Origin of the sequence: Vibrio marinisediminis, assembly GCF_014050145.1 — a bacterium.
Taxonomy (GTDB): Bacteria; Pseudomonadota; Gammaproteobacteria; order Enterobacterales; family Vibrionaceae; genus Vibrio; species Vibrio marinisediminis.
The window spans coordinates 170942-228612 of record NZ_JACFYF010000005.1 but is presented as its reverse complement, the minus strand read 5'-3'; the positions used below and the strand labels follow the sequence as shown (position 1 = coordinate 228612).

At 46.6% G+C, this 57671-nt stretch carries 59 protein-coding genes and 1 riboswitch (2 of these 60 running past the window's edge); of the genes, 35 read left to right on the top strand and 24 right to left on the bottom strand.

Translation table 11 applies throughout. The features are described 5' to 3' along the window. On the top strand, positions 1-469 hold the 3' portion of the coding sequence (gene typA / locus H2O73_RS11075; RefSeq protein WP_182108905.1) for a translational GTPase TypA. The gene continues 1364 nt to the left of window position 1, outside the view; 469 of the gene's 1833 nt are visible here — the last part of the coding sequence; the start codon falls outside the window, past its left edge; the stop codon is at positions 467-469. A gap of 77 nt (positions 470-546) precedes the next feature. After that, positions 547-1083: an AAA family ATPase gene (locus tag H2O73_RS11070; RefSeq protein ID WP_182108904.1), complete on the top strand. Its 537-nt coding sequence runs from the start codon at positions 547-549 to the stop codon at positions 1081-1083. Positions 1084-1093: 10 nt separating this feature from the next. Here H2O73_RS11070 and H2O73_RS11065 read toward each other — a convergent pair whose 3' ends face one another. Further along, the gene (locus H2O73_RS11065) at positions 1094-1735 is read right to left on the bottom strand and encodes a DUF2959 domain-containing protein (protein WP_182108903.1); all 642 of its coding nucleotides are present in this window, start codon (positions 1733-1735) and stop codon (positions 1094-1096) included. A 70-nt stretch (positions 1736-1805) separates the two neighbouring features. On the opposite strand from H2O73_RS11065, the gene H2O73_RS11060 reads away from it, so the two are divergent. The 3 genes from H2O73_RS11060 to H2O73_RS11050 all read left to right on the top strand — a co-directional run bounded on the left by H2O73_RS11060 (position 1806) and on the right by H2O73_RS11050 (position 4116). Then, positions 1806-2717 (top strand): virulence factor BrkB family protein, encoded by a 912-nt coding sequence (locus H2O73_RS11060; RefSeq protein WP_438696055.1) that lies wholly within the window; start codon positions 1806-1808, stop codon positions 2715-2717. Further along, on the top strand, positions 2689-3123 hold the full coding sequence (gene dtd / locus H2O73_RS11055) for a D-aminoacyl-tRNA deacylase (RefSeq protein WP_182108901.1): 435 nt from the start codon (positions 2689-2691) through the stop codon (positions 3121-3123). The genes H2O73_RS11060 and dtd overlap by 29 nt, the downstream gene beginning before the upstream one ends. Positions 3124-3186: 63 nt before the next feature. After that, the gene (locus H2O73_RS11050; RefSeq protein ID WP_182108900.1) at positions 3187-4116 is read left to right on the top strand and encodes a bifunctional GNAT family N-acetyltransferase/hotdog fold thioesterase; all 930 of its coding nucleotides are present in this window, start codon (positions 3187-3189) and stop codon (positions 4114-4116) included. On the opposite strand, the gene H2O73_RS11045 is transcribed toward H2O73_RS11050, so the two are convergent. From H2O73_RS11045 to hslR, 4 genes are all read right to left on the bottom strand, one after another. Then, the gene (locus tag H2O73_RS11045) at positions 4080-6041 is read right to left on the bottom strand and encodes an AsmA family protein (RefSeq protein WP_182108899.1); all 1962 of its coding nucleotides are present in this window, start codon (positions 6039-6041) and stop codon (positions 4080-4082) included. The two genes, H2O73_RS11050 and H2O73_RS11045, sit on opposite strands and share 37 nt — an antisense overlap. A gap of 110 nt (positions 6042-6151) precedes the next feature. Then, positions 6152-7780 (bottom strand): phosphoenolpyruvate carboxykinase (ATP), encoded by a 1629-nt coding sequence (pckA, locus tag H2O73_RS11040; RefSeq protein ID WP_182108898.1) that lies wholly within the window; start codon positions 7778-7780, stop codon positions 6152-6154. 334 nt (positions 7781-8114) lie between these two features. After that, positions 8115-8990 (bottom strand): Hsp33 family molecular chaperone HslO, encoded by an 876-nt coding sequence (gene hslO / locus H2O73_RS11035; RefSeq protein WP_182108921.1) that lies wholly within the window; start codon positions 8988-8990, stop codon positions 8115-8117. A 29-nt stretch (positions 8991-9019) separates the two neighbouring features. Next, complete coding sequence (gene hslR / locus H2O73_RS11030) at positions 9020-9406, bottom strand: ribosome-associated heat shock protein Hsp15 (RefSeq protein WP_182108897.1); 387 nt, start codon at positions 9404-9406, stop codon at positions 9020-9022. Positions 9407-9634: 228 nt separating this feature from the next. Here hslR and gspC point away from each other — a divergent pair, with 228 nt between their 5' ends. Genes gspC through H2O73_RS10970 form a run of 12 tightly spaced genes read left to right on the top strand, consistent with a single transcriptional unit; the run spans position 9635 to position 20836 of the window. Next, positions 9635-10504, top strand: coding sequence for a type II secretion system protein GspC (gspC, locus tag H2O73_RS11025; RefSeq protein WP_182108896.1), 870 nt, complete (start codon positions 9635-9637; stop codon positions 10502-10504). Positions 10505-10539: 35 nt separating this feature from the next. Next, a complete protein-coding gene (gspD, locus tag H2O73_RS11020) occupies positions 10540-12561 on the top strand; it encodes a type II secretion system secretin GspD (protein WP_182108895.1) in 2022 nt (673 codons plus the stop codon). After that, the gene (gspE, locus tag H2O73_RS11015; protein ID WP_182108894.1) at positions 12558-14045 is read left to right on the top strand and encodes a type II secretion system ATPase GspE; all 1488 of its coding nucleotides are present in this window, start codon (positions 12558-12560) and stop codon (positions 14043-14045) included. The genes gspD and gspE overlap by 4 nt, the downstream gene beginning before the upstream one ends. Further along, positions 14045-15277: a type II secretion system inner membrane protein GspF gene (gene gspF, locus H2O73_RS11010; RefSeq protein WP_182108893.1), complete on the top strand. Its 1233-nt coding sequence runs from the start codon at positions 14045-14047 to the stop codon at positions 15275-15277. The genes gspE and gspF overlap by 1 nt, the downstream gene beginning before the upstream one ends. Before the next feature lie 33 nt (positions 15278-15310). Next, positions 15311-15757 (top strand): type II secretion system major pseudopilin GspG, encoded by a 447-nt coding sequence (gspG, locus tag H2O73_RS11005; protein WP_182108892.1) that lies wholly within the window; start codon positions 15311-15313, stop codon positions 15755-15757. A gap of 59 nt (positions 15758-15816) precedes the next feature. Next, positions 15817-16401, top strand: a complete 585-nt coding sequence (gene gspH / locus H2O73_RS11000; protein WP_182108891.1) for a type II secretion system minor pseudopilin GspH — start codon at positions 15817-15819, stop codon at positions 16399-16401. Further along, complete coding sequence (gene gspI, locus H2O73_RS10995) at positions 16388-16744, top strand: type II secretion system minor pseudopilin GspI (RefSeq protein WP_182108890.1); 357 nt, start codon at positions 16388-16390, stop codon at positions 16742-16744. The genes gspH and gspI overlap by 14 nt, the downstream gene beginning before the upstream one ends. After that, positions 16731-17390 (top strand): type II secretion system minor pseudopilin GspJ, encoded by a 660-nt coding sequence (gene gspJ / locus H2O73_RS10990; protein ID WP_182108889.1) that lies wholly within the window; start codon positions 16731-16733, stop codon positions 17388-17390. The genes gspI and gspJ overlap by 14 nt, the downstream gene beginning before the upstream one ends. Then, positions 17380-18393 (top strand): type II secretion system minor pseudopilin GspK, encoded by a 1014-nt coding sequence (gspK, locus tag H2O73_RS10985; protein WP_182108888.1) that lies wholly within the window; start codon positions 17380-17382, stop codon positions 18391-18393. Before gspJ ends, gspK begins: the two co-directional genes overlap by 11 nt. Further along, positions 18359-19567, top strand: coding sequence for a type II secretion system protein GspL (gene gspL / locus H2O73_RS10980; RefSeq protein WP_182108887.1), 1209 nt, complete (start codon positions 18359-18361; stop codon positions 19565-19567). The genes gspK and gspL overlap by 35 nt, the downstream gene beginning before the upstream one ends. 7 nt (positions 19568-19574) lie before the next feature. Further along, positions 19575-20069 (top strand): type II secretion system protein M, encoded by a 495-nt coding sequence (locus H2O73_RS10975; RefSeq protein ID WP_438696054.1) that lies wholly within the window; start codon positions 19575-19577, stop codon positions 20067-20069. Continuing rightward, positions 20069-20836 carry a type II secretion system protein N gene (locus H2O73_RS10970; protein ID WP_220457553.1) on the top strand — a complete coding sequence of 256 codons (768 nt, stop codon included), beginning with the start codon at positions 20069-20071 and terminating at the stop codon, positions 20834-20836. The genes H2O73_RS10975 and H2O73_RS10970 overlap by 1 nt, the downstream gene beginning before the upstream one ends. An 85-nt stretch (positions 20837-20921) precedes the next feature. Here H2O73_RS10970 and envZ read toward each other — a convergent pair whose 3' ends face one another. The 3 genes from envZ to H2O73_RS10955 all read right to left on the bottom strand — a co-directional run bounded on the left by envZ (position 20922) and on the right by H2O73_RS10955 (position 23746). Beyond that, positions 20922-22226, bottom strand: a complete 1305-nt coding sequence (envZ, locus tag H2O73_RS10965; protein ID WP_182108884.1) for a two-component system sensor histidine kinase EnvZ — start codon at positions 22224-22226, stop codon at positions 20922-20924. 81 nt (positions 22227-22307) lie between these two features. Beyond that, the gene (ompR, locus tag H2O73_RS10960; protein WP_182108883.1) at positions 22308-23027 is read right to left on the bottom strand and encodes an osmolarity response regulator transcription factor OmpR; all 720 of its coding nucleotides are present in this window, start codon (positions 23025-23027) and stop codon (positions 22308-22310) included. Between the two features lie 155 nt (positions 23028-23182). Further along, a complete protein-coding gene (locus H2O73_RS10955; protein ID WP_182108882.1) occupies positions 23183-23746 on the bottom strand; it encodes a phosphoribosyltransferase in 564 nt (187 codons plus the stop codon). Between the two features lie 234 nt (positions 23747-23980). Between H2O73_RS10955 and greB the strand changes: the two genes are divergently transcribed. Beyond that, positions 23981-24457: a transcription elongation factor GreB gene (greB, locus tag H2O73_RS10950; RefSeq protein WP_182108881.1), complete on the top strand. Its 477-nt coding sequence runs from the start codon at positions 23981-23983 to the stop codon at positions 24455-24457. Positions 24458-24538: 81 nt separating this feature from the next. Continuing rightward, positions 24539-26881, top strand: coding sequence for a Tex family protein (locus H2O73_RS10945; protein ID WP_182108880.1), 2343 nt, complete (start codon positions 24539-24541; stop codon positions 26879-26881). A gap of 91 nt (positions 26882-26972) precedes the next feature. Here the strand turns inward: H2O73_RS10945 and H2O73_RS10940 are convergent, their stop codons facing one another. Then, the gene (locus tag H2O73_RS10940; protein ID WP_182108879.1) at positions 26973-27443 is read right to left on the bottom strand and encodes an ATP-dependent Lon protease; all 471 of its coding nucleotides are present in this window, start codon (positions 27441-27443) and stop codon (positions 26973-26975) included. A 119-nt stretch (positions 27444-27562) separates the two neighbouring features. Beyond that, on the bottom strand, positions 27563-28363 hold the full coding sequence (gene bioH / locus H2O73_RS10935) for a pimeloyl-ACP methyl ester esterase BioH (protein WP_182108878.1): 801 nt from the start codon (positions 28361-28363) through the stop codon (positions 27563-27565). A 65-nt stretch (positions 28364-28428) separates the two neighbouring features. Between bioH and H2O73_RS10930 the strand changes: the two genes are divergently transcribed. From H2O73_RS10930 to cysQ, 4 genes are all read left to right on the top strand, one after another. Then, positions 28429-29145 carry a ComF family protein gene (locus tag H2O73_RS10930; protein WP_182108877.1) on the top strand — a complete coding sequence of 239 codons (717 nt, stop codon included), beginning with the start codon at positions 28429-28431 and terminating at the stop codon, positions 29143-29145. Positions 29146-29236: 91 nt separating this feature from the next. Beyond that, complete coding sequence (nfuA, locus tag H2O73_RS10925) at positions 29237-29824, top strand: Fe-S biogenesis protein NfuA (RefSeq protein ID WP_182108876.1); 588 nt, start codon at positions 29237-29239, stop codon at positions 29822-29824. Between the two features lie 156 nt (positions 29825-29980). After that, positions 29981-30529: an ADP compounds hydrolase NudE gene (gene nudE / locus H2O73_RS10920; protein ID WP_182108875.1), complete on the top strand. Its 549-nt coding sequence runs from the start codon at positions 29981-29983 to the stop codon at positions 30527-30529. 27 nt (positions 30530-30556) lie between these two features. After that, positions 30557-31384: a 3'(2'),5'-bisphosphate nucleotidase CysQ gene (cysQ, locus tag H2O73_RS10915; RefSeq protein WP_182108874.1), complete on the top strand. Its 828-nt coding sequence runs from the start codon at positions 30557-30559 to the stop codon at positions 31382-31384. A gap of 79 nt (positions 31385-31463) precedes the next feature. Here cysQ and recG read toward each other — a convergent pair whose 3' ends face one another. From recG to gmk, 5 genes are all read right to left on the bottom strand, one after another. Then, positions 31464-33542 carry an ATP-dependent DNA helicase RecG gene (recG, locus tag H2O73_RS10910; RefSeq protein WP_182108873.1) on the bottom strand — a complete coding sequence of 693 codons (2079 nt, stop codon included), beginning with the start codon at positions 33540-33542 and terminating at the stop codon, positions 31464-31466. 182 nt (positions 33543-33724) lie between these two features. Then, complete coding sequence (trmH, locus tag H2O73_RS10905; RefSeq protein WP_182108872.1) at positions 33725-34408, bottom strand: tRNA (guanosine(18)-2'-O)-methyltransferase TrmH; 684 nt, start codon at positions 34406-34408, stop codon at positions 33725-33727. Between the two features lie 68 nt (positions 34409-34476). Further along, entirely contained in the window at positions 34477-36597 is a 2121-nt protein-coding gene (gene spoT / locus H2O73_RS10900) for a bifunctional GTP diphosphokinase/guanosine-3',5'-bis pyrophosphate 3'-pyrophosphohydrolase (RefSeq protein ID WP_182108871.1), read from the bottom strand. A gap of 37 nt (positions 36598-36634) precedes the next feature. Then, positions 36635-36907, bottom strand: a complete 273-nt coding sequence (gene rpoZ / locus H2O73_RS10895) for a DNA-directed RNA polymerase subunit omega (RefSeq protein ID WP_182108870.1) — start codon at positions 36905-36907, stop codon at positions 36635-36637. A 113-nt stretch (positions 36908-37020) separates the two neighbouring features. After that, on the bottom strand, positions 37021-37644 hold the full coding sequence (gene gmk, locus H2O73_RS10890; protein WP_182108869.1) for a guanylate kinase: 624 nt from the start codon (positions 37642-37644) through the stop codon (positions 37021-37023). Positions 37645-38005: 361 nt separating this feature from the next. Further along, positions 38006-38105: riboswitch (purine riboswitch) on the top strand. 64 nt (positions 38106-38169) lie between these two features. Between gmk and H2O73_RS10885 the strand changes: the two genes are divergently transcribed. Both H2O73_RS10885 and H2O73_RS10880 read left to right on the top strand, forming a co-directional pair. Then, positions 38170-39540, top strand: a complete 1371-nt coding sequence (locus tag H2O73_RS10885) for an NCS2 family permease (protein WP_182108868.1) — start codon at positions 38170-38172, stop codon at positions 39538-39540. A gap of 103 nt (positions 39541-39643) precedes the next feature. Next, positions 39644-40069, top strand: a complete 426-nt coding sequence (locus H2O73_RS10880; protein ID WP_182108867.1) for a phosphate-starvation-inducible protein PsiE — start codon at positions 39644-39646, stop codon at positions 40067-40069. 66 nt (positions 40070-40135) lie between these two features. On the opposite strand, the gene uxuA is transcribed toward H2O73_RS10880, so the two are convergent. The 3 genes from uxuA to H2O73_RS10865 all read right to left on the bottom strand — a co-directional run bounded on the left by uxuA (position 40136) and on the right by H2O73_RS10865 (position 43326). Further along, entirely contained in the window at positions 40136-41320 is a 1185-nt protein-coding gene (uxuA, locus tag H2O73_RS10875; RefSeq protein WP_182108866.1) for a mannonate dehydratase, read from the bottom strand. Positions 41321-41454: 134 nt separating this feature from the next. After that, a complete protein-coding gene (locus tag H2O73_RS10870; RefSeq protein WP_182108865.1) occupies positions 41455-42243 on the bottom strand; it encodes an FCD domain-containing protein in 789 nt (262 codons plus the stop codon). A gap of 99 nt (positions 42244-42342) precedes the next feature. Beyond that, positions 42343-43326, bottom strand: a complete 984-nt coding sequence (locus tag H2O73_RS10865; RefSeq protein WP_182108864.1) for a TRAP transporter substrate-binding protein — start codon at positions 43324-43326, stop codon at positions 42343-42345. 314 nt (positions 43327-43640) lie between these two features. Here H2O73_RS10865 and H2O73_RS10860 point away from each other — a divergent pair, with 314 nt between their 5' ends. The 8 genes from H2O73_RS10860 to H2O73_RS10825 all read left to right on the top strand — a co-directional run bounded on the left by H2O73_RS10860 (position 43641) and on the right by H2O73_RS10825 (position 51353). Continuing rightward, positions 43641-44153 carry a TRAP transporter small permease gene (locus tag H2O73_RS10860; protein WP_182108863.1) on the top strand — a complete coding sequence of 171 codons (513 nt, stop codon included), beginning with the start codon at positions 43641-43643 and terminating at the stop codon, positions 44151-44153. A 20-nt stretch (positions 44154-44173) separates the two neighbouring features. Next, complete coding sequence (locus tag H2O73_RS10855) at positions 44174-45475, top strand: TRAP transporter large permease (protein WP_182108862.1); 1302 nt, start codon at positions 44174-44176, stop codon at positions 45473-45475. A 73-nt stretch (positions 45476-45548) separates the two neighbouring features. Beyond that, positions 45549-47012, top strand: coding sequence for a fructuronate reductase (locus H2O73_RS10850; protein WP_182108861.1), 1464 nt, complete (start codon positions 45549-45551; stop codon positions 47010-47012). Between the two features lie 89 nt (positions 47013-47101). After that, the gene (uxaC, locus tag H2O73_RS10845; RefSeq protein WP_182108860.1) at positions 47102-48523 is read left to right on the top strand and encodes a glucuronate isomerase; all 1422 of its coding nucleotides are present in this window, start codon (positions 47102-47104) and stop codon (positions 48521-48523) included. Continuing rightward, complete coding sequence (locus H2O73_RS10840) at positions 48523-49458, top strand: sugar kinase (protein WP_182108859.1); 936 nt, start codon at positions 48523-48525, stop codon at positions 49456-49458. The genes uxaC and H2O73_RS10840 overlap by 1 nt, the downstream gene beginning before the upstream one ends. Positions 49459-49489: 31 nt before the next feature. Next, a complete protein-coding gene (locus H2O73_RS10835) occupies positions 49490-50116 on the top strand; it encodes a bifunctional 4-hydroxy-2-oxoglutarate aldolase/2-dehydro-3-deoxy-phosphogluconate aldolase (RefSeq protein WP_182108858.1) in 627 nt (208 codons plus the stop codon). Between the two features lie 74 nt (positions 50117-50190). Further along, the gene (locus tag H2O73_RS10830) at positions 50191-50841 is read left to right on the top strand and encodes a hypothetical protein (RefSeq protein ID WP_182108857.1); all 651 of its coding nucleotides are present in this window, start codon (positions 50191-50193) and stop codon (positions 50839-50841) included. Then, positions 50838-51353 (top strand): YgjV family protein, encoded by a 516-nt coding sequence (locus tag H2O73_RS10825; RefSeq protein ID WP_438696052.1) that lies wholly within the window; start codon positions 50838-50840, stop codon positions 51351-51353. The genes H2O73_RS10830 and H2O73_RS10825 overlap by 4 nt, the downstream gene beginning before the upstream one ends. A 71-nt stretch (positions 51354-51424) precedes the next feature. On the opposite strand, the gene H2O73_RS10820 is transcribed toward H2O73_RS10825, so the two are convergent. The 3 genes from H2O73_RS10820 to H2O73_RS10810 all read right to left on the bottom strand — a co-directional run bounded on the left by H2O73_RS10820 (position 51425) and on the right by H2O73_RS10810 (position 53323). Beyond that, complete coding sequence (locus H2O73_RS10820; protein WP_182108856.1) at positions 51425-51790, bottom strand: hypothetical protein; 366 nt, start codon at positions 51788-51790, stop codon at positions 51425-51427. 2 nt (positions 51791-51792) lie between these two features. Beyond that, complete coding sequence (locus H2O73_RS10815; protein WP_182108855.1) at positions 51793-52263, bottom strand: NanQ anomerase/TabA/YiaL family protein; 471 nt, start codon at positions 52261-52263, stop codon at positions 51793-51795. 193 nt (positions 52264-52456) lie between these two features. Further along, entirely contained in the window at positions 52457-53323 is an 867-nt protein-coding gene (locus tag H2O73_RS10810) for a YicC/YloC family endoribonuclease (RefSeq protein ID WP_182108854.1), read from the bottom strand. 197 nt (positions 53324-53520) lie between these two features. Between H2O73_RS10810 and rph the strand changes: the two genes are divergently transcribed. Together rph and pyrE are read left to right on the top strand one after the other, a co-directional pair. Beyond that, complete coding sequence (gene rph, locus H2O73_RS10805; RefSeq protein ID WP_182108853.1) at positions 53521-54237, top strand: ribonuclease PH; 717 nt, start codon at positions 53521-53523, stop codon at positions 54235-54237. Between the two features lie 218 nt (positions 54238-54455). Continuing rightward, complete coding sequence (pyrE, locus tag H2O73_RS10800) at positions 54456-55097, top strand: orotate phosphoribosyltransferase (protein WP_182108852.1); 642 nt, start codon at positions 54456-54458, stop codon at positions 55095-55097. A 66-nt stretch (positions 55098-55163) separates the two neighbouring features. Here the strand turns inward: pyrE and lpxM are convergent, their stop codons facing one another. The 3 genes in view from lpxM to slmA are tightly spaced (at most 18 nt apart) and all read right to left on the bottom strand, a layout consistent with a single transcriptional unit that may run on beyond the window. Continuing rightward, a complete protein-coding gene (gene lpxM / locus H2O73_RS10795) occupies positions 55164-56156 on the bottom strand; it encodes a lauroyl-Kdo(2)-lipid IV(A) myristoyltransferase (protein WP_182108851.1) in 993 nt (330 codons plus the stop codon). 18 nt (positions 56157-56174) lie between these two features. Further along, a complete protein-coding gene (gene lpxL / locus H2O73_RS10790) occupies positions 56175-57125 on the bottom strand; it encodes an LpxL/LpxP family Kdo(2)-lipid IV(A) lauroyl/palmitoleoyl acyltransferase (protein WP_182108850.1) in 951 nt (316 codons plus the stop codon). A gap of 8 nt (positions 57126-57133) precedes the next feature. Then, on the bottom strand, positions 57134-57671 hold the 3' portion of the coding sequence (slmA, locus tag H2O73_RS10785; RefSeq protein WP_182108849.1) for a nucleoid occlusion factor SlmA. It continues 53 nt past the right edge of the window; the window shows 538 of its 591 coding nt (coding positions 54-591); its start codon lies beyond the right edge, outside the window; its stop codon occupies positions 57134-57136.

Here is a 57671-nt window from a genome sequence, read left to right as displayed (position 1 = left end):
TTTCCAAACTGAATTCATGACACTAACTTCAGGTTCAGGTCTTCTTTACCATACGTTTGATCACTACGGTCCACACAAAGGCGGTACTATCGGTCAACGTAACAACGGTGTTCTAATTTCGAACGCAACTGGTAAAGCACTGACTTACGCACTGTTCAACCTACAAGAACGTGGTCGTCTATTTACAGAGCACGCTGACGAAGTATACGAAGGTCAAGTTATCGGTATTCATAACCGTTCAAACGACCTAACAGTAAACTGTCTGAAAGGTAAGCAGCTAACGAACGTTCGTGCATCTGGTACAGATGAAGCGCAAGTTCTTACTCCAGCAATTAAATACACGCTAGAGCAAGCACTAGAGTTCATCGATGATGACGAACTAGTAGAAGTAACACCTGAAAGCATCCGTATTCGTAAACGTCACCTGACTGAAAACGATCGTAAACGTGCTTCACGTGATGCAAAATAATTAGTCGCTAGTCGATTAAAAGAAAGGCTCTGATTAATATCAGGGCCTTTTTTGCATTTGTAGTTATAGGAATGAAAATGTTACCTATCATCATTACCGGCGGTCCCGGGGCGGGCAAAACCAGCTTAATTGAAGCCTTAGCACAAAAAGGCTATGCCACCTTTGAGGAGGTGTCTCGCACTTTGATTGAACAGCAAGCCCAGCTAGAAAATGGCATCTTGCCTTGGCATGACTTGCCTGGATTTGCTCAATTATGTTTGCAGCATATGGGCGAGCAAAAACAGCAGGCGTACTCGCACCCAGTTGCGTTTTTAGACCGCGCTATTCCTGATATTTGTGGCTACTTGGCGCAGGCTGAATTACCGATTGAAGCTCGCTATCGAGAGGCTAGCCAAGGTTATCACTCGCAAGTATTTTTCTGTCGTCCTCATCAGGCGATCTATGTCCAAGATGAGGTGCGACCATACCCATTAGAAGGCGCTATTGCGATCCACCAAGCGCTGGTGGCGGTATATCAACAATTGGGTTATCAGGTGGTAGACGTGCCGTGGGGAACGTTAGAAGAGAGAGTGGCATTTATCGAGAGCGCATTGACGCCCTCGATAATGGAATAGTGAGACCGACTTATTTTGCCTGCAGCTTATTCAGGAATTTGTCAGATTCATTGATGGCTTGATTCATCTGGGCAATCGCACTTTCAATTTCTTTCTCAAGGCTGACAAATTCACCTTGTAGTGAACCAATCGCACTGGCGTTAAGATTGTGCTTGAGGAACAGGGTATTATCACGTAGCGCGTTAAGAACTGGTGTCATACGTTGTTCGGCGCGTTGCATTGCCTTAATCATGGTGTTGTACGAGCTACGCGTTTCACGCAGTTTTTGTTCACTAGAACGACGTAGTGAGGCATTGCTGTATAGATCGAGTTCTTGCTCCCACTCGGCAAAAAGTGCCTCAGAAACATCTTCTATGGCTGCAATTCTGTCACTCACATCTTGCGCTGCACTCTCACTCGCTTCATATTTATCATTGATTTGGTTGTAAACCGTCTCAAGTTCACCACCATTAAAATTGGTTAAAGCTGACAGCGCTTCTAGAGCACTGGTAAACTCTTGTTGGGCTTCTTGTTGTGACTGTTTCGCGTCTTCAACGCGATCAACCATGATATCGCGTTTGTGAACACCCACTTGTTCCATGGCGGCATAGTAGGTAGATTGGCAACCCGTTAATGTCGCGAGCGCGATAAACATCGCAATGAGATAAGGCATCTTTAAGTCCCAGTAACAATCAATAATACTAATTAGGATGAATCAGATGATAGGGAGATACAAGTTGAAAATGACGTTAGTCATTCAATACTTTCATCAATTTGCGCGCTACCTCTTAGCGCGGATGCTGCATGATCGCGTCAATGTTAACGCGGGCTATTTGGCATACATAACTCTACTTTCAATCGTACCGATGTTGACGGTGTTATTGTCGGTTCTCTCTTCATTTTCAATTTTTGCCAACGTTGGCAATATTATTCAAGATTTTGTGATTACCCACTTCGTGCCGACCGCGGGTGATGTGGTGAAGTCGGCCTTGTTAGAATTTATTGGTAATACCGGCAAAATGACCGCCGTGGGTGGTGCGTTCTTGTTTGTAGCCGCTGTTATGTTGATCTCCAATATCGATAAGAATCTTAACTATATTTGGCGAGTGAAGAAGAAACGCCGCGCGGTGTTTTCGTTTTCAATGTATTGGATGATCCTGACTTTAGGTCCTATATTGGTGGGTGCCAGCATCGCCGTAACCTCTTATGTGACCTCGCTGACGGTGATGGATAACCAAGTGTTGTCGAGTGCTTATCAGTTGGTATTACGTTGGTTGCCATTGTTATTGTCATTTTTTGCTTTTGTTGGCTTATACATGTTGGTGCCAAATAAAAAAGTCAGACTATCGCATGCAATGGTGGGGGCTTTGGTTGCGGCGCTGTTGTTTGAGTTAAGTAAGAAAGGTTTTGCTGCGTACATTACTCAGTTTCCTTCGTACCAGTTGATTTATGGCGCGTTAGCGACCATTCCGATTTTGTTTATCTGGGTTTATTTGTGTTGGTTGATTGTACTGGTCGGTGCCGAAGTGACGGCTGCGCTTGGTGAGCAAGAGCACTGGAGCGGCGATGCAGACATGGTACACTCACACCAAAGATATATGCTGGATAATCAAGAAGGAAGTCAAAGTGATAGCTCTGATCCAAAGAGTGAGTGAAGCTGCCGTGCGCGTTGATGGTGAAGTGGTGGGTGAAATTGATCGCGGTTTGCTGGTACTGCTAGGTGTCGAGAAAGACGATGACGAAGCCAAAGCAAAACGTTTGATGGAGCGAGTTACCACCTATCGTGTGTTTGAAGACCAAGATGGAAAAATGAACCTTAATGTTCAACAAGTGGATGGTAAGGTATTAGTCGTTTCGCAATTTACTCTACCTGCCGACACTAAAAAAGGCACTCGTGCTGGTTTTTCGCGCGGTGCGCACCCAGCCGATGCCGAGCGTTTGTATGAGTACTTTGCTGCGCAGTGTGCGCAAGTACTGCCGACGGAATGCGGTCGATTTGCCGCTGATATGAAAGTATCGTTGATCAATGATGGTCCGGTGACTTTCTGGCTTCAAGTTTAAAAATAATAAGGGCAGCACAATGCTGCCTACACTTAATGATGAGCAGCAATAAAAGGGATTTTTATGTTTAAGCTGATCACGCCCAAAACAGAGAACCAACTAAACAAGTATTACCATTTTCGCTGGCAGATGCTGCGCGAACCTTGGCGTATGCCCAAAGGCTCCGAGCGCGATGAATTTGATGCGATGGGCTATCATCGCATGATCGTTGATGGACGAGGGCGTCCAATGGCGGTGGGGCGTCTCTATGTCACACCTGACAACGAAGGACAAATTCGTTTTATGGCGGTGAAGAGTAACCGTCGAAGCAAAGGTATGGGCTCGTTTATATTAGTCGCGTTAGAGTCCTTTGCTCGTCAAGAAGGGGTGAAAAGGCTGGTATGTAACGCCCGTGAAGATGCCATATCCTTCTATGAGAGAAACGGTTTTGAACGCCGTGGTGAGCTAACCGATGAACGTGGTCCAGTACGGCACCAACAAATGGTCAAGCCGCTCGATCCATTAGCCAATGTGCTACGTAAGCCTGAATGGTGTGCAGAGTTGCAAGAGCGTTGGGAGCACCATATTCCCATTAGCGATAAGATGGGCATCAAAATCAACCAATATACCGGTTATCAATTTGAGTGTAGCGCTCAACTTAATCCCAATCTTAACCCGCATAACACCATGTTTGCCGGCTCGGCATTCACCCTAGCCACATTGACGGGGTGGGGCATGACATGGCTACTACTCAAAGAGCGCGGGTTGCATGGCGACATCGTATTGGCCGATAGCCAAATTCGTTATCGTCACCCTGTCGAGCAAAACCCAGTCGCACAAAGCTCGCTTGATGGCATTAGTGGTGATTTAGATCGCCTCGCGAGTGGGCGTAAAGCCCGTATCGTTATTCATGTCACCATCTACAGTGGCTCGCTCGCCGCGGTTGAGTTTGTTGGCACCTATATGCTACTGCCTAACTACAACGAAATGTTAGATTCAAGGCTTGATTGCTGACCATTGGATGCCTTATGACTTGCTTCAACTTCACTTGAATTAGAACCCTTAAGTTCTGCACACACATTCTTTAGCTGATAGATTTTAGTGGTTAAATCAGCGTGAAGTTGTTGGCACTTCTCTGTTGAGTGGAGCAGCACAGTCGCCAGATTTGGCTGGGCTAAATCAATTTTTCCAGCCAATTGTGGACCTTGTTTCGTTTGTGGTGATTGAAGGGTGATTCTGCCTCTATCTGCATTGATTGTGAGGTCATCAACAGTGAAATGTTGTTCAAATTGCAGCGGCTTGCTTTGTTCTCCGATGGCAATATAACCATCACGGATAGAGGCGGAGACTTGCCCACTCAGGGAGTGAGCCAGCATTGAGTAATCACCTGCCAATCCGCTGAGTTGTGCATTTACATCCGTCATCGCTTGTAGGTAGACAGGCGTGGGTGAAGTGCTAATCTCCCCCTCCAATGGTAAGCCATCAATGGTGAGGTCTAGTCTCCATGGCGCGCTCAATTGCTGCTTATTCCATTGACCTGTCGCCTCGATATAGCCACTTTCAAGCGGTAAGAATAAACGATCCAATTGCCAGATTTGCTGGTGGTTACTCATTTCAACAATCGCTTGAGTGACTAAGTAGTTATCGTAGCTGGCGCTATTGGCGGTGAGTTGTAATGAGCCTCGCCATAAACCTAACTTGCCTTGCTGTTTAAGGATGAGCTGCTTACCTTCAATATTTAGCCCTGATGCCTGCCAAAAAGGTTTTTGTTCAATTTGAATCAGTTGGGCATTGCGAATATCTAACCGCTCAATGCTGAATTGCTCAAGTGAATGGCTCCACTGTTCAATTAGCGCTAATTTTTCAGCATTTGCATCAAGCCATTTCACCCCTGAAAGTGACAAGTATTTCAGTTCAATTTGGTTGGGAGAAAACGCCCCTTGCAGCTGTACTCGGCCTTGTTGCCAATCGGTATCTAATTCGGCGATCTCAATTTTATTCGGGGTGAAGTAGAGTGTTGCACTTGGCTCAACCCACTGTTGTCCTTGGTATTGCAGCGTATCGGCATTAAAAGATAAATAACCATTCGGCTGCTGCCACCAAGAATTGGCAAGGCGGTAGTTTTCGAGTGAGAGATCGAGGTTGAGTAACTCAATACCTTGATAAGTAAAGTTGCTCTTAAGAATGTCTAAACTGTTGATGTCACGGATAGGCGCCTTGTTTGCCAGCTCAGATAACCAAGCGAGATCCGCTGGTTGGTCTGGCAGGTTGAGCTGATTGATGGTGACATTAATCAATGACCAACCTTGTGGGTATTGTTCTGCTTGCCCTGAAATTTGGGCGCCGTTCCATTCAAACGAGGCACCAAACAGCGTGCTCTTTTGTGCTTGGTAGTTAATATCAACCAACAAGTCGTTGAATGCTTGTCCTTGGTAGTAAAGTTGTTCCGATGAAAACTGAATCTCGCCATAAGGCAGAGCTTGCTCAGCTTGCCAGTCAGGGTGTTCAATTTGCAAATTCACACTGCGAGCTGAGAACTCACCCCAACTGAAGTCACTGTGCTTAATGGCCAACTGCTTACTATCAAAAGGCAGCTTTCTTAATGAGTTGGCATCGTCGAGCGACAAGTTTGCCCCTTCTATGACTACTGCATCTAACTGCCACTTGCCCGCTTTCGGTAAACGGGTACTAAACCACAGTTCGGCTTTGGTTAAGTAGAGTGGAGTGTCGTCACCGAGGCTGATCCCTTGTAAGGAGAACTGTAAAGGTGGAGTGTAGCTCGCTTGTTCGACCTGAATTTTCTGTTTGGAATAGGTCGCGAGCACGTGATTAATGATCGGTGTCGCGTATTGAGTTTGCAGCGCCGCGTACAGAGCTGTGATGGCGCAGCCCAGAATAATTACTAGCACCAACAATAAATAACCAAGTCGCTTGCTCAAAGTCGTATTCCCAAAGAGATCGTATGATTGATTCTGTAAGTAATTGCCTTTAGCTGCAACAAAAAAGCCCCTCATGAGAGGGGCTAGTGATTAGAATCCAGCCATTGTCACTAATCTAGCTGTGGACCAGCGGCAATGAGTGATTTTCCTTCCGCGTTATCAGTGTACTTATCGAAGTTGTTGATAAAGCGTTTAGCAAGATCTTGTGCTTTGCTTTCCCATTGTAGTGGATCAACATAAGTATCACGTGGATCAAGAATGCTAGGATCCACACCCGGTAGTGCTGTTGGTACTTGCAGGTTAAAGATCGGAATGTGTGTTGTTTCCGCCTGCTCGATTGAACCATCTAAGATCGCATCGATAATGCCGCGCGTATCTTGAATGGAGATACGTTTACCGCTGCCGTTCCAACCAGTGTTGACTAGGTAGGCCTCGGCACCTGCTGCTTCCATACGTTTAACCAATACTTCAGCGTACTTGGTTGGGTGTAATGTTAGGAATGCCGCGCCAAAACATGCAGAGAAGGTTGGCGTTGGCTCTGTAATACCGCGCTCAGTACCCGCCAGTTTAGCGGTAAAGCCCGATAGGAAATGGTACTTAGTTTGCTCAGGCGTTAGCTTAGATACCGGAGGTAACACGCCAAATGCGTCAGCTGATAGGAAGATCACCTTGTTAGCATGACCGCCTTTTGATACAGGTTTAACAATGTTGTCGATATGGTGTAGAGGGTAAGAAACACGGGTATTTTCTGTTTTCGAACCATCATCAAAATCAATCGAGCCGTCATTGCGAACGGTGACATTCTCAAGTAGCGCATCACGACGAATGGCGTTGTAGATGTCTGGCTCAGCTTCTTTCGATAGCTTGATTGTTTTTGCGTAACAACCGCCTTCGAAGTTGAAGATACCGTCATCATCCCAACCGTGCTCATCATCACCAATCAGCGCGCGTTTTGGATCGGTCGATAGGGTGGTTTTACCTGTACCAGATAGACCAAAGAAGATAGCGACATCACCCTCTTTACCCATATTGGCACTACAGTGCATCGATGCGATATCTTTTAGCGGTAGGAAGTAGTTCATCATGGCGAACATGCCTTTCTTCATTTCGCCGCCGTACCAAGTACCGCCGATGAGCTGCATACGCTCAGTCAGGTTAAATACGGTGAAGTTTTCAGAGTTAAGACCGTGCTCTTCCCACTTTTGGTTGGTACATTTCGCGCCATTCATGACCACGAAGTCTGGCTCAAATGTTGCCAATTCTTCTTCGGTTGGGCGAATGAACATGTTTTTCACAAAGTGCGCCTGCCATGCTACTTCCGTGATCACTCGAATACTAAGGCGTGAATCAGGGTTTGCACCGCAGTAACCATCAATGACAAACAGACGCTTACCAGAAAGCTGAGAAGTGACCACTTGCTTTAGGTCATTCCAGACATCTAGGTCGATCGCTTTGTTGTCGTTTGTCACCGCATCAGATGTCCACCACATATGCTCTTCGGTGGTTGCATCTTTAACGATGTATTTATCTTTTGGTGAGCGTCCAGTAAAGATACCAGTGTCAACGGCGACAGCGCCAAGCTCGGTAACCACACCTCGCTCATAGCCTTCTAAGTCAGCACGTGTTTCTTCTTCGAACAACATTTCGAAACTTGGGTTTCTAACTACCTCTTTAACGTCATGCAGTCCATGCTTTGAAAGATCAATTGTTGCAGCCTTTGTATGTTCCATAACGGTCATAGGTGCTCCTTGTGATAAGTTTTTGTAGGGATTTTGTAAGAACTTTTATTTTTATATGCTCACCATGCTAGCAACGGGTCGGGTACAAAACAGGGAGATAGCTCAAAAATCGTCCATGATCATTGTGTGGTTTTAGGTGACACGTCACATATTGGTTCGAGTATTTTATCGTGTGCGCAAACAGTTGCGCTAGATCAAATATATTATTAATGTGTAGAAATTAAGTATAGCGTACGGCGGCTATGAAACGAGTTATGACGGGAGTTTGGCAATAAAAAAAGCCAGCGGAAGGCTGGCTTGTGTAACATTTGTGTAACTTATTAATTGGCAGAAATTAATGTAGCGTTTTGTTACCATTTTCAGCCTGAATGAAAAGTTCAGACACTTCAGCCGAATTAAATGAGTATGTTGTGCCACAGTAATCACAATGTAAAGAAACTGAACCTTCCTCTGCTAAAATGTCATTAATTTCAGCACGGTCTACGGTTATGATCGCCGCGCCACTACGGTCACGTGAACAGCCACAGTGGAATTCCACTGGTTGAGGATCAAACAGGCGAACTTTCTCTTGGTTGTATAAGCGGTAAAGCAGTTCTTGCGCGCCCAGACCAAATAGCTCTTCATCTTTAATGGTGTTGGTCAGTTGCTCTAAATGCTCGAAGTCATCTGGAGAGCCAGTACCGTCAGGCATCACTTGAATCAGCATACCAGCGGCGTGTGCCTTACCTTCATGCTCACCAGTGCGGATCCATAGACGAGTTTTCAGTTGCTCAGAGTTAGCGAAGTAGTTTTCAATCACTTGAGTAAGGTTTTCACCTTCCAAGCCAACGACGCCTTGGTAACGCTCACCTTTCTTCGGTTCGATGGTGATCACTAGGTAACCTTTACCCATCATTTCGTGCAACGTTGCGTCTGCAGCGATATCGCCTTCCCAGCGAGCAACACCACGGATCTTCTGATCATGGTCGCCATTAATGACAGCAAGCGATACTGGACCATCACCTTGTAGTTGGATAGTGATAGAACCTTCAAACTTTAAGGTAGCAGTCAGTAGTGTGGTTGAAACGAGTAGCTCGCCAAGCAGCTTTTGCAGTGCTACTGGGTATTCCTTGCTAGCAATAATTCGTTGGTACGCTTCATCCAGTTGCACCATTTCGCCACGTACTGATAGTTCTTCAAATAGGTAGCGGTTTAAAACATTGTTCTTGATTACAGTATCAGTCATTTGGACAGTCCAGCTTATTGATTTTTAAATTTGATAAGATCGCGGCGCTGTTTTTTGTCAGGGCGGCGCTCTGGGCTTGGGTTGTGCGCGTTAAGCTTGCGTTGCAAGGCGAACTCTTCACGTTTCGCAATGCTTTCAGTTGTTTCGCTGTAGAGGGTTTGAGCTTCAGGCGCTCCTCGTCTTTGACCAGAAATTTTCTCGATCATTACGGTCTTTTCTTCATTGCCTTGGCGTAAGGTAATGACAGCTCCAAGTTCAACAATCTTACTTGGTTTGCTTCGTTGTCCATTATAATGGACTTTACCACCATCAACCATATTTCGTGCAATGGAGCGAGTCTTGTAAAAACGCGCAGCCCAAAGCCACTTATCCAGTCGTAATGCTTCTGTTGGGGAACTCATCTCACTCTTTACCCTCTAACTAGCTCGTATATCGCCCATACAATGGTGATATCGCGCCCATTTTTCAAGTTTGTGATTAAAAAATAATTAGCATCCTAAGTTGTAGGAATCTTTTTTATATAGCCGCATTCTATAGTTTGTTAGAATTACCGGTTATTGGTCATATAGATAGCATGATAGCTATTTAGCGAGTGACTTAAGTGGAAGCCCAGTCATCAAGGAAATACAGTGAAGCCGCTCAGCTCTGGTTCTCCAGCTTTACAAAAGCTAGTTGCCAATCAAGCACGAATCAGTGTCTTGGCCACGGTAACGTTATTGTTGTTTACAGCATGGATTCTAGGCCGTCTGATTTGGTTTCCTTATCAGCAGTCTCCATTAGTAAAATGGCAATCGCCATCCTCTTCAGCTGTGCAAGGTGCACAAACGAAGCTTGATTTAGCCAACTTACACAACAGCCATCTATTTGGGCACTATCAAGTCGCTAAAAAGCCGACGGTACAACCAAAACTAGAAGATGCCCCGAAAAGCCGATTAAACATTGTGGTGGTTGGTGTGGTAACCAGTACCAACCCTCAAAAAAATCTGGCGGTAATTGCTAAAGGCGGCAAACAAGCTACTTATGGCATTGATGAGGTGATTGAAGGTACGCGGGCAAAACTGGTGCAAGTGCAATCTGACCGAGTCATCGTAGACAATGCAGGGCGCAATGAAACGGTGATGCTGGAAGGGTTAAAGTTCTCTAGCCCAGTGCAAAAAAAACGACCAGCGGCGACGATCTCAAACCAAACTAAAAATAAGTTGGCGCAAATCCGCGCGGAAATTACCCGCAATCCACAACAGATTTTTCAGTATGTTCGTATGTCACAGATAAAGCGTAATGAAACCATTGTGGGTTATCGACTGAGCCCTGGCAAAAGTCGAGAATTGTTTGACGCTGTTGGTCTAGAAGAAGGCGATGTCGCCACTCAACTCAATGGGCTAGATTTGCGTAATAGTGCCGCAATGGGTGAGATATTTAACAGCCTTTCAGAACTGACAGAATTGAATTTGACCGTAGAGCGTGATGGACAACCCTACGATATCTATATCGAATTGTAAAACGCGCAAAGAGTTATCCTTTGAGGAGCAAAAAAGTGAAGCATTGGCTTAAGAAAAGCGCATGGTTATTGGCTGCATCGTTAGCAGCCTCTCCGATGGCAATCGCGAGCGAATACAGTGCCAGTTTTAAAGGCACAGATATTCAAGAATTTATTAATATCGTTGGTCGTAATCTAGAGAAAACCATCATTGTTGATCCCTCTGTGCGTGGCAAAATTGACGTTCGCAGTTACGACACATTAAGTGAAGAGCAATATTATAGCTTCTTTCTCAATGTGTTAGAGGTGTACGGCTATGCTGTTGTTGACATGGACAATGGCATTTTAAAAGTCATTAAATCAAAAGATGCGAAAACCTCAGCGATTCCCGTTGTAGGTGATGGCAATGTCGTTGGTGACGCCGTGGTCACGCGCGTGGTCGCGGTACGTAATGTCTCGGTGCGTGAGCTTTCGCCGTTGTTGCGTCAGCTTAATGACAATGCCGGTGCGGGTAACGTGGTCCACTATGATCCCGCCAATATCATTCTTATTACCGGTCGTGCTGCGGTCGTTAACCGTTTAGCGGACATCATTAAACGTGTTGACCAAGCGGGCGACAAAGAAATTGAAGTGGTGGATCTGGAAAACGCCTCGGCAGCAGAGATGGTTCGTATTGTTGATGCCTTGAATAAGAGCAGCGACAGCAAAAACACCCCAGGATTCTTGCAACCTAAGTTAGTGGCGGATGACCGTACTAACTCAGTACTGATTTCTGGTGATCCACAAGTGCGTAAGCGCCTGCGCAAGCTCATTCAGCAGCTTGATGTGGAAATGGCCACCAAAGGCAACAACCAAGTCGTGTACCTAAAGTACGCCAAAGCTGAAGATTTAGTCGATGTGCTTAAAGGGGTATCTGACAACCTACAAGCCGAAAAATCCGCAGGTTCTAAAAACTCTCGTTCATCAGCGAATGAAGTGATGATTGCCGCGCATGTCTCGACCAATGCTTTGGTGATTACGGCTCCTCCATCCATTATGACGGCATTACAAAACGTCATCGCTCAACTTGATATCCGCCGCGCACAGGTGCTCATTGAAGCGCTTATCGTTGAAATGGCAGAAGGTGATGGCATTAACCTTGGCGTGCAGTGGGGCTCGCTAGAGAGCGGCGCGGTTATTCAATACGGCAATACTGGTGCTCAGCTAGGGCAAGTAATGGTGGGATTGGAAGAGGCCTCTGATCAAACAAGTACAGAATACTACACAGACAACAATGGCAACCGAGTTCCATACAGTGTGACGGAGTCAGGTGACTACACTACGCTAGCGTCAGCGCTGAAAGGCGTGAATGGTGCTGCGGTGAGCATCATGATGGGCGACTGGACAGCACTACTAACAGCCGTTTCCACCGACTCTAATTCCAATATTCTTTCTTCTCCAAGTATTACGGTGATGGATAACGGCGAAGCATCATTCATTGTCGGTGAAGAAGTACCTGTGTTGACGGGTTCAACGGCGGGGTCAAACAATGACAACCCATTCCAAACCGTTGACCGCAAAGAAGTGGGCATCAAACTGAAAGTGGTACCACAAATCAACGAAGGCAACTCAGTTCAACTCAACATCGAGCAAGAAGTGTCGAATGTGTTGGGCGCCAATGGCGCGGTTGACGTACGCTTTGCTAAGCGCCAACTAAATACCTCAGTAATCGTTGAAGACGGTCAAATGATAGTGCTTGGTGGTTTGATAGATGAGCGCGCGATGGAGAGTGAATCAAAAGTGCCACTGTTGGGTGATATCCCGGTGTTAGGTCACTTGTTTAAGTCGACCAGCACTCAGGTTGAGAAGAAAAATCTGATGGTGTTCATTAAGCCAACCATTATTCGCGATGGCGTCACCGCTGACGGCATTACTCAGCGTAAATACAACTTTATCCGTGCTGAGCAGCTGTATAAATCTGAGCAAGGTCTGAAGTTGATGGATGACAGCCACATTCCGGTGTTACCAGAATTCGGACAAGAACGTCAGCACCCTGCTGAAATTCAAGCGTTTATCGATCAGATGGAAAGCAAGCAATGATGGAGCTCGTGACCCCTCATCGTCGTCTGCCATTTAGCTTTGCTAAGCGCTTTAACCTAGTGTTGGAGCAAACCATATCAGGGTTGACGCTTTATTATGTCGAGCCGCTAGCGATAGAAGCCTTGCTGGAAGTAAAGCGTACAATGCCAGCAAACTTTACCTTGCAAGCGGTGAGCAATGATGAGTTTGAGAAAAAACTGACTCAGGCTTACCAGCGTGACTCTTCAGAAGCGCGTCAGCTAATGGAAGACATTGGTGCCGATAATGATGACTTCTTCTCATTGGCGGAAGATTTGCCACACGACGAAGATTTGCTCGAGTCCGAAGATGACGCACCTATCATCAAGTTGATCAACGCTATGCTTGGCGAAGCGATCAAAGAAGGGGCGTCAGATATTCATATCGAAACCTTCGAAAAAAGCTTAGCGATTCGATTCCGCGTTGATGGTGTATTGCGAGATGTGCTTTCACCAAGTCGAAAATTAGCGCCATTACTGGTCTCTCGCGTCAAAGTGATGGCAAAGCTCGATATTGCTGAAAAACGCATCCCTCAAGATGGTCGTATTTCATTGCGTATTGGTGGTCGAGCGGTCGATGTGCGAGTGTCGACCATGCCATCGTCACACGGTGAGCGTGTGGTGATGCGTTTATTAGATAAGAACGCGACCCGTCTTGATCTGCATAGCTTGGGCATGAAGCCACATACCCATCAACAGTTCCGCAGCATGATTGATCGCCCGCACGGTATCATCTTGGTGACGGGTCCAACGGGTTCGGGTAAATCGACAACCTTGTATGCGGGCTTGCAAGAGCTTAACAGTAACGAGCGCAATATTCTCACCGTAGAAGACCCAATTGAATTTGATATCGATGGTATTGGTCAAACTCAGGTTAACCCTAAAGTGGATATGACGTTTGCTCGCGGTTTGCGGGCGATTTTGCGTCAAGACCCTGATGTGGTGATGGTGGGTGAAATCCGTGACTTAGAGACGGCGCAAATTGCGGTGCAAGCCTCACTGACCGGTCACTTGGTGATGTCGACATTGCATACCAACACCGCTATTGGTGCTATTACGCGTCTGCGTGATATGGGGATTGAGCCATTTCTCATTTCTTCATCGCTACTGGGTGTGTTAGCTCAGCGATTAGTGCGTACGCTCTGCCCACAATGTAAGCAAAGCTACCAAGCGGATACGGCGCAAAAAGCGTTGTTTGGTTTAGCGTCGGATGAAGAACTGACACTTTATAAGCCCGTGGGTTGTGAGAAGTGTAGCGGTAAAGGGTATCGCGGACGTTCCGGTATTTATGAATTGCTGGTGGTGGATGAGCAAGTTCAAGAACTGATCCACAATGAAGCAGGTGAACAAGCGATCGAGAAAGCGATCCGCCCAAAAACACCGGCTATTCGTGGCGACGGTTTAGAAAAAGTACGCCAAGGTATCACCTCGCTCGAAGAAGTGATGCGTGTGACTAAGGAAAGCTAATGGCGGCGTTTGAATACAAAGCGCTTAATGCGAAGGGCAAATCCCAAAAAGGGGTTATCGAAGGTGACAATGCTCGCCAAGTTCGCAGCCGTTTAAAAGATCAAGGCTTGGTGCCGATTGATGTGGTACCAACACGCGCTAAAGCTTCTGCTAAACAAGGGCAAACCGCAGCAACGACAGTATCCTTTAAACGTGGTATCAGTACGCCAGACTTGGCGCTGATCACGCGCCAAATCTCTACCTTAGTACAATCGGGCATGCCTTTAGAAGAGTGTTTGCGTGCGGTGTCTGAGCAATCAGAAAAAGCACGTATTCGCACTATGCTATTGGCGGTGCGATCTAAAGTCGTGGAAGGGCATACGCTGGCGGATGGCTTAGCGGATTATCCGCATATCTTTGATGAATTGTTTCGTTCAATGGTGGCGGCGGGTGAAAAATCCGGTCATCTCGACAGTGTGCTTGAGCGCTTGGCTGAGTACGCGGAAAACCGGCAAAAGATGCGCAGTAAACTGCAACAAGCATTGATCTACCCAACCGTACTGGTGGTGTTTGCGGTCAGCATTGTTGCCTTCTTATTGGCATCCGTGGTACCAAAAATTGTGGGTCAGTTTGTGCAAATGGGGCAAGCGTTACCCTTCTCGACTCAGGTTTTGATCGCTTGCAGTGAGTTTGTACAAAACTGGTGGATTTACATTCTGCTCGGTTTTATCGCTCTGGTTTACTTGTCGCGTTTGGCTTTGTCTCAAGCCAAGATCCGTTTAAGTTGGGACCGTAAAGTGATAGGCATGCCGGTAATTGGTAAAATTGCTCGTGGTTTAAACACCGCGCGTTTTGCGCGTACTTTGTCGATCTGTACCTCAAGCTCTATTCCAATTTTGGAAGGGATGCGCGTCGCCGTGGATGTGATGTCTAATCAATACGTGAAACAGCAAGTCTTGCTGGCGGCAGACCGAGTGCGAGAAGGATCGAGTTTACGTAAGTCACTCGACCAAACCAAACTCTTCCCACCGATGATGCTACATATGATTGCGTCCGGTGAGCAAAGTGGCGAACTTGAGAGTATGTTAACCCGAGCGGCGGATAACCAAGACGCCAACTTCGAGTCGATGGTCAACATCTCTTTGGGCATCTTTACCCCACTGATGATTGCCTTAATGGCAGGGTTAGTGCTGTTTATCGTGATGGCGACGATGATGCCAATATTAGAAATGAATAATTTAATGAGCAGATAAAAAGCTCAACGCAGTTGTGTTATTGGAGAAAAAATGAAAAACCAACGCAATAAAAAACAGTCCGGCTTTACCTTATTAGAATTGATGGTCGTGGTGGTGATCCTCGGCATTCTTGCCAGCGTGGTCGCGCCAAACCTACTCGGTAGTAAAGACACTGCCTCACAAAAGAAAGCCGCTGTGGATATTAAAGCGCTAGAAACCGCGTTAGATACTTACCGCTTAAACCACAATGTCTACCCAACGACAGACCAAGGTTTAGAGGCGCTCGTGAGTGAGCCAAGTAACCCAACCCCGCGCAACTACCCGCAAGAAGGTTACATTAAGCGTTTGCCACAAGACCCATGGGGCTACGATTACCAATACCTAAGTCCTGGTGACAACGGCACTATCGATATCTTTACCCTAGGCGCAGACGGTCAGGAAGGTGGTGAAGGCGTTAATGCTGATATTGGTAACTGGAACTTAGCAGACTTCCAGTAACCTTCCACTTAATACCAATGGCGGCTAAGGTCGCCATTTCTAGCTTGATGTAGTAGGCAATGTCGAATCAGAAAGGTTTTACCTTATTAGAAGTGCTGTTAGTGGTGGCACTGCTTTCCGTGACAGTGACTGTCGTGGTCTTTTCGTTGCCAAATAATCAGCGTGATGAGGCGAACTTACAAGCGCGATCATTGTGGCTTCGCTTGCAGCTGCTTAATGAAGAAGCACTATTGAGTGGGCGCGACTTTGGCTTACGTATCGATGAAGAAAAGTCGACTTACTATTTGCAGCAGCTCGATGAAGAGGGCTGGAAGCCATTGAAATTGGAGCGCATACCTTACCAAACAAAGTTCAAAGAGGGGGTGGCGGCGACCTTCAGTTTAGGCGGCTCTATTTGGCAAGATAAAGAGCGACTATTTAACCCATCATCGCTATTTGATGAAGAGATGTTTGCCGAATTTGAACAGCAAAAAGTATTGCCTCAGCCACAAGTGTTTTTTATGTCGAGTGGTGAGATAACCCCATTTTCTATTGCAATTTATCCGAGCGGTGCGGATATAGAGCAATCGGCTTGGCAGGTAGTTGCAAAAGAAAATGGTCAAATTATTTTACTCGCGCCGGGAGAGCAAGATGAGGCGCAGTGAACGAGGGTTAACCTTACTGGAAGTGCTGGTGGCATTAGCTATTTTTGCCATGTCATCGATGGCGTTAATGCGCTCGGTTGGGCAACACATTAATACCTTAACCTTGATGGAAGAGAAGACCTTTGCCGCGATGGTCGCAGACAATCAAATGGCGAAAGTGATGTTAGATCCGAAAGGGTTAAAGAAACAGTCAGGTAAAGACAACCTTGCTGATAGAGATTGGTATTGGACAATTACACCTGTCTCAACCCAAGAAGGGTTGATTCGCGCATTTGATGTCGAGGTAGCACGAGAGGCGAGAGGCGCAGCCATCGTAACGGTGAGAAGTTATGTTGCCAAATAAGTCGACAGCATTGCGTTTGAAAACACGGGCAGGATTTACCTTAATTGAAGTGCTGATCGCGATGGCGATTTTTGCCTTTATGGCGATTGGTGCACAACAGGTGCTCAACCAAATATATCGCAGTAACGATATCTCTCAGCAGCGCAGTGAGCGGATGAAAACCTTGCAACGTGCGCTGGTGTTTATGGACAACGACTTTCGCCAAATGGCATTGCGCCAAATGCGCACCAATGGTGAAGAGCCCAGTAAAAAGTTGATTGAGTGGCAAAATAACCTTCTGGATTCTGATATGAAAGGGGTGATGTTTGCGCGCGCAGGATGGCATAACCCAGCCCAGCAATTTCCACGTGGCGAAGTGACCAAAGTGGGCTATCGAGTTAAAGATTCGCAGTTGGAGCGAGTTTGGTGGCATTACGTTGATACACCCGTTGGGCAGCAAGGTTTGGTCATGCCATTGATTGATGGAGTGGAAGCCTTCGAAATGCGCTTTTTTGACGGTAAGCAATGGCGCGATAGTTGGAGCCAGCCAATGACGCTGCCCCAAGCGGTGCAGGTTTCTTTGACCTTTAGCGACTATGGCAAGATTGATCGGATCTACCTGACTGGCGGTGGCTCGATTGCGTTGGAGAGCAGCAATGAAGAGTAAACAACGCGGTGTCGCGCTTTTAGTGGTGTTGTTGCTATTGGCAATGATGACCGCGGTTGCAGCTACCATGTCGGAACGATTATTTGGACAGTTTAAGCGCTCTGCCAATCAAATCAATTACCAGCAAGCCTACTGGTATAGCATTGGTGCAGAAGCATTAGCGATTGAAGGTATTGAGCAGAGCTATAAAGATAACGACACCATCAATCTTTCTCAGCCATGGGCTTTGGAAGAGCAAAATTTCCCACTGGATTATGGCACCTTAACGGGCCGGTTAGTGGACCGCCAAGCGTGCTTTAATCTAAATGCATTGGTGGAGGTGAAGGCGGGGAGTAATGGGCAAAATGCGCCTTATTTGGTCACGGTATTGCAAGATCTCCTCTCTGCACTCGATGTGGATGATTATGTCACCGAAATTGTGGCTCACTCCGCATGGGAATTTGTTGATACGAACACCACAGTTAACTCAGTGACCGGCGTTGAAGACAGTACCTATGAGGCGATGTCACCAGATTACATGACCGCCAATAGTGTGCTGGCTGATGAGAGTGAGTTCCGCGCGATTAATCAAGTTTCTGGAGAGGTGATGGCACAAGTACGCCCCTTTCTATGCGCGATACCCACATCGGAGTTTCGACTCAATATTAATACGGTGATGCCTGAGCAGGCTGCGCTTATTTCTGCCATGTTTGGCAACCAGCTCAGTGTGAGTGATGCCCAGCAGTTATTGGAAGATCGCCCATTTGAGGGTTGGAGCAGCGTCGATCAGTTTTTGTCTGAATCACCGCTGGCAGCCCTGAACGATGCGATAAAGAAACAGGTTAAAGCTTATCTCAGTGTGGATAGCGCTTATTTTGAATTGGATGCACAAGTAGTCGTTGGCGAATCTCGGGTGAGAATTCGTAGCTTACTATTTAGTGCAAATCGAGAAACTGCGACGGTCATTAGCCGTCGCTTTGGAGGAATCGGTGAGCGAGTACCTAGTCGTTCGACTGAGCAATAATCGTCAAGCTAGCCAGCAGTGGCTGGTTTGGTCTGAGAGTCAGCAAGAAGTTATCGCCAGTGGTGAACTTAGTGCCGGACAAGCTCTGGTAGAGATTGAGAGTTATGCCCAGCAGCGACCAACCATTGTCTTGCTCAATAGCGCCGATGTGCTGCTAAAACAGGTCACTATTCCGGCGGGTGGTGCAAGACAGTTTGACAGCATGTTGCCCTATCTGATTGAAGATGACGTCGCGCAAGATGTGGAAAGCCTGCACATTACTACACTCGCCAAACAAGGCGATCAGGCATTCATCGCGGCAGTGGATAAAGAGTGGCTCTCTGCAGAGTTAGCATCGTTGGCTGAGGCGGGCTTTCTAGTGACCAAAGTCATTCCAGATGCGCTGGCATTGCCTGATGTCGAGGGCATTGCGGCGGTGGAAATATCAGATCAATGGTTACTGAAAAAATCGGCTTATCAAGCCTTAACGGTTGAGTCAGATTGGTTGGCTATTGTGGCTCAATCGGATTGGGTCAAGACCGATCAGCAATGGCTAGCGTTAGAAGCGTATAGCCCGCTGCCTGCGTTATCACTAGCAGAAGGGCAAGCTTGGCAACAAGGTGAGCCTCAGTTAGTGATGCAACTATTGGCTCGCCATGCCATTGTCAGCAAAATCAACTTACTAACGGGTGGGTTTAAACCGAAATCATCCCTGCTTAAGCATTTAAAAATTTGGCAAAAATCGGCGATCGCAGCAGTTGTGTTGGTTGTGGTACTACTGGCGCAGAGCTTTATTCACACTCAACAGGCGCAGCAACAAGCGGATCTTTATCGCGCGGAAAGTGAGCGTATTTTCCGTGCGGTTTTAGCGAAGAGTAAAATTCCGACCACCAGTTATTTGAAGCGTGAACTGGAAAACGAAGCAAAACGCCTTGCTGGTGGCAGCGCTGAAGAATCCATTTTGCATTGGTTGGTGAAACTACCGGGCGCGCTCAAAAACGTGCCGAACTTTGAGATGACAGGGTTAACGTTTGATAGCAAACGTGGCGAAATTAAGTTGCAAGCACGCAGTAAAGGCTTCCAGTCGTTTGAACAGGCTCGTACGCAACTGGAACAGCAGTTTCAGGTGGAGCAAGGTCAGCTAACTAAAGCTGCTGATTTTGTCACGGGCAGTTTTGTTTTGAAATTGCAGTGAGGAGAAGATGATGAAGAGTATTTTTAGCTCGCTGCAAGCTTGGTGGTATCGCATCACGCCGCGCGAGCAGCGTTTAACGATCATAGGTAGCATTGTGTTGGGCTTTGGTTTGCTTTACTGGGCAATCTATCAACCTATCACTCAGCGTGCTGAACAAGCCCAGTTAACGCTCAATAGCGAAAAGCAGTTACTGAATTGGGTAAAAGACAAAGCGGATCAAATTGTTGAATTGAGAGGTAGTGGTGCTAAGACCATTTCGCCATTGCCATTAAACCAAGCGGTTTCATCTTCAGCCCGTCGTTTTAATATTGAATTGGTGCGCGTACAACCGCGCGGTAATGAAATGCAAGTATGGGTACAACCATTGCCGTTTAACCAACTGGTGAATTGGATTGAGTATATGCAAGCAAACCATGCGATTGACGTACTGTTTCTTGATATCGATAAAAGCACTCAAGCAGGGGTGGTTGAGGTTAAGCGTCTACAATTGACCAAAGGGTAATGGCAGTGAAGAGCAAGATATTACTGGTTGTGATTTTAGTGGTGGCATTCGTTGTCAGTGCGGTTATTCATCTTCCGATTCAGGCGGTATTGGCTCATGCTCCGTTACCTAACCAGCTAAAAATTGCCGGTGCCAGCGGTACTTTGTGGCAAGGGCAGGTTCAACAGCTGCAATGGCAACAGTATAACCTTGGTCAAGTGTCGTGGCAGTTGCAACCAACGAAATTGCTGACCGGTAACCTGCAAGCACAGGTTCGGCTAGGGCGAGGTAACCCTTGGCAGTTACGCGCTCGTGGCGTCGTGGGTTATGGTTTGCAAGGTGCGTATGCTGAAGATGTTATCGCTTCCATGCCCGCAACTCAGGTGATGAAGTTTGCGCCACCAATTCCCGTGCCATTAGATATTACAGGTCAACTTGAGTTGAGCATAGAGTCATTGCAATACGCCGCGCCATATTGTCGTTCAGGTAAAGGCAACTTGGTGTGGAATACCGATCAAATAGGCACGCCATTAGCGCCATTAGAGTTGGGACCGGTGATTGCCGATTTAAGCTGTAAGGAAAGTAATATCAAGGTCATGGGTAAGCAGCGAAGCCAACAAGTGATGAGTGAATTTTCGCTCGACTTGCAAGCGAACCACCAATATAGCGCCAAGGCTTGGTTTAACCCGCAGCCAGAGTTTCCAGATGCGTTGGCGGAGCAACTAAAATGGTTACCTACGCCTGATAACCAAGGGCGTTATCAGTTTAGTTATCGAGGTCGTTTGTAGTTCTCCAGTGTGTATGACTTTGCGAGCACTTTGCGAATAATGAAAAAGCCCCTGTTAGGGGCTTTTTGCTATCTGAGTGAGCGGGTTATTTACTTGGGAAGCTGACCTGCACTTTCAAGCCCCCTTCGCCACGGTTATTGACCACTACCGAACCGTGGTGCTGACTGACGATGCGTTTCACTATGGCTAAACCAAGTCCAGTACCCTCGCTGCCTCGCGCAGTATCACCCCGAGTGAAAGGTTCAAATAGTTTGGCTACTTGGTCTTTCTCAATTCCCGGACCATTATCTTCGATACAAATCCAGCACAGCTTGTTATCGGCGGTCATCCCCGTTGATATTTTTATCCAACCATTACCGTAACGTACCGCATTAACCACGAGATTGCTGATGGCTCGTTTAATGGCAATTGGGCTACCAAAAGCGGCTTTGAGTTGGTGCAATTCCGTCACAATCTCAACGTATTCACCATTGCCCTCAGAGTGCGCTAGGTCTTCAGCGATGTCATTGAGGTCAACCTCGGTGAAAGATTGTTTGTTCACCGGCTTTAAGTAATCCATGAACTGGCTGATGATCTCGTTACACTCTTCAGTATCACTGATAATGCCTTCCGCCAAATAACTGTCTTCTGGTGACATCATTTCCGTGGCCAATCGAATGCGTGTCAGTGGTGTACGTAAGTCATGGCTGATACCCGCCATAAGCAAGGCTCGGTCATCTTCTAAGGCTTGAATGCCTTTCGACATTTGGTTAAAGGCGCGGGTAACCGAGCGAATTTCGGTTGAGCCTTTTTCCGGTAACGGTGGAGGAATTTCACCTCGACCCACGCCTTTGGCGACTTTTTGCAATGCCAGTAGCGGGCGGTTTTGTAAACGCATAAAGAGCCAGCCACCGGCTATAATTAGCAGTGCCATCAATAAGCTATTGCGAAATAGCGGTGCAAAATCTTCTTCTTGTAGCTCCGACAGCGGGATGCGGATTAAGGATTCAGGCATCGCTTCAATATTGAGCCATAAAATATAGCTCTCTTCACCCAATGCCATGCGCACATTGGTTGGCGTGCCAAGCTCATGGCTCATCTCTTCGCTCATCAAATCAATGTTGATCGCTTGGTGGTACTGCTCGGCAATTGGGCTATCTTTGGCATGAATAGTAACGCCGAGTTGCTCCAATATTTGCCGACGCAGTGGTGCATCCATCACTAAGCCGCTGTCGCTGTTGTCGGGGTGGTCGAGCATTAAGTTGATTTCATACCCTAGAATTTTATTAAACTGCTGCAAGCTAGGAAGTAGGGCGTAATTAAACACGGCGTAGTAAGAGTAGACTTGGCTGGCAATCAGTAGAGTGACAAACAGTAGAATAGATTGAGTAAAGGAACTGCGAAAACGCATAGAGATAACCTATTGAGAGCGAGAAGACAAAGCTAGAAAAAGTGCGAGGCTAATGCTCGCACTTGTTGGTTGATTTGCTGATTACGCTTCTTTGCCATCTGGCACGAATACGTAACCTAGCCCCCACACGGTTTGGATGTAGCGCGGTTTGCTAGGGTCGACTTCTAGCATGCGACGTAGGCGAGAAATCTGCACATCGATAGAACGCTCCATCGCTGAGTATTCACGACCACGTGCCATGTTCATCAATTTATCGCGTGAGAGTGGCTCACGAGCGTTAGTCACCAATGCTTTTAGCACGGCAAACTCACCGGAGGTTAATGGCATTGCTTCATCGCCACGGTACATTTCACGTGTACCTAGGTTGAGACGAAACTCACCAAACTCAACCATAGACTCTTCGGCACTTGGTGCTCCCGGTAGTTCAGTGGTTTGGCGACGTAAAACTGCTTTAATTCGTGCCAATAATTCACGTGGATTAAACGGTTTTGGTAGGTAGTCATCCGCCCCAACTTCTAAACCGACAATACGGTCAATTTCATCGCCCTTTGCCGTGAGCATCAGAATCGGCATTTCATTGTTGGCGTTACGCAGACGGCGACAGATAGAGAGTCCATCTTCACCTGGCAGCATTAAGTCCAACACCATCAAATGGAAGTTTTCGCGCGTCAGTAGGCGATCCATTTGTTCACCATTGGCAACACTACGTACCTGAAAACCTTGCTCAGATAGGTATCGCTCTAAAAGCGCACGTAATCGAGCATCGTCATCTACTACGAGTATTTTATGATTTTCTTGCATTGAAACACCTTATTCAAAAAGCGAAGCATATACCCAAAAATGTATCACTGTTTGTCAAAGCGTGCTTGCCGAAATTGTTACTCTTTTTATCTTAAGCACTTTTTTGCCGATTCGATTTAATTACACGGCTGTGCGTTTGATAATTGTGACAGTAATCATTTATCTTCAGGGATGAGTTTTGCGACATAAGGCAAGTTGTGTAGGTGCTCTTGCCACGATAGCCCGTAGCCGATAAGCATGTCGTCATTTTCCATTTCGTAGGCAAAGAATTGTGTAAATGGAATATCAATCCGACCGGGCTTTACAAATAGGCAGGCAATCGATACTGACTGCACACCGCTCTGTTCAGCAAAAAAAGCCGCCACGCGCTTCATTGTGCCACCGGTCTCGATGGCATCATCAAGTAAGATCACGTGTGCACCGTCAATACTGACGTTTTGCTGGTAAATGATTTCAGAGTTGTTGGTACTTGAGCCAGGCGTGTGGTGGCAAGATACGTAGTCTAGTTTTACATCAAAATCGATTTTGCGGATCAGATCGGCAGTAAATAAGATCCCTCCGGGAACAACCGAGACAAATACCACCTTCTCACCATTAAAACGCTGGTTAAGGACCTGTGCAACGTGAGTGACACCTTGCTCGACTTGCTCAGTAGAGAGAACGATTTCACCAATGAAGTTATGGCGAGAGTTCTTCTTTTGGTCGCTATCATTTCGCATGTTTATTTCCTTATAAGATACAGTAACTAATTGCTATAGTGCTGCAATTACCACCCTGCTAAAAGAGAACAGATAAGGCGAAACTGTTCCGTATTTCTACTCTGTTTCGTGTGAAATTTTAGCGGGATGTTGTTTGGGATTTAGAAAAATTTACCGTTGTGAACGGCGTTATCTATTGCCTGTGAATAAAAAACAGCGACAATCAATGAATACTCGACGAGATGGACAAGTAGTGTGAAAACCAACCTGATCACCCGTGAAGGCTTTGACCGCCTCAAGCAAGAACTCGATTTCTTGTGGAAAGAAGATCGCCCCGAAGTGACCAAGAAAGTGACCTGGGCGGCGAGTTTGGGCGACCGCAGTGAAAATGCGGATTACCAATACAATAAAAAACGCCTACGTGAAATAGACCGTCGTGTGCGCTATTTGCGTAAACGTTTAGAGCAAGTGACTGTGGTTGATTACTCTCCCCAGCAAGAAGGCAAAGTGTTCTTTGGTGCATGGGTCGAGATTGAAAATGAACAAGGCGACATCAAGTCATTTCGCATCGTCGGTCCTGATGAAATCTACGGTGGCGCGAAAAACTACATCTCTATCGATTCGCCGATGGCACGCGCATTGTTGAAAAAAGAAGTCGATGACGAATTTTCAGTAAAGACGCCGGAAGGTTACAAAGAGTGGTTTATTAACGTGATTCGTTACCACGATTAACCTCGGACCACCGTTCGTTAGGGTAGTTTTTCTCAATTCCACCCTCATATACTTATTAATTCCCCCAAAGAGATTGCACGGATGAGCCAAGCTATCTGCAAATTAATCGCTCAGGAGCTGAATGTTCGCTCTGAGCAAGTGATTGCCGCTGTTAACTTAATTGATGATGGCAATACCGTCCCTTTTATTGCACGTTACCGTAAAGAGGTGACGGGTGGACTAGATGATACCCAACTGCGTAACTTAGATAGCCGTTTAGCTTATTTACGCGAATTGGACGACCGTCGCCAAACCATTCTTAAATCCATTAAAGAGCAAGGCAAACTAAGCGCAGAGCTGGAGCAAGAGATCCAACAAGCTGACAGCAAAACGCGTTTGGAAGATCTGTATTTGCCATACAAACCTAAGCGCCGCACTAAAGGGCAAATTGCGATTGAAGCGGGTTTAGAGCCATTGGCTGATAAGCTCTGGAATGTCCCACAAACTGAGCCTGAAAGCGAAGCGGCGAAATATATTGATGCGGATAAAGGCATTGCCGACAACAAAGCGGCACTCGACGGCGCCCGTGCGATCATTATGGAACGCATCGCGGAAGACGCGAACTTGCTGGAAAAGATTCGTAATCACTTAAACCGACATGCTCAGTTGGGCTCTCGTGTGGTGGCAGGACAAGAGCAAGCGGGTGAGAAATTTAAAGATTACTTTGCGCATGATGAAGCGTTAAGCAAGGTGCCATCACACCGTGCATTGGCGATGCTGCGCGGACGTAATGAAGGCTTCCTAACCCTTTCAATGAATGCGGATCCTGAGCAAGAAGAAGGCGTACGCCAGTCTTATTGCGAAACCTTGATTGCTGACCACTATGGCATTTCACTTAGCCAAGCTCCAGCTGATGCATGGCGTAAGCAAGTGATCAGTTGGGCATGGCGCATTAAAGTGTCGATGCACATGGAAACTGAATTGATGGGCGCAATGAAAGAGCGTGCTGAAATCGAAGCGATTGAAGTGTTTGCGACCAACCTAAAAGACTTACTGATGGCTGCACCGGCAGGTCCGCGTGCAACGTTAGGATTGGACCCAGGTTTACGTACTGGCTCTAAGATTGCGATTGTCGATTCAACGGGTAAGCTATTGGCAACCGAAACCATTTACCCACACCCTCCACAAAAGCAGTATGACAAGTCTGCGCATGTGGTTGAGCAACTGGTGCGTAAATACAACGTTGATTTGATTGCGATTGGTAATGGTACCGCTTCACGCGAGACCGACAGTTTTGTCGCCGATGTAATTCAGCGCGGTAACCTAAAAGCCCAAAAAATTATCGTCAGTGAAGCGGGAGCATCGGTTTATTCGGCTTCTGAATTGGCTGCCAATGAGTTCCCGAACCTCGACGTATCACTACGTGGTGCCGTGTCGATTGCTCGTCGCCTGCAAGATCCACTGGCAGAGTTAGTGAAGATTGACCCGAAAGCGATTGGTGTGGGTCAATACCAACATGACGTGAGCCAATCTATGTTGGCTAAACGTCTTGATGCGGTTGTGGAAGACTGTGTAAACGCCGTGGGTGTTGATGTGAATACCGCTTCGGCAGCCTTGCTGACTCGCGTGGCAGGTTTGTCGACCACTTTGGCGCAAAACATTGTTAGTTTCCGTGATGAGAATGGTCGTTTTGAAAGCCGCACTACGTTAAAGAAAGTGGCTCGCCTTGGACCTAAAGCGTTCGAACAGTGTGCCGGTTTCCTACGTATTATGGATGGCAAAAACCCACTGGATGCATCGTCGGTTCACCCTGAAGCTTACCCTGTGGTGAAAAGCATTGCCGAGAAAAGTGGCAAAGCGGTCAAAGCGTTAATTGGTGATTCAAGCTTCCTGAAAGGTTTGCATGCCGTTGATTACACCAATGAAAACTTCGGTTTACCAACGGTGACTGACATTATCAAAGAGCTGGATAAGCCGGGTCGAGACCCGCGTCCTGAGTTTAAAACGGCGACGTTTGCTGATGGCGTGAATTCAGTGTCAGACTTAGAAGTGGGCATGGTGCTAGAAGGCGTAGTATCAAACGTGGCTAACTTTGGTGCTTTTGTCGACATTGGCGTACACCAAGATGGCTTAGTGCATATTTCTGCTCTAACCGATCGCTTTGTATCAGATCCACGTGAAGTGGTGAAGGCGGGTGATATCGTTAAAGTGAAAGTGATGGAAGTGGATGTGCAGCGTAAACGAATCGCCCTTTCCATGCGTTTAAATGATGAGCCAGGGCAAGATAACCGCGCGCAACGCAGTTCTGCTCCTGCTCACAATCAAGCACGCAATCAAGGGCAGAACCAAGCCCGCAGCCAAAGCCAACCGCGTAAACGTGAAGAGCCACAAAACAGTGCGATGGGTGGTGCATTTGCGGACGCGTTTGCCAAAGCAAAACGCTAACTCGCCACTCTTCATTCCGTTCTAAATAAAAAGCCCCGCTCAAATGAGTGGGGCTTTTGTTTGTCTGGTATTCACCCTTGATTTAGGGCGACTACAACACCGCAATGACCTCTGAAGGCGTATGTGGCGCCACGGCATGTCCGTAACGAAACTTAATTACGACACGGCGTTTAGCCATATTGCCTTCGGTTATCGCTGCATCGATTATGCGTTTAGGTAAACGAAACCGCATCGCGTAGCCTTTACCTTGCTGGGCGCTATAGCTGGACAGTGCCAGCAACTCAAACAAACGGTCCAAGCTATTTTGTGGCGGGTCATGTTGAGATGCGTCGATAGCGTGCTCATCATCGGTGCCATAGTTAGGATGTTCTGAGGGGTCCCACGCCGACTCTCGCCTGCGCTTATCCTCTGAATTGATTTTGCGTTCAGCATTACTTTTGGCTAGTGCTACAGTCGCGACAATCGGCTCGCGAATTTTGTTATCTCGAGCTGTTTGCTCCGTATGCACATTAACCGATGGGGCGATAAGTGGCACGCTCACGTTTGTGGGTGACACGATCATAACCGAGACCTCCTCAGCTTCGCCCACTGACATGGCTATAAGAAATGTCAGTTGAAGTTATTATCGGCAGAAGTGGTCAAAAATTTAGCGCTTTATTCAATTTTTTGTCACTGGGTAAATCAAGCTTCTTGTTGTGTAAGGCGAGCAAATTCCGTGACTTGCTGGCAAAAGGATTCAAGCTCAGTCATGAAGGGCGCGTGAGAAGATTGGTGAAAAACAAAACTTTGGCTGTTGGGCATGAGTGACGAGACATCTTCAGCGACTTGGATTGGCACTAAGCCATCCAATCGACCATACAAACGTAGGGTCGGGGTACTAATACGGTGGAGTTGATCGCGATAATCAATATCCCCCAACAGTTGCAAGCCCGCTAATAATGATTGTTGGTTTGGTGCTGGGCGGGAAAGCACCGCGTGTTTGAGTGCTTTTAAATCTTGTCTTGCTGATGGGCTGCCCATTGCCTGTAAGGCAATAAACCGTTCGATGGTGAGCTGGAAATCTTCCATAAGCTGCGCAGTGAATGCTTTGAGTACCTTAGGTTGAATACCTCGCCATGGTTTTTGGGCGGAAAAACAGGGTGAACTCGCGACGGTAATTAAGCCATTGATGCGTTCAGGGTGATGCAAAGCAATGTGGGACGCGACTAAACCACCGAGTGACCAACCGAGCCATATCGCTTGCTTTGGTGCGTGCGCTAAGACTTGTTCTGTTAGGTTCTCAAGGGTATGAAAACTGGTGTGGTGGCTATGTCCAAAACCCGGTAAATCAACAATGTGCACGCGAAAATGCTGGCTAAGCAGTTCGGCGGTTTGCTGCCATACTGCCCCATTCATCCCCCAGCCATGCAGCAGCACAAGGTCTCGACCTTCACCACTATTTTGCCAATGTAACTCTGTTGATTGACTCTCAGTTTGTGCCACTTAATTCATCCTTTGTCTGGCTGCGCGACTTGCACTATGAATAAAACTCCCGCTTTGGACTGACTATGTTACCCCAATGGTGGCAGAAAAACAGGCAGCGACTGATTGCACATTACTGCCAGCACTGCTTGTTGCCGATTGAACCCAGAGGTTCGCAATCCTCTTTACCTTGGGTGTTGTGCCAACAATGCATAACGGCCATGGCGCAACCTCGCTGTCGCCATTGTGGATTGCGCAATCAGGTTGACGTGGACCATTGTGGTCAATGCCTTACCCACCCACCGCTTTGGCGAAAACTCTATTGTGTGGGGGATTACCAGCCTCCGCTTTCTCGCTATGTTCATCAGCTCAAGTTTTCGCAACAGCTTCATCAAGCTGACTTGTTGGCTCAGTTATTAGTCGACAAAGTGGATGGCAAAGTTGATGCAATCACTTACGTTCCACTGCATTGGCGTCGTCAGTTATGGCGGGGATTTAACCAAAGCGAATGGTTGGCTCTCGCTGTGGCAAAACGGCTTAACATTCCTTGTGTACCCATGTTTCGGCGCACTCGCGCTACGCAAGCACAACTTGGAATGGATAGGCGAGATCGACAGAAGAATCTGCGTCACGCGTTTCATCTTAATGGGATCCAAAGCTACGAAGCGATAGCCATTGTTGATGACGTAGTGACAACAGGAAGTACCGTCCAGCAATTATGCAAATTACTGCTTGATGCGGGAACGAAAAGCGTTGATATTTATTGTATTTGCCGAACTCCTGAACCCGATGGCGAGCGATAAGCTTATGATTTCGCCTTAAAGGACTAGATCTGAAAATTTTCAGGAGTAGAATGGTGATCAAATATCCTACAATTTTACTCAGGTATTCGTCGTGTCAAATACAATTACTATTAGTCAAAGCGCTCAAGAACACTTTGCTAAGCTGCTAGCTCAGCAGCCGGAAGGCACCAACATTCGCGTGTTTGTTGTCAATCCAGGTACTCAAAATGCAGAGTGTGGCGTTTCTTACTGCCCACCAGAAGCCGTTGAAGCTACTGATACAGAGTTAAAATTCGAAGTTCTATCTGCTTATGTTGATGAGCTGAGCTTACCTTTCCTAGAAGACGCAGAAATTGATTATGTGACGGATAAGATGGGCGCCCAGTTAACGCTTAAAGCACCAAATGCGAAAATGCGTAAAGTGTCAGACGATGCGCCGTTGGTAGAACGTGTAGAGTATGTGATTCAAACTCAAGTAAACCCTCAATTAGCTGGTCACGGTGGCCACGTTAGTTTGGTTGAAATTACCGATGCTGGTATTGCAATTGTCGCATTTGGTGGCGGTTGTAACGGTTGTTCTATGGTTGATGTCACACTAAAAGAAGGCATTGAAAAAGAGCTACTACAACAGTTCGAAGGTGAACTAACGGCGGTACGCGATGCAACAGAGCATGACCGTGGTGAGCACTCTTACTACTGATTATCATGATGCAGTATGAGTTGATTGGTTTCGAAAGGCGCTAAGTTAGCGCCTTTTTTGTTTTTTGAAAATGTACAAATTAGTGCGTTGAAAACTGGTTTAAAGTATTGTCTTCTCATATATTAAGAATCGAACGCTTAGAGAAGGAGAAATCTTGTGAGCAGAAAGACGCTACCAGAGATTCTGGCAAAGCAGACGGTGGCTAAGTCGCGACTGTTTGCCATTGAAGCGTTGGATCTACGCTTTAGTAACGGTGAAGAGCGTACTTATGAGCGTATGCGCCCAAGTGGTCGTCATGCCGTGATGATAGTGCCAGTGACTGCGCAAGGGGACTTATTACTTGTGCGTGAATACGCGGCCGGCACAGAACGCTACGAGTTGGGCTTTCCTAAGGGTTTGATCGACGAAGGTGAGAGCGCGTTAGACGCGGCAAACCGTGAACTTAAAGAAGAGATTGGATTTGGCGCCAATAATATTGTGCCACTTAAAGAGGTGGTGTTAGCCCCGTCTTATTTCTCAAGTAAAATGACGTTGTATGTTGCGCAGGATTTATACCCAGAGCAGCTTCAAGGTGATGAACCGGAGCCATTAGAGTTGGTTCGTTGGCCGCTTGCTCAAGCAGAAGAATTACTTACGCATCTCGACTTTTGCGAAGCGCGAAGTATTACCGCACTTATGTTCGCTCTTAGATACCTAAAACCATAATTGAGCGACGTGCCCAAGGAATTTGTTATGCCAATAACCCAAGACCTATCGCACCACTTACCCGCAGTGATTGATGTGGCGCGAGCTGCTGGACAGTTAATTTTAGATATTTACCAGAAAAAGCAGTACGAAGAATTTATTAAAGCCGATGAAACGCCTGTAACCAGTGCGGATTTGGCGGCGCATAAGTTTATTGTTGAGAAATTGTCCGAGCTGACGCCTGATATTCCAGTGCTTTCTGAAGAAGCGGCGGATATTAGCTTAGAGCAGCGCTCACAGTGGGATCGCTACTGGTTAGTTGACCCACTTGATGGGACGCAAGAATTCATTGCTCGTAGCGGTGATTTTGCCACGATTATTGCTCTGATTGAAAATCATCAACCCGTGATGGGCGTGGTGTATGCCCCGGTTTCGGGCGTGACCTATTATGCCTATAAAGGTAAGGGTGCATGGAAGATCCCGGATATGAGTGAGAGTGTTCGTATTACTGCTCACCAGCATCAAGGGCAACAATACCCGATTGCGATTGCAATTAGTCGACGACAAGATATCAACCGTATTACGAGCCGTATGTGCAGTGCGTGGAATTACGATTTAGTGCCATTGGGTTCTGCTGCGCTTAAAGCGTGCTTGGTAGCGGAAGGGGCAGTCGATTGTTATTTACGCCTTGGTCCCACTGGTGAATGGGATACTGCTGCGACACAATGTATTGTGGAAGAAGCGGGTGGTCGTATTTTGAGTACACAGCTAACCCCGCTGTCATATAACGAACGTGATACGTTAGAGAACCCCAACTTTATTGTGTTGGGTGATGAAGCTTTGCCGTGGAATGAAATTTTATTAGTGAAAGACTAATTAGACTTACGTGTGATGATAAAAGCCCGCTATTGCGGGCTTTTGTGCTGATGAGGCGTGATGTTAACTCCGGTAGTGCTTAAGCTTTGGAGTAGATATCTCGCTCACCCAGCCAGCGATTGATGATTGCCAACGCATTTTGTGGGTAATTGTCGTGAATATGACGCGCTATGCGCTGAACTTCAGGTACTAAGCGTTGATCTCGGACTAAATCGGCAATTTTAAAATCTGCCATGCCGGTTTGTTTGGTTCCCAGTAGCTCACCCGGTCCGCGAATCTCTAAATCACGTTGGGCAATCACAAATCCATCATTACTTTCACGTAATACGCCAAGGCGTTTTTGCGCCGTTTTAGACAGCGGCGAGTGGTAAAGTAAGACACAATGGCTGGCAACGGAGCCGCGCCCAACACGACCACGAAGCTGGTGAAGCTGTGCTAAACCGAGCCGCTCTGGGTTTTCGATGATCATCAAACTCGAATTTGGTACATCGACCCCAACTTCAATAACCGTGGTGGCAACCAACAGATGTAACTTGTTGTCTTTAAAGTCTTTCATTACCGCTTGTTTCTCAGACGATTTCATTCGCCCGTGCACCAGACCAATCTTCACCTCTGGCAAAATCCGTTGTAGTTCTTCAGCAGTATCGGCAGCCGCTTGTGCTTCCAATACTTCAGACTCATCAATTAAGGTGCATACCCAGTAAGCCTGTTTGCCTTCATTGAGGCAGGCATTGCGGACTCGCTCGATTATGTCGCTGCGCTTAGTATCCGGAATTGCCACGGTTTGTATCGGTGTGCGACCGGGTGGCAATTCGTCAATCACTGAGGTTTCCAAATCGGCATAAGCGGTCATGGCTAAGGTGCGCGGAATCGGCGTTGCTGTCATGATCAATTGGTGTGGGAAGCTACCTTGTTTCTCACCTTTAGCGCGCAGCTCTAATCGCTGGTGGACACCAAAACGATGCTGCTCATCAATGATAACCAAAGCGAGGTTGTGAAACGCCACATGTTCTTGAAAAAGGGCATGAGTACCGACCACCATTTGCGCTTCGCCACTTTGGATTCGTGCTAATTCCGTCTCTTTGGCTTTGCCTTTGAGCTTGCCAGCCAGCCAGCCAACTTGGATCCCCATACTCTCAAACCAACTGGCAAAGTTGATTGCGTGTTGTTCAGCAAGCAGTTCGGTGGGTGCCATCAACGCCACTTGGTAGCCATGTTCAATTGCCCGCAGAGCGGCTAATGCGGCAACCAGAGTTTTCCCTGAACCGACATCGCCTTGCACCAGGCGCATCATTGGGTGAGGCTTAGCAAGATCTTGTTCGATTTCATTCACCACACGCGTCTGCGCATTGGTTGGTGAGAAGGGTAATTGCGCTAAGAGCTGCTGCTTGAACTTGTCACTCTGCGCTAATGGAATGGCGACATCTTGTTGCCCTTTACTGCGTACCGCCAGCATTGAAAGATTCTGTGCCAGCAACTCTTCCATAATCAAGCGAACTTGAGCGGGGTGTTTGCCCTCATCAAACTGGCTTAAATCGATATTGGGTGGCGGACGGTGAATGGTGTGCAGTGCCTGTGCCAGCGTCGTTTGCTGCGGGTAGAGCCCATTAGGTAACAGTTCTTGTACGGCGGCTTTGTCGAGTAATGCCAATGCTTGGTCGGTTAAGCTGCGTAAGGTGAGTTGGCGTAACCCTTCTGTGGTTGGGTAAACTGGGGTTAAACTTGGCTCGACATCAGTTGGCTGGTTGGCAGCATAGAATTTGTAGTCCGGGTGGATGATCTCCAAGCCATAGTTGCCACGCTTAATTTCACCATACGCGTGCACAGTTTTGCCTTCCACAAAGTTGTTCTTCATTGCCGCAGTAAAATTAAAGAACCGCAAAGTCAGCGTGCCATTACCATCACTGATTTTAACCGCCAGCATTTTTCGCTTACCAAATAGGGTATCAACGCTCATTACGTTGCCTTGTACAGCCGCCCAAAGACCAGCATGCAATTTGACTATAGGGTAAACACGAGTGCGATCTTCATAGCGTAGCGGAAGGTGAAACAGCAAGTCTTGTACACTGCTGAGTCCGACTTTCTCCAGTTTCTCAGCCACTTTAGCGCCTACGCCACTGAGTGACGTTAGAGGAATAGCAGAAAGAAGTTGGGACATAACACGAAGCTCATTAACTAAGATAGAGATAGTTAACCATCTAGCTGTGTTTTTGTACAGGCTAATTTAGTGTGAATAGTTGAGGCTGACTTCAAGGTTGCTAATTGGCTCAAATCGAGCCTAGCTAAGGGAATAACTTGTCGCTGCAAGTGGCGAGTCGTGGGATGACTCGCCAGAGGTGTTTAGGCTTTTTGCATCTCTGCCCACCAAGCTTCATCCGCGACAATTTGCCCTTCATCATCCAGTGGTGGATAAGGCATTTTTTTACGCTTAGCAACTTTTGCTAGCACGGGGTGACCGCGTTCAAATAGGGTGCGATGAATAACGTCTTCCGCCAGAGGGCTTACGTCGTTGTCATACATGCCAGCTTCTTGTCTTTGACGCTGAGCTTCATAAAGAATAATCGCGCTGGCGACAGAGACATTCAGTGATTGAACCATGCCCATCATAGGAATGATGATGTCTTGGTCGGCGAGTTTTTTTGCCTGTTCTGAGGCACCGGTTTTTTCGCTACCCAAGATAATGGCGGTTGGTTTGGTGTAGTCGATGGTGCGGAAATCCACCGCCGTGTCAGACAGGTTGGTGACCAGCACTTGCATACCTTGCGCTTTTAATTCGCTGATTGCGTCTTCAATATTGGTGTGGTTGTCGACTTCAACCCAGTTGCGAGCACCGGCAGAGGTGTGCGTAAGTGTGCGCATTTTGTTTGGCCAAATCGCATGAATTTTATGTAACCCGGTCGCATCTGCGGTGCGAATGACGGCGGAAACATTATTTGGTTTGTGTACTTCTTCAAGGCATAGCGTTAAATCAATTTGACGCGCTTTCAGTACTTGTTGGATTCGTTGGTAGCGTTCTAAGTTCATAACAGTCGTAATAAAAATAAGGCCCTTGAAACAGAGTTTTCCAAGGGCCAGAGTTTAAGAATTCAGTGTTAGTGCTTACGTCTAAAGACTTTTAGCGTATGTGGCATCGCTTTGATGCGGCGCATGATGCTCGCCAAATGGACGCGATCTTTTGTCGTTAGCATGACCAGTACCGTATACAAACGCCCATCACGCTCTTTGGTGGTGAGACCATGAATGTTTGAACCGGTTTTCGAGATAACATTGGTCAGTTCTGCCAATGCACCTTGACGGTTTTGAACATCAACACGCAATTCTGCGATGAATTCTTGATCGTAATCTTCAGACCAAGCAACCGCCATATACTTCTCAGGCTCTCTTTGGTAACCACGTACGTTTGGACAAGTTTCGCGGTGAACCACTAAACCTCGACCTGGAGAAACGTGCGCGATGATGTGGTCATCTGGAATTGGATGACAACAGTTAGCAAAGGTCAGCAAGATGCCTTCGGCACCACGGATCGGTAACTTTCTGCTTGAATCGCTTGGGATTGAGCTTGTTGTGGTGAGTTCATCGGTATCACCCAATAGACGGCGGGCAATCACAATGCTCATCAGTTCGCCTAAACCAATCGCAGCCAGCAAATCATCAATATTGTCTAAACGAAGATCGGTCAGCACTTCCTGAATATTTTCAGGGTAGATTGAATCGATGTTGTGACGACCTAAAGCGTGATTCAGCAGGCGGCGTCCAAGAGTAATCGACTCTTCACGGCGCATGGTTTTCAACACTTGGCGGATCTTAGTGCGAGCACGCGAGGTGACCACATAGTTTAGCCATGCCGCATTTGGGCGGGCACCTGGTGCTGAAATAATCTCAATCGTTTGACCGTTTTTCAGTGATTTACTGAGTGGGTATGGATTGCGATCAACACGCGCGCCAACACAAGCGTTACCAACATCAGTATGCACTGCGTAAGCAAAGTCTACCGCAGTTGCGCCGAGTGGCAGCTCAACGATGCGACCTTTTGGCGTAAAGACGTAAATCTCATCTGGGAACAGATCGGATTTTACGTTCTCGATAAATTCAAATGAGTTACCCGCACTTTGCTGTAGCTCAAGTAGGCTTTGCATCCAGCGCTGAGCTTTCACTTGCGCGGTGGTGCCTGTGCGATCGCCACTGCCTTTGTAAATCCAGTGCGCGGCAACACCTTTATCCGCCATTTGATCCATATCTTCAGTACGGATCTGCACCTCAACCGGTACGCCGTGAGGGCCGACCATTGAGGTATGGATGGATTGATAGCCGTTCGCTTTTGGTACCGCGATGTAATCTTTCATGCGACCAGGGCGAGGCTTATAAAGACTGTGCACTTGGCCAAGTACGCGATAACAAGTATCTGCCGAGTCAACGATGACACGGAATGCGTAAATGTCCATGATGGTGTGGAAGCGCTGTTCTTTGGTTTTCATCTTGTTATAGATGGAGAACAGGTTTTTCTCACGACCGACCACACGAGCTTTAAGACCAACGTCTTCCAAACGACCTTCAATCTCGCCGTGGATACGTTGAATCATCTCTTTACGGTTACCACGAGCCGCTTTAACCACTTCTTTTAATACGCGGTAGCGGTTTGGATAGAGGGCTTCAAAGCCAAGCTCTTCCAACTCGGTCTTGATATTGTGGATACCAAGGCGGTGAGCAAGAGGTGAGTAAATCTCAAGAGTTTCGCGGGCAATGCGGCGCTTTTTGTCAGGGCGTAGAGCACCCAGCGTGCGCATGTTGTGTGTACGGTCAGCAAGCTTGATCAGAATAACGCGAATGTCTTGCACCATGGCAAGGACCATTTTACGGAAGTTCTCAGCTTGTGCTTCTTTGCGATCACGAAATTTAAGCTTATCCAGCTTAGAGACACCGTCCACCAATTCAGCCACAGTTGAGCCAAATTGTTCTTCAAGATCTTCTTTGCTGACATCGCAATCTTCGATGACATCATGCAGCAGTGCAGCTTGAAGGGTTTCAATATCAAGGCGCATTTCAGCCAAGATACGTGAAACAGCAACAGGGTGGATGATATAAGGTTCCCCGGTTGAACGGGTCTGCCCTTCATGGGCACGTTTCGCTACCACATAAGATTGACGCAGAGCCTCAATTTGAGGCTCTGTTAAGTATTCTTGGGCAACGTCTTTGAGGCTATCGAATAGATACAAACTTTAGGCCTAGAAGATAGTTGTAGAGAAAGTCAGATTAGCGAGTGTGAGCGATGCTACTTACTGCTGCTAGTTCTGCTGCTTCTTGCTCTTGCTGTTCTTGACGCGCACGTGCATCAAGGATCTCTTTAGTGATAAGACCTTCTTCGATTTCGCGTAGAGCGATAACCGTAGGCTTATCATTCTCTTCTGGCACTAGTGAATCTTTGCCGCCAGTTTGCATTTGACGAGCGCGGCGAGCCGCAATCAGTACTAGGTCGAAACGGTTGCCAACTTTTTCAACAGCGTCTTGAACAGTTACGCGTGCCATGAGGACTCCAAATTAGTTAACTAAAATTTTGAATGACGAGAAATTATACAGGCTTAAGCTACTATATTCTAGCCAAAGCGTTGTCTCGTCTGTGAATGGCTTTTGGGAGACCCTTACTCAGCCAATAGAGCGTCAAGCATGCCTTTATATTTAGCAGCTTGCTTATCATGCTTCAATCTTTCTGCACGGATGATAGCTTTAAAGTCCATCAGTGCATTATCAAAGTCATCATTCACAATAACGTAGTCATACTCGCTATAGTGAGAAATTTCTGATTTTGCTTCGGCCATGCGTTTTGCAATCACCGCTTCACTGTCTTGACCGCGCGTATTTAGGCGACGTTCTAGCTCACCATTTGAAGGTGGCAGAATGAAGATACTTTTCGCCAAAGGCATTTGCTCACGGATCTGACGAGCACCTTGCCAGTCGATATCGAGGAAGACGTCGATACCTTTATCTAGGTTCTCTTCGATCCACACGCGAGATGTGCCGTAGTAGTTACCGAATACTTCTGCGTATTCAAGGAACTGATTTTGCTCGATTAACTCTTCAAAAAGTTCTTTTTGCACGAAGTGGTAGTGCACACCATCTTGCTCACCTGGGCGCATGCCACGCGTCGTGTGAGACACCGATACTTTCATCGCGTATGTTGGATTCGTTTCCAGCATCGCTGAGATTAAGCTGGATTTACCAGCGCCGCTCGGTGCCGAGACGATATATAGAGTACCTTTGCCCATATGTAACGTTCCACATTTGGTTGGATGGTGCCGAATAGAAGAGTCGACAGTTTAAAGATAGCACTGACCGAGAAGTAACACCTGAGTGGTGAAAATTAGGTCAGAAAAATGGAGGCGAAGAGTAGCACGATCTTAAGGATCATCACAAGAAAAACAAATGAGCAGGGCGAGTAAATACGATCTCAATAACTTATCTTTTACCGCCGTTGCTTTCTTTGTTCTATCAATACAAATGACGGGATAGAAATATGCACGTAGTTGTTTATTAAATTCACGATGAATATAAGTTTGCCGCAAACGTTTGCTTTTTTTGTCTGTTTAAGGTGGAAAAGCATTGAACTTTTACTCTAAATCAATACAATTCGCGCAAACGTTTACGTGCTGTATATGTCTAGTGAATTGGACTGGATGTTTCTACCACCGAGCCTATCTTGGTGACTACAGTAAGTTCGCCCCAGTCGTGGAGGTGTTCTCTGTTCAGCATGTGTACCCATCTACTATTTATTAAGTTGTTAAGGTTACATTGTGAGTCTCGAATCTACCCTAAAAGAGCAAAAAACATCGAGTGTTCTAGAGTCGATCTTTAAGATCTCAGAGCGCAAAAGCACCGTTAATACAGAGCTATATGCAGGTTTCATTACCTTTCTTGCTATGACTTATATTCTTGCCGTTAACCCCGCTATTTTAGGTGGTATTCCCGGCATGGATAAAGGGGCGGTCTTTACTGCAACCGCAATGTCTGCGGCGATTGCGACCCTTATTATGGGCATTTGGGGTAACTACCCAGTGATGCTAGCACCGGGCATGAGTATGAACGGCTTTTTTAAAGGCATGTTACTTAGCGGTTCGGTTGCATTGGTTTGGCATGAAGCACTTTTTGGTATTTTCCTTTCTGGCGTGCTGTACCTGATCTTGTCATTAACCAATATTCGTAAAACCTTGATTGAGTCGATTCCAGAAGATCTTAAACTGGCGATCACGGTATCGTTGGGGATGTTTATTGCGTTTTTAGGTTTAAAGAACGCGGGCATTATTGTTTCTAACCCAATTATTCTGGTTAGCATGGGGGATATCTCGAACCCTCAAGTTTTGATTGCGTATATCAGTATCTTTATCGCTTTGGGTTGTATGATCCGCGATATCAAGCTGGCGACATTTATCTCGTTTATCTCTGCGATTGCACTAACAATCATTGCTGACATGGTGATGGGAACCAATAATGCGCCAATTCCTGATCAATTGTTCTCAATGCCACCAAGTCTTGAAGGCAGTTTCGGTGCGGTCTTTGATATTTCAGGTTTAACCGCGGATAAGATGTTTGATTTGTTGTTTATTGTGGTGATTTTCCTGATTGTCGACTTCTTTGATGGTTTGAGTACCATCGTTGGGGTTGGTCGTGATGCTGGCATTATTGATGATGACGGCAAAGTGCCGAATGCTCGTTCTGCGTTAGTTGCTGATGCGGGTGGTACTGTGATTGGTTCGATTCTTGGCACCACGTCTATTACCGCATTCTCTGAATCAGGCATTGCTTCATCTCAAGGGGCAAAGACAGGTTTAGCGGCTGTGATGGTTGCGGGTTTATTCGCGCTGTCGTTGTTCATGTACCCACTGTTCTCGATTTTCTCGGCTGCGATGGTCGCCCCTGCGATGGTCGTGGTGGGTATCTACATGATTGGTCGTTTAGGTCAGATTAGTTGGGATCAGAAAGAATCACGCATTGCGACTTTCTTTACCATTATGTTTACTGTACTGAGCTTTTCGCCAGCAAACGGTATGGCAATGGGCTTTATCAGCTACAGTTTCTCGATGATTGTGGCGGGTCGTGCCAAAGAAGTTCACCCAGTAATTTATATTCTATCGTTGGTATTTTTAACTTACCTGATCCTACTGTAAGCCTTTCCGCCTTCAATGTTCCTACCAAGGTAGGAGCATTGAATGTCACAATTCCGTGGTATTATTGACGTATAGTTATAATAAAAAGAGCGGAATAGACAGCATGCCTTCTCATCTTCCTCCTTCGTTTAGTCGACCATTTCTTAAGATTTTCCATATATTAGAAGCCATTTTGCTTGTTGCGATCACGCTGGCTACCGTATGGGCGATGGTCGAAGAGTTCGTGCATATTTACGTGCAGGGGCGAGTATTACTGACCGACATCCTACTGATGTTTATCTATCTTGAAGTACTGGCGATGGTCGGACAATTTGTGATGAACGGTAAGATCCCGGTGCGTTACCCGATTTATATCGCGATGATGGCGATCGCACGCTATATCACCTTAGGGATGAAAGAGTTGGATTCGGTAATGATTGTGTGGCTCTCGCTAGCGGCATTTATTCTTGCTGCAGCGACATTGCTGATCAGGGTGGGGCATCACTATTGGCCTTATGTTGATGGTAATACCGCAGAGAAAGACGAATAGTTGTTGCGACAAGACCAATACAAAAAAGCCTCGAATTATCGAGGCTTTTTGCATTCTGGCTTGATGTTACTTAGTAAAGAAAGCGCGTTTTAGTGCCATTTCTAGACCGCGAACTTCCGCTAGACCTTTCAAGCGACCAATCGCAGAATAACCTGGGTTGGTTTTTTTCTTCAGGTCATCAAGCATTTGGTGACCGTGGTCTGGACGCATTGGGATCTTACGTAGATCACCCGTTTCTTCACGGCGTTGTTCTTCTTCAAGAATCGCCATTACCACGCCATACATGTCAACATCACCTTCTAGGTGGGCTGCTTCATGGAAGCTTAGCTGGTTTTCTTCACGTTGCGTTGAACGCAAGTGAGTGAAGTAAACGCGGTCGCCGTGCTTTTTGATCATGTTGACCAAATCGTTGTCACCGCGTACGCCGTAAGAGCCAGTACACATGGTGATGCCGTTGTTTTGGCTTGGCACTTTCTCAGTTAACCAATCGATATCTTCGATGGTTGAAACGATACGTGGCAGACCTAGGATAGGGCGCGGTGGATCGTCTGGGTGAACTGCCATCTTAATGTTTTCTTCGTCACACACTGTCATGATTTCCGCTAGGAAGTAAGCCATGTGTTCACGAAGTTTGTCTTTAGTGATGCCTGCGTAGCGATCAAGCTGAGCTTGGAATGCTTCAAGTGTGTAGCCTTCTTCAGCACCAGGCAGACCTGCGATGATGTTCGCGGTTAGTTGCTTGATCTGCTCTTCAGACATATTGTTGAAGTAGTCAGCGGCTTGCGCTTGTTCTGCCTCGGTGTAATCTGCATTTGCACCAGGGCGTTTTAGAATGTGCAGTTCAAAAGCGGCAAACGCGATTTGGTCAAAACGCAGTGCTTTTGAGCCGTCTGCCATTTGGTACTCAAGATCGGTACGTGTCCAATCCAGTACTGGCATAAAGTTATAACAAACGGTGTCGATTCCACACTGCGCTAGGTTACGCAGAGTTTGCTTGTAGTTGTCGATCCATTGTTGGAAGTTGCCAGTTTGCGTCTTGATCTCTTCGTGTACAGGAACACTTTCCACCACAGACCAAGTTAGCCCTTTTTCTTCAATGATCGCTTTGCGAGTTAGAATCTCTTCTTTTGTCCACACTTCACCATTTGGGATATGGTGCAGTGCATTAACGATACCTGTTGCGCCTGCTTGGCGGATATCGTCTAGTGATACTAAGTCATTTGGACCGTACCAACGCCACGTTTGTTCCATGACAAATTACCTTTCAATAGGCAGACTTAACCCGCTCAAATGGTCTTGAGTAAATTAAGTTGCGAATAATAAATATATAACGACTTATGTAGGTATTATTTTGGGCTGCTAAAGGCAGCTCTTAGAGTGGCGAATTATTTTTCGCCACCTAATAAGACGACAGGATTGGAGCTAAATAGGTAGCCATCAAAGTCCGGGTCGTCTATATCAGACAGTTCGAGAAGTCGTTGTTTTACATTTTCAAGGTGTTGCCACATGGCGTTTTTCGCTGCGATCGGATCTTTGCGCTGCATAGCCGCTAAGATTTTTGCATGATCTTCCATCCATTCTTGACGGTAGTCATGCCCGCTAATACGTGAGTGGAGCTTTTGCCACATTGGGCTTTGCTCACGACGATCCCATGAATTTTTCAGCATGTCGACCAACACAGAGTTGTGTGTTGCTTCGGCAATGCTCATATGGAATCGTTCGTCTCCCACGCATTGTTCGCTTTGTGCTGCCAGCTCTTGGCGCTCTAATGTGAGCGCCGAGCGCATTTTAGCAATGTCCCCAGGCGTAACTTGAATTGCTGCAAATTCAGCAATATTACTTTCTAGTAATTGTCGCGCCTGTAACATTTCGAAAGGTCCCGCATCATCACTGATGATGCGTTCGCGATGAGGTGATTGGTCAGGAATATTAGTGACATACACACCCGAGCCTTTTTTCACTTCAACAAGATTTTCCAACTCAAGCATGATGATTGCTTCACGTACCACGGTACGGCTGACATCTAGTCGCTCTGCAATATCGCGCTCTGGTGGTAGACGGTCACCCACATTGTAGTGTCCATCTATTAATTCTCGTCGTAAAACCAAACCCAACTCTTGGTAAGGACGCTTGGGTTCAAAAGGCATCATAATGATGTTATCACTTATTTCCATTGCTACTCACGCCATCATAACCAATCAAAACAATTGGTCAACCTATCTCAATAGTTATGTGGCAATACCTATACTTCTCTTGCAAATCTATAAAGTTAATTACTTAACTGCTTGAATACGTTCGATCAGTGCGAACAACTCAGGGTTGTTTTTCTGCACATCGTCGTACATTGGTTGAACCGCTTGAGCAAATGGTGCTTTATCTACGTCAACAAACGTTACGCCAATTTCTTCTGCTTTTTTACGCTCTTCAGCTTCAGATTCAGCCCACAGTTTTTTCATTAGCTGCATAGAGTTAAGTGCGGCTGTTTTCACTGCTTTTTGCTGCTCTAGAGTTAGACCATCAAATGCATTAGTCGACATAACAAGTACGTCAGGAACCATAGTGTGCTCATCTAGCGAGAAGTATTTGGATACTTCGCTGTGGCGGCTCATACCGTATGAAGGAATGTTGTTTTCTGCTGCATCTACCACGCCTTGTTGCAGTGCGGTATATAGCTCACCGTAGGCTAGTGGTGTTGGGCTACCGCCAAGTGCTTTCACCATCGCGATAGCGGATGGGCTAGGCTGCACGCGTACTTTTAGACCTTTAAGATCTTCCGGTGTATTGATTGGCTTGTTGGTGTAGAAGCTACGCGCACCTGCATCGTAGTAAGTCAAACCAATGAAGCCGCTGTCGCGTGATGATGCCAAGATCTCTTCACCGATCGCACCTTCTTGGGTTGCGTAAAAATGGGTTTGGTCACGGAAAAGGTACGGCATGTTAAATGCCGAGTAGGCTGGTGCAAATGCTTCAAGTTCAGCTGCGTTGGTTTTTACCATGTGCAGTGCGCCGTTTTGCATCAATTCCATAGATTCACGCTGAGTGCCTAGCTGTGCATCAGGGTAGATACGAATACGTACTTCGCCATCAGTGGTTTTGCGCACTTCTTTTGCCATCGCGTCCATTGCTTTATGTACTGCGTGGTCACGAGTGTGGTTGTGGCTTAGTTTTAAAGTGGTTGCCGCGAACGATGATGCACTTACACCAAACGTTAATGCTGCACCAATCACAGCTGTTAATACACTTTTGCGTGTTTTCATTATTGTTTCTCCGTGAGATGGAATCCGTAAATTTTGTAGGTGTTACAGGTTTCGGAGCTAATCTTGCGACCAATTTAGGGTGTCGTCAAAATAAAAAGTACAATTGGTTGAGCAATATCACAGATAACACACTTGAATTGGTCAACCAATCCAAGTGTGATGATGGTCACGGATGGAATGCCTGTACTGCATATAATGCCCGCAGTAAAAATAAATGTTGCTGGAGTTGAAATATGAGCTTGAGTTTATATTGGTTGACCAGTAGCGAGACGCGGTTCGTTATATGAGATAGCGACGTTGTTAAGGAAACAATAATGAAAAAATTGGTCGAATACATCAATAAAGGCTTGGCGGGGTTTACCGTTTCGCTCTCTACTTTCCTCGTGCTTTGCGTGGTATGGCAGGTTCTTTCTCGTTACATCATTGGTCGCCCTAGTACCGTTACTGATGAGCTTGCGCGCTATTTATTTATGTGGGTTGCCCTTATCGGTGCTGCTTACACCACAGGTCAAAAGCGTCACCTTGCCATCGACTTATTGACGATGAAATTGAAAGGTAAACGCAAAATCTTCAATGAAATCTTTATTCAAATTGCCATTGCTGTGTTCGCATTCATTGTTCTGGTTTACGGCGGCTCAAACTTAGCAATTAAAACACTGGCAACAGGTCAGCTAACTCCAGCGCTAGGTTGGGAAATGGGTTACATCTATTTCTGTCTACCAATTAGTGGCGCGTTGATGATCTTCTACTCTGTGGCATTTGGTGTTGAGAAGGTTCAACAATTGATTTCTGGCGACGTAGCAGCTAGCGACGTACAACAAAACTAATTTCGAAGAGGAATTCCATAATGGAATGGCATTTAATTCTTACCCTATTTGGTACCTTTGCAGTCTTATTGACGCTCGGTATTCCAGTTTCGTTTGCTATTGGTCTTTCTTCTCTAGCGACAATCATGATGAGCTTGCCTCTTGAGCCAGCAATTGCTGTAGTTGCTCAACGTATGGCGGCTGGTCTCGATAACTTTGCACTATTGGCAATCCCGTTCTTTATTCTAGCGGGTAACATCATGAACCAAGGCGGTATCGCACTGCGATTGATTAACTTTGCAAAAGTATTGGGTGGTCGCCTACCTGGTTCTCTAGCGCACGTTAACGTACTTGCGAACATGATGTTTGGTTCTATCTCTGGTTCTGCAGTAGCTTCTGCAGCGGCAGTTGGTGGTACGATGGCTCCGCTGCAAAAGAAAGATGGTTATGATGAATCTTTCAGCGCAGCAGTAAACATTACGTCTTGCCCTACTGGTCTTTTGATCCCGCCAAGTAACACATTAATTGTATTCTCTTTAGTCTCTGGCGGTACTTCTATTGCGGCGCTTTTCCTAGCGGGTTACCTACCTGGTATCTTGATGGGTCTAAGCTTAATGATTGTTGCCGGTATTATCGCGAAACGTCGCGGCTACCCACTAGCACCACGACCAACGCTTGCTGCAGTTTGGGATACTTTCATTAAAGCGGCACCATCACTATTGCTTATCGTCGTTATCATGGGCGGTATCATTGGCGGTATCTTTACTGCGACGGAAGCATCGGCAATTGCTGTGGTTTATACACTAGTGCTAGCTGTTGGTTTTTACCGTGAAGTGCGTGTTCGTGACTTACCTAAAATTGTTCTAGAGTCAGCGGTAACAACGTCTATCGTATTGCTACTGGTTGGTGCTTCAATGGGTATGTCATGGGCAATGGCGAATGCTGATATCCCATACATGATTGCGGATGCACTACTAGCAGTATCAGAAAACCCACTCATCATCCTACTGATCATCAACGTGATTCTACTTATCGTTGGTATCTTTATGGATATGACGCCAGCGGTACTTATCTTCACGCCTATCTTCCTACCAATCGTGTTGGATCTAGGTGTTGACCCAGTGCACTTCGGTATCATGATGACGTTTAACTTGGCTATTGGTCTGTGTACGCCACCAGTAGGTAGCGCACTGTTTGTCGGCTGTTCTGTAGCAAATATCAGTATCGACAAAGTTATTAAACCTCTACTGCCGTTCTACGCAGCTCTATTCCTAGCGCTACTTGCAGTAACGTTTATCCCACAAATCAGCTTGCTACTACCACAACTGATTCTAGGTTACTAATTTCCCGATTTATGCGGATTTGCCTGCCAACAAATTACCTTACCGCTACGGCGGTAAGGTTTAGGAAAAAACAATGAAAACAATCGCAAATACCACTCTTAATACTCAAGTTATTCGACCAACTTTCGATCGCTCTGCGCTGAAAAGCCGTATTGTTCACCTTGGTTTTGGTGCCTTTCACCGAGCACACCAAGCGCTGTACACCAATGAAATGTTAGAGAAAACCAACAGTGACTGGGGCATCTGTGAGGTTAACCTGTTTGGTGGCGAAGATCTGATTGAGCAATTGCGTGCGCAAGACCATTTGTACACAGTGGCAGAGAAAGGTGCACAAGCGACAGAAGTAAAATTGATTGGTTCAGTGACTGAATCATTGCACCCAACGCTAGACGGCAAAGCGGCTGTACTGGCTAAAATGACGGAACAACAAGTGGCGATCGTTTCTATGACGATCACTGAAAAAGGCTACTGCGCTGATCCAGCGACAGGTCGCCTAGATAAGAACAATGCACTGATCGTTAGCGATTTGGCTAACCCACAAGACCCAAGCTCTGCGATTGGTTACATCGTAGAAGCATTACGTCAACGCCGTGAAAAAGGCATGTCGCCATTTACGGTAATGTCTTGTGATAACGTGCAAGAGAACGGGCACGTAGCTCGTGCAGCAGTATTGGATTTTGCTAACTTAGTCGATGCTGAATTAGCTGCATGGATTGAAAGCAATGTGACGTTCCCATGTACTATGGTTGACCGCATTGTCCCTGCAGCAACAGAAGAAACACTGAATGAAATCGAAGCGTTAGTGGGCGTAGCGGACCAATGTGGTATTGCATGTGAACCGTTCCGCCAATGGGTTATTGAAGATAACTTCGTTGCAGGTCGTCCAGAGTGGAACGTCGCGGGGGCTGAATTTGTTGCTGACGTGGTGCCATTTGAAGAGATGAAACTGCGCATGCTAAACGGCAGCCATTCATTTTTAGCTTACCTTGGCTACCTAGGCGGTTACGCTCATATCTCAGATACCATGACTAACGAAGACTACCGCCAAGCGGCATTCGATATGATGATGAAAGCGCAAGCCCCTACGCTAAACATGCCACAAGGCACTGATTTAGAAGCGTATGCGACACTGTTGATTGAGCGCTTTACTAACCCGAGCCTAAAACACCAAACATGGCAAATTGCGATGGATGGCAGCCAGAAAATCCCACAACGTATGGGTGGCTCTTTGCGCCATCACCTTGCTCAAGGAACGGAATTCAAATGGTTGGCAATGGGTATCGCTGGTTGGATGCGCTACGTCTCTGCACAAGATGAACGCGGTGAAGAAATTGATGTTCGCGACCCTATGGTTGAGCAGTTCAAAGCTATCTACGCAGAGCATGGTTTGAATGTATCGGTGGTGAAAGCACTACTGTCAATTGAAGCGATTTTTGGCACTGACCTGATTCAAAATGAGACCTTTGTAGAAGCGGTAACCAATGCTTACCAGTTGCTTCTGACTGAAGGTGCTCGCGGCGCAGTCGCGTCACTTTAATTCTCTAATTGAATGCCCTCCCTTATGAGGGCATTACTCTTTGTAAAATATCTTCGGCGTGGGCAGTGCTGGCGCCAATGGAGTAGAAAATGAAAAACTTTTTGTGTGAAGATTTCTTACTATCGAATGACATCGCTCGTGAGCTATACCATGACTACGCGAAAGCGATGCCAATCTATGATTACCACTGTCATCTCAATCCAAAAGAAGTGGCTGAGAACCGTCAATTCGACAACCTTGGTCAAATTTGGCTTGAGGGTGATCACTACAAATGGCGCGGTATGCGCTCTGCGGGTGTGCCAGAGTCACTGATCACGGGTAAAGAAACATCAGATTACGAAAAGTTCCAAGCATGGGCAAAGACCGTTCCGCAAACTTTAGGTAACCCGCTATACCACTGGACTCACCTAGAGCTTCGTCGCCCATTTGGTGTCACTGGTAAGTTGTTTGGTCCTGAAACAGCCGATGAAATTTGGCATGAATGTAATGAGCTACTAGCAACGCCTGAGTTTTCTGCGCGTGGCATCATGAAGCAAATGAATGTGGTGATGGCGGGCACAACCGATGACCCAATTCATACGCTGGAGTACCACAAAGCAATTGCAGAAGATGACAGTTTTGATGTGGAAGTGGCACCAAGCTGGCGTCCTGACCGCGCATTTAAGATCGAGCTTGATGGTTTTGCGGAATACATGACACTGCTTGGTGAAGTAGCGGATGTTGAAATTACCCGTTTTGCCGATCTATTAACGGCTCTAGAGCGCCGCTTAGAGCACTTTAACGCACATGGCTGTCGTGCGGCTGACCACGGCATTGAAATCGTACGCTTTGCTGCGGTGCCTGCTGAAAGCACACTCGACAGTATTCTTGCGCGTCGCCTAGCGGGTGAAACCCTCACTGAACTTGAAATTGATCAATTCTGCACTGCGGTACAAGTGTGGCTAGGTACTCAATACGCAAAACGCAACTGGGTGATGCAGCTTCACATTGGTGCGCAGCGCAACAACAACACGCGCATGTTCCGTTTACTGGGCGCGGATGTTGGCTTCGACTCTGTCGGCGACCGTCCATTTGCATTGCAACTGGCTTGCTTAATGGATGCGATGGATGTGACTAACGAACTTCCTAAGACCATTCTTTACTGCTTAAACCCACGCGATAATGAAATGATGGCAACCATGATTGGTAACTTCCAAGGTGGCGGCGTGGCTGGCAAGATTCAGTTCGGCTCCGGCTGGTGGTTCAATGACCAGAAAGATGGCATGGAACGTCAAATGCAGCAGCTATCGCAATTAGGCTTACTAAGCCAATTTGTTGGTATGCTAACAGACTCACGTAGCTTCCTTTCATACACTCGTCATGAATATTTCCGTCGAATTCTTTGTAATATGATTGGTCAATGGGCTGAGAACGGCGAAGTACCACGTGATGTGCCGATGCTAGGTAAGATGGTGCAAGACATCTGTTACCAAAACGCGAAAACGTACTTCACTCTACCTGGAGAGAAATAATGAAACGTATCGCCTTACTTGGTGAATGCATGATTGAGTTAAATGGCGCGCCTTTTGGCGCCATGACTCAAGCTTACGGTGGGGATTCGCTCAATACCGCGGTTTACCTTGCGCGCTGTGCGGGTGAAAAAATATCAGTAGAGTACGTCTCCGCTCTGGGTTGTGATGCAATCAGCGATGGCATGATTGAACGTTGGCAAGCGGAAGGTGTGAGTACGGATTTGGTACTGCGTGATCACTCTCGTCAACCGGGCCTGTACCTAATCCAACTTGATGAGCAAGGCGAACGTACTTTCCTTTACTGGCGCAACCAATCTGCGGCGCGCTACATGTTGCAACACCAAGAGTTTGCTCAGGTGGAAGCGGCGCTGGCTAATGTTGACATGGTCTATCTAAGCGGTATTAGCTTAGCGATTCTGCCACAACAAGATCGCCTTCGTTTGATTGAGCTGTTAAGCCAATTGAGTGAGCAAGGTGTCGAGATAGCGTTTGATTCCAACTACCGACCAGCGTTATGGCGCGATGCAGACGAAGCGCGTGAATGCTACCGCCAACTGCTCGAAATTACTGACTTAGCGTTAGTGACCAATGATGATGAGCAAGCGCTTTGGGGCGATGGTGATGAAGAAGAAACACTGAGTCGTCTTCAAGCGGCTGGCGTAAAAAAAGCGGTAGTGAAAATGGGTGCTAAAGGCAACCATTACCAAGATTTCGTTGCAGGCTCTCGCCAAACTATTGCAACCACACCTGTTGAGCATGTAGTGGACACCACTTCAGCGGGTGACTCATTTAATGCGGGTTTCTTAGCTGGATACCTACAAGACAAAGATGCTGAGCAGTGCTCGCGTCAAGGACACCAGCTAGCGGGTATCGTCATCCAACATAAAGGCGCGATTATCCCGAAACACGCAACCGATGCGATTAGCTTCGCGTAACTTTCTACCAAATTTATAGCAAGGAACACTCATGACAACTATTGCACAACAGCTTGCAGCTATTAAAGTTATCCCAGTAATCGCCATTGACCGTGCAGAAGACATTATTCCTCTAGGCAAAGCGCTGGCTGAAAATGGTTTGCCAGCCGCAGAAATTACTTTCCGCTCAGATGCAGCAGTAGAAGCAATTCGCCTACTACGTGAAGCTCAACCTGAGATGCTAATTGGCGCGGGTACCGTACTAAACCGTGAGCAAGCACAAGCAGCAAAAGATGCGGGTGCAACTTTTGTGGTTTCTCCAGGCTTTAACCCAAATACAGTCAATGCATGTCGTGAAATTGGTATTGATATCGTACCGGGTGTTAACAACCCAAGTGCAGTAGAAGCTGCGATTGAGATGGGTCTAACTACGCTTAAGTTCTTCCCTGCAGAAGCTTCTGGTGGCATCAATATGCTGAAATCACTGCTTGGTCCTTACACGCAAATCCAGTTCATGCCTACTGGCGGCATCAGCCCTAAAAACGTTAACGACTACTTAGCGGTTGACCGTGTACTGGCATGTGGTGGTACTTGGATGGTTGATAAAGCGATGATCAACGAAGGTCGTTGGGATGAGATTGGTCGTTTAGCTCGCGAAGCGGCAGATCTGGTTAAATAGTCGAGCGAACCATCTATTTATAGAGCAAGACATTGATAAGGCTTCCCTAGGGAGGCCTTTTTAAGGAGTGTGCAATGCAGGTCGCGTTTTTACATACCTTGGCGGCGAATGAAACTTTGTTTGACGGTTTTATTCAACGTAGTCGATTGCCAAATTTCGCCACAGTTGTTCACCATAGTGCGCCACAGTTGCTGGAGTATGCTAGCCAAACGGGTTTGGATGAGGTACTCGCTGCGCAAGTTGCACAGCAAGTATTGCAGTTAGAAGCGCAAGGTGCAGATTGGATTGTTTGTACCTGCTCAAGCATTGGGCGCATGGCGGAACAAGCACAAACCAAGCACGCACGAGTCATTCGAGTTGATAGACCGATGGCGATTGTAGCAAGTAAAGCGAAGCAGCTTACGGTTCTCGCGGCATTAGAAACAACCATCGAACCCACCATGTCATTGTTGGCTGAGTACCCGTCTCAACTCTCTGAACAAGCACAAGTGGTCGTGATTCCACAAGCGTGGCAGCATTACCTCAATGGGAAAATTGATACCTATAGCCAAACCATTGCTGATTACATTGTGCAGAAATGCATTGATGATGAGTGTGTTGTTTTGGCGCAAGCGTCAATGTCTCCGGCATTGTCACTACTGGCTGAAACATTGCAAGCTCGAGTGCTTACTAGCCCTAAGCTCTGTATCGACTTTCTCATCGCTGAGCTAGGAGAGTCAGCATGATGGTTTTGCCTGAATGGAATTTAGCTCAAGCGATCGGCATGGTGGCATTTGTTATTGGCGCGACGGCTTTTTTACACAGTGATGGGCGGCGATTTCGTCTCCATTTGATGGTGTTTCAGGTTGTCCTTTGCAGTCACTTTATAATGATGGGGGCTTTGGTTGCCGCATTCGGTTGTGGCATCAGTGCCATTCGTAGTTATGCGTCGACCAAGACGCAATCCACACCAGTGATGTTGTTCTTTATCGCCATGCTTTGGGTGATGGGGGTGCCGCAGTTGGAGCACTCTTATGAATTGTTGACGATCTTTGGCTCATCAGTGGCGACATGGGCGCTATTTAAAACCCAAGGCATTCAAATGCGCCTGTTGGTGATGTTCAACTCTTTCTGCTGGGTGACTAATAATTTATTGCTCGGTTCAATTGGTGGTACGTTGATGGAACTGACGTTTATCATCGTCAATAGCCTCACCATTTTACGCATGTATAGAACGGGTTTACGAACGCCTGCTTAATGCAAAGCATAAAAAAACCGAGCTGAAGTCGCTCGGTTTTTTTATACGGTTATCGGCGGGATCTTGGCGAATTAGATTGCGCTTAACTTGCCATCTTTACCATGCATCGCAGGGACCCAAGCCAATCGGTCGGTAGACATCTTGTTACCACAAGGCATTTTGATGTGGTTTACCATCCAGATCACGCAGCCATTTTCTAGATTGAAAAGTACGCGAACGTGAGAGAACAGCTCCCCATCGTCAAATGCTTGTGATACTGGCATCGCAGCCCCTTGCCATGCGTCAATGAGCTTCTCCATTGGCCAATCAACACTTAAGCCAATCACTTCTGGCTCAATGTCTTTGACAATACGCATTTCAATGCGCGTGTGTGGTCCTTCTTCTTCCAAGGCAATTTGGTGAGGAATATTGTTATCGTTCCAAGAAAGAGTATGCATGCTCATGCCTCCAGCCAGTCGTTGGCTAGTTTAATAATGGCTTTGCGTACCGGCATTGGCTGGTCAATCGCGACAAGTGGACGGTGTGGCTGTGCAACGTTGAAGATGATGAAATCATTTACACCAAGATCGGTAAACTGTTCATCAATAATGTCTTCGCTAAATGCGATGTCACGCTTTTCTAGCATATCTTCGGCGATGCTTTTGAATGGTTGCAAGCTGTAGCCATAGCGCTCTTCACCAGCAAGCAAAATTTGTACATCAACGTATTTACGGTGGCATTCAGACCTACGTTCGTTGAGTTGTTGTGTATTGTCGTCGACGATGAAGAAAAAGACATCATCGCCTTCAATTGGATAGCGACCATTCTCAACAGATTCGCTTAGGTGCTGTTTGACTTGTTCAATTACCTTGAACAGCTTAGTCGGAAGGTGCTGGTAATTCGCCAGCTCAGACAAGTTGCCTTTAAACACTCTATACCTCATTAACCACTTAGGCGGTCGTGTTAGAAAGCCTAATTATAAGATGCTCAGTTAAATTGGTTGACCAGATTTGCTAAGGAAGGAGAAGCGGATCAAAAATTAGTTTGCTTAGAGGTGTGAATTTAGCCAGGAAAGTCAGTTTGCCCCTCTGCCAAATCATAGTTTGAAAGAGGGGCGAAGGCGGTTATTCGATATTCTGAATTTGTTCGCGCATCTGTTCGATCAGCACTTTTAGTTCCACACCTGAAGCGGTGATGTCAGTACTGATAGATTTAGAAGCCAGCGTGTTCGACTCACGGTTAAACTCTTGCATCATAAAGTCGAGACGACGGCCAACAGCGCCACCTTTCTTCAAAATGTTGGTGGTTTCTTTAACGTGTGAATCTAGACGGTCAAGCTCTTCAGCGACGTCAGATTTTTGTGCCAGAATAATCAGCTCTTGCTCAACACGAGAAGCGTCTAGTTCTACTTTCGCGTCTTCAAACTTATTAAATAGACGTTCACGTTGCCAAGTTAGGATTTCTGGCATGCGAGCACGCACTTTCACTACTTCATCAGTAATGGCAGTCAGACGTTGTTCGATTAGCGCTTTCATGTTGTCGCCTTCACGACCACGAGCGTCAATAAACTCAGCAATTGCCTCATCAAAACCTGTGAGTAGGTCTTTATTGACCGCATCCATGTCTTGTTCAGGTGTTTCCATCACACCAGGCCATTGCATAATTTGAAATGGGTTGATGCGACTTAGTTCACCCGTCATGTGCATCACTTGCTCAGCCGCTTTAATTACTTGCTTAGCCAGTGTTTCGTTAATGGTTAACTCGCCTTGTGCTGCTGGGTTTGCTTCAAAGCGTAGGTGGCATTCCACTTTACCGCGCGCTAGGCGCTGGCGAAAACGCTCACGCAGAACGGGCTCAAGACCACGGAACTGCTCAGGCAAACGGAAGTAGGTTTCTAGGTAACGTTGGTTAACGCTGCGGATTTCCCATACAGCAGTACCCCAATCAGCTTTAATCTCTTTACGGGCATAAGCCGTCATACTGTAGATCATCGAATTTTCCTGTCTATAAATGCTGAAAATTAACCTCGAGATAGTAGCACAATTAGCCACTGAATCCTTTTATTCAATGGGGCTTTAACGTTAAGTGATTGAATTGTGATTGCACTCGTGCTCGCCAGCGTGACTCTTTTCCGCTATAATCCTGCTCCAACCAAAACGTCTCCCCCTGCAAATAAAGGTAGATGCCCATGCGTCCAAACGATCGCAAGGCGGATCAAGTTCGCCCAATTAAAATTACTCGTAACTACACAGCATATGCTGAAGGCTCTGTACTTGTTGAGTTTGGTAACACCAAAGTTCTTTGTAATGCATCTATTGAAGATAGCGTGCCACGTTGGCTAAAAGGCAAAGGTAAAGGCTGGGTAACGGCAGAATACGGTATGTTGCCACGTGCAACTCACTCACGTACTCGTCGCGAAGCTGCCAATGGTAAGCAAGGTGGTCGTACGATGGAAATCCAACGTCTGATCGCACGTAGCCTACGCGCTGTTGTTGATTTAGAAGCGATGGGTGAGTTTATGATCACTGTCGATTGTGACGTTATCCAAGCAGATGGCGGCACACGTACAGCTTCTATCTCTGGTGCAAGTGTGGCACTGGCAGACGCATTCCAACACCTTATCGATAACGGTAAGATTAAGAGCAACCCAATGAAAGGTCACGTAGCCGCTGTGTCAGTTGGTCTGCTAGGTGAAGATGTTCTTTGTGATTTGGAATACGTTGAAGACTCAGCAGCCGATACCGATATGAATGTTGTGATGACAGAAGATGGTCGCATGATCGAAGTGCAAGGCACTGCGGAAGGCGAACCGTTTACGCATACACAGTTGCTGGCGCTGTTAGAATCGGCGAGCAAAGGTATTGCAGAGATTGTCACGGCGCAGAAGGCGGCGTTGGAAAATTAATTATTAGATAGCTTCCATCCGGAAGCTATTTTTTTATTTTCGTTATAGATATCTTCAATGCGTTGTTCGCTTCGCTTACTCACCCTAATCACATACTTGTGTATGCTCATAGGGACGAGAAAGCTTGCTGCCTAGCCTTGAAGCCATCTATTTAGAAAATGCCCATTATTTTTTATGCATAGTCTAGGGAAGCTAGACCTTTAATTAGAGAGTGAATGATGAAAGCATACCAGCGTGAATTTATTGAATTTGCACTAGAGAAAGAAGTTTTGAAGTTTGGTGAGTTTACTTTGAAATCAGGTCGTAAAAGCCCGTATTTCTTTAACGCTGGCTTGTTCAATACCGGTCGTGATTTGGCGCGTCTAGGTCGTTTCTATGCAGCGGCGTTGGCTGACTCTGGTATTGAGTTTGATGTGTTATTTGGCCCAGCTTACAAAGGTATTCCAATCGCTACAACCACAGCGGTAGCACTGGCAGATCACCATGATATCGACACGCCTTACTGCTTTAACCGTAAAGAAGCAAAAGATCACGGTGAAGGTGGCAACCTAGTTGGTAGTGCGCTTGAAGGGCGTATTATGCTGGTGGACGATGTGATCACTGCCGGTACGGCAATTCGTGAGTCGATGGAAATTATCCAAGCGAATGGTGCAGACCTTGCGGGTGTTTTAGTGGCTATTGACCGTCAAGAGAAAGGCAAAGGCGAGCTTTCTGCGATTCAAGAAGTAGAACGTGACTTTAACTGTGAGATTATCTCTATCGTTAGCCTAATGGACCTTATCACTTACTTAGAAGAGAAAGGCGACAACACTGAGCACCTAGAAGCCGTAAAAACTTACCGCGCTGAGTACGGCATTTAATTTCTGTTCTAAAAACGAAAAAGGCTGAGCAATGCTCAGCCTTTTCTTTTTCTGTCAGCTTCGACGCTATTGGGCGCTTAGATCACGATCACCCTTATCCGAGTTGTCGTAAATTTCACGACCGTCTCGCTGGGTCTTAAGCAGTGATAAGTTCCACATGTACTGCTCTGGGCGAGGGGAGACTAAGTCTTCAATCGCTTTATTCATTGCGCGAGCATCTTGCTCTTCATCACCGGTCGGGAAGTTTTCTAACGCAGGTAGAATGTGCACTTCGTACTTACCAGTTTTGTCATTGTATGCCGGTAGGATAGGAACAACCTTCGCTTTTGAAAGGCGGGCCATTTTACCAAAACCTTTTAACGTTGCTTTTTCAGTGCCAAAGAAGGGTACGAAAACAGAAACTGCTTCACCAAAGTCTTCATCCGGTAACCAGTAGCCGACATAGCCGTCTTTGATTGAACGCACAAACGGTTTTACCCCTGCTTCACGGGCAAAAATACGACCGCCATATTGCATGCGTTGTACCTGCATTAGCCAGTCACCAATTGGGTTTCTTTGTGGCTTCATGATGGTAGTAATTTTGTAGCCTCTTGCTGCAAGCATTACCGCTGGGTAATCAACCGCCCAAGCGTGTGGTGCCAGAATAATAACCGGCTCTTTGGCATCCAGTAGAGGAATGATGTTTTCCTCGCCAATCATGACGCCGCGGTTTTGGTTGTGTTTCGTTGAGCGAACTAAGAACTCTGAATACGCCAGCAAGTATTGCGCAGCTTTAACAAAGGTTTCTTCAAGAATGAATTGCCTTTCTTCATCTGACTTTTCTGGGAAGCAAAATTTAAGGTTTACTCGAGCTCTTCGTACCACGCGACCATTCTTGCGAATAACGAAAATAGAGAGTTTTCTTGCCATTTGATCACGCCACTTAGCAGGCATAAAGGCAAAGATGGCAGCAAAGAAGATACCTATCCAAGTTCCCCAGTGTTTCGGGTGCAAAAACGACCACTGAAAAGTCGGGTTGTGGATGTATTTATCGGTACTATTTTTTTGAGTATCACTCATGGCAGCAAAAAACCTAATTTAGAGGTAGCGAGAGTTAGTTTGTGTTTCATCTGGCATCGATTTAAATCGTTTGTGTAGCCATAGCCACTGCTCAGGAGCGCGCATAATCACTTGTTCAATATAGTGGTTCATATACGCAGCCGCCGCAATGTCATCTTTTTTAGGGTAATCCAAGTCAATACGCGGATTAGCTATGATGTCGTATTTACCGGCGCTGTTTCTAAAACCAGAGCCAGTGACAATCGCACATTTGCTGGTGGAAGAAAGAATGCTGGTGCCGGTGGTGGTACAGGCTTCTTCAACCGCAAAGAATGGCACAAAGACCGATTTGTTGTGACCATAATCTTGGTCCGGTAAATAGAATAAGCGCTCACCTTCACGCAGCACACGAATCATCTGCTTTAAATCGCGGCGATAAATCAGTTGGTTGCCGTTACGAGTTCGACCACGGTATTGGATAAACTCATAAGCTGGGTTGGTGTGTGGACGATAGGCGCCATAACCTTGCAAACCCAGTACACCAAAAGCACGAGCGGTGATCTCTAGGTTTAAGGCGTGTACGCAGCAAAGCAACACCCCTTTGCCTTCTGCTCGTAAAGACTCAAGTGTGGCAATGTCTTTCGCAACTAAAATGCGCTTAAAGCGCCAAGTCGGCCAAAACCAGGTGATCCCCGTTTCAATCAGCGCCATGCCGGTATTTTTGAAGTTCTCCGTTACCATTCTCTCAAGCTCTTGCTTTTCCATATCAGGGAAAGCGAGCTCAAGGTTACGATGTGCGATTTTGGCACGGGATTTACCGAGCTTCATGCCCAGCAGACCAATACCGCGACCCAGCCTATAAAGTAGGGCGTATGGGAGTAAATTGACCAGTAGGGCTAATAACCCAAACCCTAACCAGACACCCCAATGTTTAGGATGGAGTAAAGCGAGAGTAAACTCAGGCTTTTCGACGTGAGTTCTTTTTTTCATATTCTTCTTTAAACAATTTGTGCGCTAAGTAATGCCCAGTATTCTTCAAAGTTCGCTGTCGGCTGATATTTAAAATCAGAACGAACGAAACGGTTTAGGCTTCCTTCTACTTGACCAAGCAGTTGGGCAGCAAGAATACTTTCATCAACAGGGAATGATTTACCTTCGCGTAATTTTCGCTCGCGTAGGATCTGGCGTAGTGAAGTCTCAATACGTTCGAATAGTTGATTGATTCGCTCACGTAGACGTTCGTTTTCAAACATCAATGCATGACCAGATAGAATACGAGTTAAGCCCGGGTTACGCTCAGCAAACACGAGTATTAATTGTAGCACCAATCGAATTCGAGTTAGGGTGTCTTTCTCTTCATCTAAGATGCGGTTAATACGCGACATCAAAGACTCTTCGATAAATTCAATCAGCCCTTCAAACATGCGAGCTTTACTTGGAAAGTGTCGGTAGAGCGCAGCTTCTGAAACGCCAACTTGCTTTGCCAGTTTGGCGGTTGTAATACGAGAGGCTCCCTCGTTAGATTCCAACATTTGT

Excerpts from the sequence above, each read along its gene's own strand:
- H2O73_RS11070 (WP_182108904.1), top strand. The coding sequence starts at position 547 with ATGTTACCTATCATCATTACCGGCGGTCCCGGGGCGGGCAAAACCAGC.
- H2O73_RS11065 (WP_182108903.1), bottom strand. The coding sequence starts at position 1,735 with ATGCCTTATCTCATTGCGATGTTTATCGCGCTCGCGACATTAACGGGT.
- H2O73_RS11060 (WP_438696055.1), top strand. The coding sequence starts at position 1,806 with ATGACGTTAGTCATTCAATACTTTCATCAATTTGCGCGCTACCTCTTA.
- H2O73_RS11050 (WP_182108900.1), top strand. The coding sequence starts at position 3,187 with ATGTTTAAGCTGATCACGCCCAAAACAGAGAACCAACTAAACAAGTAT.
- pckA (WP_182108898.1), bottom strand. The coding sequence starts at position 7,780 with ATGACCGTTATGGAACATACAAAGGCTGCAACAATTGATCTTTCAAAG.
- hslR (WP_182108897.1), bottom strand. The coding sequence starts at position 9,406 with ATGAGTTCCCCAACAGAAGCATTACGACTGGATAAGTGGCTTTGGGCT.
- gspE (WP_182108894.1), top strand. The coding sequence starts at position 12,558 with ATGATGGAGCTCGTGACCCCTCATCGTCGTCTGCCATTTAGCTTTGCT.
- gspF (WP_182108893.1), top strand. The coding sequence starts at position 14,045 with ATGGCGGCGTTTGAATACAAAGCGCTTAATGCGAAGGGCAAATCCCAA.
- gspG (WP_182108892.1), top strand. The coding sequence starts at position 15,311 with ATGAAAAACCAACGCAATAAAAAACAGTCCGGCTTTACCTTATTAGAA.
- gspH (WP_182108891.1), top strand. The coding sequence starts at position 15,817 with ATGTCGAATCAGAAAGGTTTTACCTTATTAGAAGTGCTGTTAGTGGTG.
- gspI (WP_182108890.1), top strand. The coding sequence starts at position 16,388 with ATGAGGCGCAGTGAACGAGGGTTAACCTTACTGGAAGTGCTGGTGGCA.
- gspJ (WP_182108889.1), top strand. The coding sequence starts at position 16,731 with ATGTTGCCAAATAAGTCGACAGCATTGCGTTTGAAAACACGGGCAGGA.
- gspK (WP_182108888.1), top strand. The coding sequence starts at position 17,380 with ATGAAGAGTAAACAACGCGGTGTCGCGCTTTTAGTGGTGTTGTTGCTA.
- H2O73_RS10975 (WP_438696054.1), top strand. The coding sequence starts at position 19,575 with ATGATGAAGAGTATTTTTAGCTCGCTGCAAGCTTGGTGGTATCGCATC.
- H2O73_RS10970 (WP_220457553.1), top strand. The coding sequence starts at position 20,069 with ATGGCAGTGAAGAGCAAGATATTACTGGTTGTGATTTTAGTGGTGGCA.
- envZ (WP_182108884.1), bottom strand. The coding sequence starts at position 22,226 with ATGCGTTTTCGCAGTTCCTTTACTCAATCTATTCTACTGTTTGTCACT.
- ompR (WP_182108883.1), bottom strand. The coding sequence starts at position 23,027 with ATGCAAGAAAATCATAAAATACTCGTAGTAGATGACGATGCTCGATTA.
- H2O73_RS10955 (WP_182108882.1), bottom strand. The coding sequence starts at position 23,746 with ATGCGAAATGATAGCGACCAAAAGAAGAACTCTCGCCATAACTTCATT.
- H2O73_RS10945 (WP_182108880.1), top strand. The coding sequence starts at position 24,539 with ATGAGCCAAGCTATCTGCAAATTAATCGCTCAGGAGCTGAATGTTCGC.
- H2O73_RS10940 (WP_182108879.1), bottom strand. The coding sequence starts at position 27,443 with ATGATCGTGTCACCCACAAACGTGAGCGTGCCACTTATCGCCCCATCG.
- H2O73_RS10930 (WP_182108877.1), top strand. The coding sequence starts at position 28,429 with ATGTTACCCCAATGGTGGCAGAAAAACAGGCAGCGACTGATTGCACAT.
- cysQ (WP_182108874.1), top strand. The coding sequence starts at position 30,557 with ATGCCAATAACCCAAGACCTATCGCACCACTTACCCGCAGTGATTGAT.
- recG (WP_182108873.1), bottom strand. The coding sequence starts at position 33,542 with ATGTCCCAACTTCTTTCTGCTATTCCTCTAACGTCACTCAGTGGCGTA.
- trmH (WP_182108872.1), bottom strand. The coding sequence starts at position 34,408 with ATGAACTTAGAACGCTACCAACGAATCCAACAAGTACTGAAAGCGCGT.
- rpoZ (WP_182108870.1), bottom strand. The coding sequence starts at position 36,907 with ATGGCACGCGTAACTGTTCAAGACGCTGTTGAAAAAGTTGGCAACCGT.
- gmk (WP_182108869.1), bottom strand. The coding sequence starts at position 37,644 with ATGGGCAAAGGTACTCTATATATCGTCTCGGCACCGAGCGGCGCTGGT.
- H2O73_RS10880 (WP_182108867.1), top strand. The coding sequence starts at position 39,644 with ATGCCTTCTCATCTTCCTCCTTCGTTTAGTCGACCATTTCTTAAGATT.
- uxuA (WP_182108866.1), bottom strand. The coding sequence starts at position 41,320 with ATGGAACAAACGTGGCGTTGGTACGGTCCAAATGACTTAGTATCACTA.
- H2O73_RS10870 (WP_182108865.1), bottom strand. The coding sequence starts at position 42,243 with ATGGAAATAAGTGATAACATCATTATGATGCCTTTTGAACCCAAGCGT.
- H2O73_RS10865 (WP_182108864.1), bottom strand. The coding sequence starts at position 43,326 with ATGAAAACACGCAAAAGTGTATTAACAGCTGTGATTGGTGCAGCATTA.
- H2O73_RS10860 (WP_182108863.1), top strand. The coding sequence starts at position 43,641 with ATGAAAAAATTGGTCGAATACATCAATAAAGGCTTGGCGGGGTTTACC.
- H2O73_RS10855 (WP_182108862.1), top strand. The coding sequence starts at position 44,174 with ATGGAATGGCATTTAATTCTTACCCTATTTGGTACCTTTGCAGTCTTA.
- H2O73_RS10850 (WP_182108861.1), top strand. The coding sequence starts at position 45,549 with ATGAAAACAATCGCAAATACCACTCTTAATACTCAAGTTATTCGACCA.
- uxaC (WP_182108860.1), top strand. The coding sequence starts at position 47,102 with ATGAAAAACTTTTTGTGTGAAGATTTCTTACTATCGAATGACATCGCT.
- H2O73_RS10840 (WP_182108859.1), top strand. The coding sequence starts at position 48,523 with ATGAAACGTATCGCCTTACTTGGTGAATGCATGATTGAGTTAAATGGC.
- H2O73_RS10835 (WP_182108858.1), top strand. The coding sequence starts at position 49,490 with ATGACAACTATTGCACAACAGCTTGCAGCTATTAAAGTTATCCCAGTA.
- H2O73_RS10830 (WP_182108857.1), top strand. The coding sequence starts at position 50,191 with ATGCAGGTCGCGTTTTTACATACCTTGGCGGCGAATGAAACTTTGTTT.
- H2O73_RS10825 (WP_438696052.1), top strand. The coding sequence starts at position 50,838 with ATGATGGTTTTGCCTGAATGGAATTTAGCTCAAGCGATCGGCATGGTG.
- H2O73_RS10820 (WP_182108856.1), bottom strand. The coding sequence starts at position 51,790 with ATGCATACTCTTTCTTGGAACGATAACAATATTCCTCACCAAATTGCC.
- H2O73_RS10810 (WP_182108854.1), bottom strand. The coding sequence starts at position 53,323 with ATGATCTACAGTATGACGGCTTATGCCCGTAAAGAGATTAAAGCTGAT.
- rph (WP_182108853.1), top strand. The coding sequence starts at position 53,521 with ATGCGTCCAAACGATCGCAAGGCGGATCAAGTTCGCCCAATTAAAATT.
- pyrE (WP_182108852.1), top strand. The coding sequence starts at position 54,456 with ATGAAAGCATACCAGCGTGAATTTATTGAATTTGCACTAGAGAAAGAA.
- lpxM (WP_182108851.1), bottom strand. The coding sequence starts at position 56,156 with ATGAGTGATACTCAAAAAAATAGTACCGATAAATACATCCACAACCCG.
- lpxL (WP_182108850.1), bottom strand. The coding sequence starts at position 57,125 with ATGAAAAAAAGAACTCACGTCGAAAAGCCTGAGTTTACTCTCGCTTTA.